The organism is Novosphingobium sp. B1 (assembly GCF_900176395.1).
GTDB lineage: Bacteria > Pseudomonadota > Alphaproteobacteria > Sphingomonadales > Sphingomonadaceae > Novosphingobium.
This window is the reverse complement of the sequence record NZ_FWXL01000004.1, coordinates 56,471-113,978: the sequence shown is the minus strand read 5'-3', so window position 1 is coordinate 113,978 and position 57,508 is coordinate 56,471. Positions and strand designations below refer to the sequence as shown.

The window sequence follows — 57,508 nt, the reverse complement described above, 5'->3', positions numbered from 1 at the left end:
CGCGCTCAAGCTCTGCCGGGTCGAGCGCGGGGCGGCGCACGATGTCTGCAAGCAGGCCAAGCGAGGCGCCAAGGTTGGGCGACAGGGCATCGACTTGGAAGGAGGTCAGGTCGCTGGTGGCCGAGAGCGAGATATTGGCACCAAGCCGCTCACGCTCGCGCGCCAGGGCCGAACCGTCCATCTTCTCGGTGCCTTCGTCCATCAGGCTGAGCAGCAGCGATTCGGTGCCGAGCGCCGACTTGGGATCGGCAGCGTAGCCCGCATCGAAGCTGACACGGACCGACACAGTGGGCACTTCGCTGCGCTTGGCGAAATAGACCGGGATGCCATTCTTGAGCGTTGCACGCTGGATGGCGGGGAAATCGAGCGGAGCGAGCTGGCCGACGGCTGGCAGCTTCGAACGGTCGGCACCGGCAACCGCAGGCGCCGGTACGCCCTTGGCGGGCATGTCGGGATCGCGGAAGTAGGCGGGGTGCGCGCCAGTTGCCGTCTGGGTGAAGTATCCGCCGCGCGCCTCGCCGCCCTCGGTGCGCTCGCCCGGTTCAACGGTCAGCGCGAAGGCAGGGCGCGTCAGCCACTTGGCGGCTGCGGTTTTTACGTCGGCAGGCTTCATCGCGGCAATGCGGTTCAGCTCGGTGCGGTAATGATCGGGCGATCCGTTGTAGAGCAGGCCTTCGGCAAGCGTCGGCGCCTTGCCGTTGAAGCCGCCGGTGCGCTCAAGCCCGCGGATTTCGCCGGCCGTGGCGCTGGTCGCGGCGCGCTGCAGTTCGTCGGCCGAGGGGCCGTCCTTCACGAACCTTGCAATCTCGGCATCGAGCGCGGCAGCAACCTTGGCCGGGTCCTGGCCTGGCGTCACGTCGGCCTTGACGACGAACTGCGAGGCCTGCGCAAAGACCTGCGCTTCGGCAGAGACCGAAACCGCAACCTTCTGCTGGCGCACCAGCGCATCGTCGAGGCGCGACGAGGCAAGGCCACCCAGCACCGAGGCGGCAAGCTCGAGCGGCAGGTAATCGGGATTGTCGAGGCCGGGCACGGCCCACATGCGGTAGATGCGCGTGGTGGCAACCTGGTCCTTGATCGTCTTGGTCACCGTGGCGGGCAGGGTCGGCACCGGCGCGCTGACCGGCTTGACCTTCGGTCCGGGCTTGATGTCGCCGAACCACTTGGCGACCTTCTGCTTTGCGGTGGCCACATCGACATCGCCCGACAGCACCAGCACGGCGTTGTTCGGGGCGTAGTGATCGGTGAACCAGCCCTTCACGTCCGCGAGGCTGGCCGAATCGAGGTCTGCCATCGAGCCGATTGTCGAGTGGTGGTAGGGGTGGCCGGTGGGGTAGAGGTTTTCTAGCTGCTCGTACTCGACGATGCCGTAGGGCTGGTTGTCGCCCTGGCGCTTCTCGTTCTGGACGACGGCGCGCTGGTTATCGAGCACCTTCTGCGTGACCGCGCCGAGCAGATGGCCCATGCGATCGGATTCCATCATCAGCGTCATGTCGAGCGCGGCGGTGGGCACGGTCTCGAAGTAGTTGGTGCGATCGAACCAGGTCGTGCCGTTGACGTCGGTCGCGCCGACCTGCTGCAGCGGCGTGAAGAAATCGCCGGGGACGTTTTCCGTGCCGTTGAACATTAGGTGCTCGAACAGGTGGGCAAAGCCGGTCTTGCCCTTGGGCTCGTTCTTCGAGCCGACGCCGTACCACACCGAAACCGCAACCACCGGCGCCTTGCGATCGGTGTTGACCAGCACGGTCATGCCGTTGTCGAGCTTGAAGCTTTCGTAGGGGATCTGGACCTTGGCGACGAGATCGGACAGCGGGGCAGGCTTTGCCTGCTGCGCCAGGGCAGGGGTGGCAAGCGCGGTCGATGCGGCAAGGGCGAGCAGGCTGGCGGAGAGTTTGTGCTGCATGTTTGTCCCAGGGAATGGGCGACCGCAGTCGCCGGTTGTCTTTCGATCAGGATGCAGAGTGCCCCTGTTCGGGTCTGGTCTGCAAGGTTCCAGATTTGGTTTGATCGGAAACTTTCTAGTGGCCATGTTCGCGCGCGCAAGTGGGGCGTGCCGAAGGGGCAGGCCGCGCTCAATGCCTTTCGACGAACGACAAAGAGAGACCGATGAACGTCAAGCTGTTCCTGACTGCCGCACTGCTCGCCTCGACCGCCGCTCCGGCCCTTGCCGAGGATCTCGTGTTCGATCCGCAGGCGGTTCGCGCGCACGTCACGTTCCTCGCCGATGACCTGCTCGAAGGGCGCGATACCGGCAGCCGCGGCTATGATATCGCCGCCAACTACGTCGCCGCGCAATTCATCGCGATGGGGCTGAAACCGGCCGCAGCGGATGGCTCGTTCTTCCAGCGCCTGACCGTGCGCGAAGCCCGGCTGGATGGCGCGCCCCGGCTGGCGCTGACCTATGGCGGCAAGGAAACTGTGCTGTCCGACACCGCGCAAGTGCTGGTGCGGCCTAGCCTGACCGATGCCAAGGTGGCTTTCGAGGCGCCGCTGGTGTTCGCAGGCTTCGGCTTCGACCGTCCCGACCTTGGCTTCAATGACTACAAGGGCCTCGACGTGAAGGGCAAGATCGTCGTCGTCCTGACCGGTTTCCCCAAGGGCACGCCGAGCGAGCTTGGCGCGCATCTCAATTCCGACAAGGCGATGATGGCCATGAAGCGCGGTGCGATCGGCGTGATCAGCGTGCCGACCACCGAGGACAGCGCGCGGCGGCCATGGGACAAGCGCGTAGCGATCTCCGACGGTCCGGCCAAGGGCTGGGTCGGCACCGATGGCAATGCCTTTACCCGCACGCCGGGGATCAAGGGCGGGGCCACGCTGAACCCGGATGCCGCCGCGCCGCTTTTTGCCGCATCGGGCAAGCCGCTCGACAAGATCCTTGCCGAAGCCAACAAGACCGGCGGCAAGCCCAAGGGCTTCGCGATGAAGGCCAAGGCGAGCCTGTCCTACGCGCAGATGTGGAAGGACGTGCGCAGCGAGAACGTGGTGGCAATGCTGCCCGGCAGCGACCCTGCGGTGGCAGGCGAATTCATCGGCATGACTGCGCATCTCGATCACATCGGCGTGCACGGGAAGGGTGACGACACGCTGCACAACGGCGCGATGGACAACGCTTCGGGCGTGGCGACGATGCTGGAAGTGGCCAAGGCGGTGGCGAAGGAACGCCCGCGCCGTTCGGTGATGTTCGCCGCGCTGACTGGCGAGGAAGGCGGGCTGATCGGTTCGGACTATCTCGCGCGCAATCCGGTGGTGAAGGGTGAGGTCGTGGGCCTCGTCAACTTCGACATGCCGGTGCTGACCTACATGTTCTCGGACGTCGTTGCTTTCGGCGCCGAGAACTCGACCATGGGCAAGGTCGTGGCCGAGGCTGCCACCAAGGCAGGAATCAAGCTTTCGCCCGATCCCATGCCGGAGGAAGGCCTGTTCACCCGTTCGGACCACTACCGCTTCGTCCAGCAGGGCGTGCCGGCGGTGTTCATGATGACCGGCTTCGAAGGGCCGGGCGAAAAGGCCTTCCGCGGCTTCCTCAAGGACCACTACCATCAGCCGAGCGACGACCTGAAGCTGCCGTTCGATTGGGCCGCTGGCGCGCTCTTCGCCAAGGTCAACTACTACACCGTGATGGGCCTCGCGAACGGGGCAGAGCGGCCAAAGTGGTATGCTGGCAGCTTCTTCGGCAAGGAGTTCGCGCCAAAGGCTGCGAAGGCGGCTGATCCAGCGAAGTGACGCAAGATCGCCGCGCTTCCTTCGAGGCGCGGCGGATTGCCTTCGATCAAGGAACCACACCCGTCGAGCGGTGTAGCTTTTTCGTCGGCGCAGCACTTGTGTTGCGAAAAAGCCACACCATGTCTTGCGCAACAGGAGGACACTCGACCTTATGAACCTCGAGAAATTCACTGACCGCGCCAAGGGCTTCCTGCAAGCCGCGCAGACCGTTGCGATCCGCATGAACCACCAGCGGATCACGCCGGACCATATCCTGAAGGCCCTGCTTGAAGACAGCGAGGGCATGGCCAGCGGGATGATCCAGCGCGCGGGCGGAAATGCCGCACTTGCCCAGACCGAAGTCGACAAGGCGCTGGCCAAGATCGCCGCCGTCTCCGGCTCGGGCGCGCAACAGACGCCGGGGCTCGACAACGATGCCGTGCGCGTGCTCGATTCTGCCGAGCAGATTGCCGCCAAGTCCAACGACAGCTTCGTGACCGTCGAGCGCATGCTGGTCGCACTGACGCTCGCCAGCACGACCTCGGCGGGGCAGGCACTGAAGGCCGCCAACGTCACCGCGCAGGCGCTCGAGGCGGCGATCACGCAGTTGCGTGGCGGGCGCACGGCGGACAGCGCCAGCGCCGAAAACGCCTATGACGCAATGAAGAAGTATGCCCGCGACCTCACCGAGGCTGCGCGCGAGGGCAAGCTCGATCCGGTGATCGGCCGCGACGAGGAAATCCGCCGCACCGTGCAGATCCTCGCCCGCCGCACCAAGAACAACCCGGCGCTGATCGGCGAACCGGGCGTGGGCAAGACCGCGATTGCCGAAGGCCTCGCGCTGCGCATCGCCAATGGCGATGTGCCGGATTCGCTTCGCGACCGCACGCTGATGGCGCTCGACATGGGCAGCCTGATCGCGGGCGCGAAGTATCGCGGCGAATTCGAGGAGCGCCTCAAGGCCGTGCTTGACGAGGTCAAGGGCGCCGAAGGGCAGATCATCCTGTTCATCGACGAGATGCACACCCTGATCGGGGCGGGCAAATCCGAAGGCGCGATGGATGCCGGCAACCTCCTGAAGCCCGCGCTGGCCCGTGGCGAACTGCACTGCATCGGCGCGACCACGCTGGATGAATATCAGAAGTACGTCGAGAAGGACCCCGCGCTGCAGCGGCGGTTCCAGCCGGTGTTCGTGGGCGAACCCACGGTCGAGGACACGATCTCGATCCTGCGTGGCATCAAGGACAAGTACGAACTGCACCACGGCGTGCGCATTGCCGACAATGCGATCGTCGCGGCGGCGACCCTGTCAAACCGCTACATCTCCGACCGCTTCCTGCCCGACAAGGCCATCGACCTGATGGACGAGGCAGCGAGCCGCATCCGCATGGAAGTGGAAAGCAAGCCCGAGGAGATCGAGAAGCTCGACCGCCGCATCATCCAGATGAAGATCGAGGAGATGGCGCTCGCCAAGGAAACCGACACCGCGTCGAAGGACCGGCTGGCGACCTTGCGCGAGGAGCTGGCGAACCTCGAGCAGCAATCGGCCGAACTGACCACGCGCTGGCAGAACGAGCGCGACAAGATCGCCGCTGAGGGCAAGGTCAAGGAAGCATTGGACGCCGCGCGCAGCGAGCTGGATGTGGCCCAACGCAACGGCGACCTGGCGAAGGCCGGGGAGCTTGCCTATGGCCGCATCCCCGAGCTGGAGAAGCAACTGGCCGAGGCGCAGGGCGTTTCGCAGAACGCGATGCTGCGCGAGGAAGTGACCGCCGACGACATCGCGGCTGTTGTCAGCAAGTGGACCGGCGTGCCCGTTGACCGCATGATGGAAGGCGAGCGCGAGAAGCTGCTCAAGATGGAAGAGGTGCTGGGCAAGCGGGTGATCGGGCAGAAGGACGCGGTGCTCGCCGTGTCCAAGGCCGTCCGCCGCGCGCGGGCCGGCTTGCAGGATCCGAACCGTCCGCTGGGCAGCTTCCTGTTCCTTGGCCCCACGGGCGTGGGCAAGACCGAGCTGACCAAGGCACTGGCCGGCTTCCTGTTCGACGACGACAACGCGATGGTCCGCATCGACATGTCGGAGTTCATGGAGAAGCATTCGGTCAGCCGCCTGATCGGCGCGCCTCCGGGCTATGTCGGCTATGACGAGGGCGGCGTTCTGACCGAGGCGGTGCGGCGCAGGCCCTATCAGGTCGTGCTGTTCGACGAGGTCGAGAAGGCGCACTCGGACGTGTTCAACGTGCTGCTGCAGGTCCTCGACGATGGGCGCCTGACCGATGGTCAGGGCCGCGTGGTGGACTTCACCAACACGCTGATCATCCTGACCAGCAACCTGGGCAGCCAATACCTCGCCAATCTGGAAGAAGGGCAGGACGTTCAGACGGTCGAGCCGCAGGTCATGGACGTGGTGCGCGGGCACTTCCGACCCGAGTTCCTCAACCGTCTGGACGAGATCATCCTGTTCCACCGGCTGGGCCAAGAACACATGGCGCCGATCGTCGAGATCCAGGTGGCGCGGGTGGCCAGGCTGCTCAAGGATCGCAAGATCGTGCTCGACCTGACCGACGCCGCCAAGCGGTGGCTTGGACGGGTGGGTTACGACCCGGTCTATGGCGCGCGGCCATTGAAGCGGGCGGTGCAGAGGTATCTGCAGGACCCGCTGGCCGAGAAGCTCCTGGGCGGCGAGGTGCCGGACGGTTCGACCGTGCGGATCGACGAGGGCGACGGCGCCCTGACGTTCATCGTGGATTGAGGGAGAGGGGCTGCTTCGGCGGCCCTTTCTTTTCGGAGCGAACGGAGGTTCATCCGCTGGCGAATGCGGACGGTAACGCCGGGGGACAAGACAGATCGCGCGACCGGTGCGGGTGCCGTTTGGCACGCGGCGGGAAGGGCGCGGGACCGTTTGCGAGTGGCCGGGGGCGGTCTCGGACCCGGATCGGCTCAGCCTTGGGGGGAAGGGAGGACGGCGCGGGCGGCGGCTCGCTTGCCGCCCTTTGCCGTGGAAGCCGGCTGCGAAAAAGAACGCGTCGTTCGTGCTGACCTTGCATGCGTCGCTCGATCATGGCGGTTCCGCATCCGCAGCGTCGCTTAAGGGACTGATCCCTTGGGTGTCCTTCCTGTCCTTGGGGCACGGCAGTCTTGCCCGGCGGGTCATGGGCTTAACGCCCCTCGTTCAACCCGCCGCGTACCTGCCGCACCGATCGCGCCGAAGCCTTTCGCAATGCGTCGGGCTCCGAAGGGGAGGAGCGGGTTGGCCTATTGCCCTCTACTGACCTGCAATCGGCGCGAATAACCTATATGGTTATTTTTGTCAATAGGCTGATGCCTCGAGTGTCTCGTCGTCGAGGTTAAAAAATGGCCATTGATCCTTTTGAGATACTGCAACACCTTCACCGCACGATTTGGGGAGATCTGGATGCGCAGGTTCAGTGGGCTTCTTGTTGGTCTTGCGATGCTGGCCACAGCCGGGCCTGCCCGTGCAAAGGAGGAAACGGTGGAAGCGGTTGCGAAGGTCGAGGCTTCGGGCATCGTGTTCGACCGGGCGCTGAACGGCGCGAAAGCGGCTGCGGGAGGCAAGTCCGGCGGTCTGGTGATCGAAAGCGGTCCCAAGACCGACTTCTTCCGCGAAACCGATGGCAAGACGAGCTACGGCAACGCACCGGTCCTGCTTACCGCAATCGACAATTCACGTCCGTTCAGCTTTTCCGTGCGCGTGACCCCAAGCCTGATCGAGACCTACGATGCCGGCGCGCTGTATCTGTGGGTGGACGGAGAAAACTGGCTGAAGTTCGCCTTCGAGCGGGACGAAAACGGCCGCTCCCGCATCGTTACCGTGCGGACCCATGGGACATCGGACGACAACAACCACGATGCCGTGGCCAGCGAATCCGTCTTCCTCAAGGTATCGTCCGACACCACATCGCTAGCCTTCTACTATTCGGTCGACGGCCTTTCCTGGCAACTCGTCCGCGTGTTCCGCAACGATTATCCTGCACGTGTGTGGCTCGGCCTCAGTGCGCAATCGCCATTGGGAGCCGGCAATCGGGCCGAGTTTTCCTTGCTGCGGCTGACCGATGCGAGCGTGAAGGATTTCCGCAAGGGCGAATGATGGCGTGTGCGCTGGCGCAGGCGGGGGGCAATGTCACGGCGAGTGATTGCGCTGGCGGCCGGGAAGGGTAGTCTCCCGGCCATGCTGCGCCATATCCTGCCCCTGCTCGCCCTTGTTCCTGCCGCCGCCCATGCCGAGACGATTTACGTTCGCGCAGGGCGACTGGTCGATCCCGAGGCGGGCAGGGTGTTGACCGCCCAGGTTCTCAAGGTCGAGGATGGCCGGGTGGTTGCGGTGCAGGCCGAGGGGCCCTTGCCCGCTGGCGCAAAGGTGATGGACTGGTCCGGGTTCACGGTGCTTCCCGGCCTGATCGACTGTCATGTGCATCTTGCCGACGTCGAGCAATCGAACAACGTGGCCGAGCCGCTGCTGCATTCGGCTATGGAGATCGGCTTCATCGGTGCACGCAATGCCAGGAAGACGCTGCTGGCAGGGTTCACCTCGGTCCATGATGTCGGGAGCTTTCGCGCCTATGCCGACGTGGAACTGCGCAACGCCATCAACCGTGGCGATGTGCCGGGGCCGCGGATCAGTGCGGTGGGAGCCTATGTGACGATCCCCGGCGGCGGGGGCGAGGTGACCGGGTTCTCGCCCGATGTGACCGTGCCGGCGGACATGCGCGCGGGCGTGGTTGCCGATGCGGCGGACACCACGCGCAAGGTCAACGCATTGTTCCAGAACGGCGCGGATTCGATCAAGCTGATCGCGACCGGGGCGGTGCTGGCGCAAGGGACCGAGCCGGGGCAGATCGAGCTTTCGGGCGAAATGATGAAGGCGGCGGTAGATGTGGCCCGCCAGCGCGGATCGTGGGTGACCGCCCATGCGCACGGCGCGGCGGGCATCAGGCTGGCCATCCAGTCGGGCGTCAAGGCGATCGAGCATGCCAGCCTGATCGACGACGAGGGTATCGCCATGGCGAAGGCCAGAGGAGTCTGGCTCGACATGGATATCTATAACGGGGATTTCATCGCCGAAGTGGGCAAGCGCGACGGCTGGCCTGCCGAGATGCTGCGCAAGAACGACGAGACCACCGAGGCGCAGCGCGCCGGCTTTCGCAAGGCGGTGAAGGCGGGGGTCAAGCTGAGCTACGGGACCGATGCCGGGGTCTATCCGCACGGGCTGAACGCGCGGCAATTCCGCTACATGGTGCGCCATGGCATGACGCCGATGCAGGCGATCCAGTCGGCCACGACGGTGGCTGCGGACCTGCTGGGCTGGAGCAAGGACGTCGGCGCACTATCGCCGGGGCACTGGGCCGACATGATCGCGGTGGCAGGCGACCCTTTGGCCGATGTGAGCATTCTGGAGAACGTTGCGCACGTGATGAAGGGCGGCGAAGTGGTGAAATAGGCCGACCTGATCGCGACACGAAAAAGGGGGCGGCCTCGGGGTGAGGCCGCCCCATCGTGCGTCGGCAGGGAGATGGCCGACAGCGGGCCTGACGCGGCGAGGGGGTGGCGGCGTCAGGGATTGCCTTGAGGTTGGCTCAGAGCAGCTTCCAGGTTACCGGAACCACGATCGACGTGGCGCCGCCCGGCGGGGGCGGGACCGAACCGGCACGGGTGGGCATGGCCAGCGCTTCCTTGTCGAGCGTGGCCGAGCCCGACGGAGCGACGAGTTCGGTGCGTTCGATGTTTCCGCCGGCGCCAACATAGACCTTCACGCGCGCAGTGCCTTCCTCGCCCCGCATCTGGGCGGTGCGGGGGTAGGTCTGCTTCGAGGCGATGATGCGCGAGACCTGCTTCTGCCAGTCGGCCGACTGGGCGATTGCAGGAGCAACCGAGAGTGCCAGGGCGGCGAGGCCGAGGCCGATATTCGCAAAAAGTTTCATGAAGTTCATCCTTGCTGGGTTGATGAAGGGCTTGGCTTGGAGAGGGACTTGCTTGCGGCGAGGGATCAGAATTCGGACCAGTCATCCTCTGCCGGCTTGAGTGCGGTGTTGCCGACGATGGTCGCGGGGGTGCTCCTTGGCCCGGGACGGACTGCAGCGACCGGCGCAGGCTCGACATTCGCGCGGCGCACCGCGGCGGCAGCCGTGCCGCCGTGCTCGACGCCGGCCCGACCGGGGCTTGCCTGCCCGATCTGGAACCGGCCCAACTGGGTGACGAGCGAGACGGTTTCGGCGGCAAGATTGCGCGTTCCGGCCGAGCTCTCCTCGACCATCGCGGCGTTCTTCTGGGTGAAGCTGTCCATCGAGCCGACCATGCCCGAGATTTCGGCGATGCCGCCGGCCTGCTGGCTCGCCGCATCGGCAATGGCGTCGACCAGCTGCGAGACCGCGCTCACTTCGTTCACGATCTGGCGCAAGGCTTCGCCGCTGGATTCAACGAGGGCCACGCCGCCACTGACTTCCTCGGTGCTCTTGGAGATGAGATCGCGGATCGACTTGGCGGCCTCGGCCGAGCGTTGGGCGAGCGCACGGACCTCGGTTGCAACGACCGCGAAACCCTTGCCGGCATCCCCCGCGCGGGCGGCTTCCACCCCGGCGTTGAGTGCGAGAAGATTGGTCTGGAAGGCGATGCCATCGATCACGCCGACGATCTCGGCCATCTCGCGCGAGCTCGTCTCGATGCTGCGCATGGCGGCGATTGCGCGGTTGGCGGTATCGCCGACATTGTCCGCCGTGGTGCGCGCGACAGAGAGGCGGGCGCTTGTCTGGCGCACGTTTTCTGCGGTCGAGCGGACAGAGTTGCTGAATTCGCCCAGGGTGCGCGAGGTTTCCGCAAGCGAGGTTGCCTGCTGTTCGGTGCGCTTGGCCAGATCGTCCGAGGCGCTGGCGATCTCGTCAGTGCCAAGCCTGATGGTGTGGCAACCGTCGACGATCTTGGCGAGCACGCGCTCGAGCGAGGCGACGGCGGCATTGTAATCGCTGTGCAGCTTGGCCAGCGCGCCAGAGCCGTTTTCCGCGACACGGAAGGTAAGATTGCCTTCGGCGAGCGCGGTCAGGCCGTTGCCGATCGCATCAATGGTGACCTGCGTTTCGCGGGCCTGGGCATGTTCGGCCTCGGCGCGGGCCTGGTCGGAGGCGACGACATCGCGGAAGGTGTCGAGTGCGCGGGCGAGCGCCCCGATCTCGTCGGTGCGGGCAAGGCCGGGAACACGGATGGCGTGGTCGCCTTCGATCAGGCGGGTGACGGCCTCGGACATGCGCACCACCGGCTTGGCGATGCTCTGCATCAGCCAGGCAAGCAGCAGTATGGCTGCGAGGGCCGCAGCGCCCATGGCGGCATAAGTGAACTTCCGCGCCGCATTATAGATGGTTTCGGCATTGGCTGCGACGGCGGCGCTGGCCTTCTTGTTGGCATCGATGGCGGCAAGCACCGCATCTTCCAGCGCGTAGAAGGTGTCGAGGCCCTCGCTGTCGTGGATTGCCTGCGCGCCGGCGCCGTCGCCGGCGAGCGCGAGGCGTTGCATCGTCTCGTCCTGCTGCAGGAAGGTCGACCATGTCTCCTTGACCGTCGCGAGACTGGCCTTCTGCTCGGGCGTGATCGCGATCTTTTCGGCATCGGCCAGTTCGGCATCGATCGCGTTGCGGGCATTGCGCAGAAGCTTCTGCCCGCGTTCGCGCGCCGCGGGAGTAGCGGCGCTGAACATTTCATCCTGTTTCAGCCGGTATTGCGAGGTGAAGGCGTGAATATCGCCAAGCGTTTCTGCACCCGGCAGCCAGACATCGCGCTGTTCGGCGGTGATCGCGTTTACTTCGCCGATCTTGGCGCTGGCAAAAAGGCCCATTGCGGCCATCGCGGCAAGCAGCAGGGCGAAGGCGACGACAAATTTCGAAGTTATGTTGAATTTCAGCATCTCATATCCCGGGCGCCTAGCGACAGGCTCTCAGGGATAAGGGGGCGAAGGGGAACTTTCGGTAAGGGGCCACACGCGTAGTGCTGCGCAGACGCGCGGTAAGGGTTTGGTGCATGGACCTTTATGGACTTTGGCCTTCTCCCTCGCGCGCCAAGGCTCGGACGCGGGGGAGCATGGTTAATCTGTGCGGTGGCTCAATCGCCGATGAGGTGCAGGGCAAGGCGCCGGCGATGCGGCGCCCGGCGATGTTCGCAAAGATAGATGCCCTGCCAGGTGCCAAGGGCGAGGTGTCCGTCGATCAGCGGAATCGACAGCGATACGCCGGTCAGGATCGACTTGAGATGCGCCGGCATATCGTCGGGGCCTTCGTCGTCATGGGCATAGCTGGCATTTTCAGGGGCGATGCGGGCGAGCCAGCGGGTGATGTCGCCGCGGACCTCAGGGGCGGCATTCTCCTGAATGGTCAGCGAAGCCGAGGTGTGGCGGCAGAACACGGTAAGCAGGCCGGTGACCATGCCCTGCTCCGTCGCCCAGCGGCTGATGTCGCGGGTGATCTCCAGAAGGCCCTGACCCTGCGTAGCGATGACGAGTTCGGTGGCGGATTGGCGCATGATGCCCATATGGCAGGGATGACCCTGTTCGAGCCAGACCTGTTCGGCAATGTGCCGCAATTGCCAGAGGGACTGGCCGTGGCGCAAGGGATGGTTTCGGCCCAGGAAGAAGCCGCGCTGTGTAGCCATATCGACGCGGCGGGGCTGGAGCCGTTCAAGTTCCAGGGCTGGCTGGGCAAGCGCAGGACGGCATCGTTCGGCAGCGCCTATGACTACACCCGCGGCGCGGTCCTGCCTGCGCCACCGGTTCCGGAGTGGCTGCTGCCGCTGCGGGCAAGGATGGCGCAATGGGCGGGGCTGGCGCCCGAGGCCTTGGTACAGGCGCTGGTGATCCGCTACGACCCCGGTGCCGGGATCGGCTGGCACCGCGACCGGTCGCAATATGGCACGGTCCTGGGGCTGTCTCTCGGCGCTGCGGACACGATGCGATTGCGGCGGCGGCGCGGCGATGGCGGGTTCGAGCGTCTTTCCCTGCCGCTGTTGCCGCGTGAGGCCTATCGGCTTGACGGCCCGGCGCGATGGGAATGGGAGCATTCCATCGCGCCGGTCGAGAGCAAGCGCTGGTCGGTGACGTTCCGGACGCTGCGGCCCTAGTCTGCCCAGTAGAGCTTCATCGGGTTGTCGATCAGCATCTTGCGCTGCAACGCCTCGGTAGGCGCGATGCGCGGGATCATGTCGACGAGGTGACCGTCGTCGGGGATTTCGGTGTCCATGTTGGGGTGCGGCCAGTCGGTACCCCACAGGACGCGGTCCTGGTAATCGGCGACCAGCGGCGCGACGGCATCGGCAAAGGCGTTCCAGGGATCGCCCGCACCGCCTTCCTTGATCGCATCGAGCCGGTCGGGGCAGGTGGCCTTGAACCAAATGTCCTCGCGGCTGTTCAGGAAATTGCGGAAGGCCTTCAGGTCGGCACCGTCAGGTCCCTGGCGCACATCGGGACGGCCCATGTGGTCGATCACGAGGGGCACGGGAATCGCGTCCATGAACGGGCGCAGTTCCTCAAGGATGTCGGCCTCGAAATAGATCACCACGTGCCAGCCCTTGGGCAGGCGCTGGGCGACTTCGAGGAACTTGTCCTTGGGCGCATCGTCGACAAGGCGCTTGAGGAAATTGAAGCGGATGCCGCGAATGCCCCCTTCGTGCAGGGCGTTGAGATCGGCCTCGGAGATCGCCGGATCGACCACGGCGACGCCGCGCGACTTGCCATTGCTCTTGGCGATGGCATCGAGCGTTGCGGCGTTGTCGGTACCATGACAGCTGGCCTGAACGATGACGTTGCGTTCAAAGCCGAGGTGGTCGCGCAGGGCGAAAAGCATGTCCGGTCCGGCATCCTGCGGCAAGTACTTCGCCTTTGCCGAGAACGGGAACTGGGCCATCGGGCCGAAGACGTGGCAGTGCGCATCCACCGCGCCTGCTGGCGGGGTGTAGCGCGGCTTCGAGGGATTGGCGTGCCAGCTGACGATGCGGTTCTGGTCGGTCATGCGAATACTACTCCATCCATCAGCTTGCGCGCCGTGCGCAGCAGGGCGGCGGTGCGGACTTCGCCGCTATCGTCGACTTCCAGAACGCAGCTCATTTCGCCGGTGGGATGCTCGACCGAGAGCAGCTTGCGGCTCCCTTCGGGAATGTCTGCCACTTCGGCAGCGGGCGAGCCGGGAATGAGGCAGGCGGTGGCGACGCTGACCGCGCCGAGCACGCCGATGGTGGCGTGGGCGCGATGCGGAATGAAGCTGCGCACCGTCACCGCGCCGCCGTTCTTGGGCGGGGCAACGAGCATCATCTTCGGCACGGACTTTTCCTTGACGTCGCCCAGGTTCATGCGTTCGCCGACGGCAAGGCGGATGGCTTCGATCTTCGCCTTGAGATCGGTGGCGTTGTCCAGCCAGTCGCGGTCCTCGTAGCCGGTGATGCCGAGGTCTTCGGCCTTCATGACCACGCAGGGCATGCCGTTGTCGATCAGGGTGACGGCGACGCCGTTCACGACGTCGACCGCATTACCGGTGGGCAGGAGCGCGCCGCACGACGATCCGGCGGTATCGCGGAATTCGAGCGGAACCGGGGCGTGGCTGCCGGGGACGCCGTCGATCTTCGCGTCGCCCTTGTAGGTGACCTGACCGCTCGGGGTGCTGACCGTGGCGACGGCGACCTGGCCCGTATTCTCCATGAAGATGGCAACGCGGGTTTCATCACCGGTTGCGGCAACGAGGCCCCGCTCGATGGCGAAGGGGCCAACGCCGGCCAAGATGTTGCCGCAGTTCTGCGCATCGGTGACGATGGCCTGATCGACGAAGACCTGCAGGAACAGGTAATCGACGTCGATCCCTTCGCGGCTGGACTTCGAGACGACTGCGACCTTGCTGGTCAGGGGATCGGCGCCGCCCATGCCGTCGATCTGGACGGGATCGGGGCTGCCCATCATGGCCAGCAGGAAGGCATCGCGCTGCGCGGTATTGGCGGGCAGATCGTCCTTGAGGAAGTAGCCACCCTTGGACGTGCCGCCGCGCATCCACATGCAGCGAATGCCCTGGGGCATGCCCGCCTCAGACATACTTGAGGCCTTCCTTCTCGAGGCGTTCGCGCATCTTGTACATGTCGAGGCCGAGGACGCCGGCAGCGAGCTTCTCGCGCTTTTCGCCCTCGTTGGCTTCGCGGGCCTGCGCGGCCTTGAGGACCTCAGCGGCCTTTTCGCGCGGAACGACGCAGACACCATCATCGTCGGCCACGATCACGTCGCCCGGATTGACCAGCGCATTGGCGCAGACGACCGGCACGTTGACGCTGCCGAGCGTGTTCTTGACCGTGCCCTGCGCGTAGATCGCCTTGGACCAGACGGGGAAGTTCATTTCCGTCAGGTCACGCACATCGCGCACGCCGGCGTCGATCACGAGACCACGGCAGCCGCGCGCCTGCGCGCTGGTGGCGAGGAGATCGCCGAAGTAGCCGTCTTCGCATGGGGATGTGGGAGCGAGCAGGAGGATGTCTCCGGCCTGAAGCTGTTCGATGGCGACATGGACCATCCAGTTGTCGCCCGGAGGCGCGCTGATTGTCACGGCGCTGCCGGCGATGCGCGCGCCGCGATAGATCGGCCGCATGTAGGACGCGAGCAGGCCGGTGCGCCCCTGCGCTTCGTGGACGGTGGCGACGCCGCAGGCGGCAAGACCGTCGATCACGGCTGGATCGGCACGTTCGATGTTCTGGACGACGATGCCCGACATGTTGAGGCTCCCATGAAAACTATGCGCCGGTTCCATGCGACTGCGGGGCGCGGGCCACCAATGCAATGTTTGGCACTGCCTATAAGGAAATGCTAAGCGAAGCCCCATGCAACTCAATGCGATCAATGTCCGTCACATCGCGGCATTTGCTGCCACGGTGCGCCACGGCAGCGTGACGCGGGCGGCGCGGGCGGTGAATCTGACCCAGCCCGCGCTGACGCAGGCGATCGCGCGGCTGGAGGCGGACATCGGCTGCGCGCTGTTCGAGCGGGGGCCTGCGGGGATGACGCCGACGGAACCGGCGTTGCTGCTGGCGCCGCGCGCCGAGGCGGCGATTGCGCACGTCGGCTCCCCGCGCGTGACGGGTACGCAGTTGCGGGCGTTTCTGGCATTGGCGCGGGCCGGGTCCTATGCGGTGGCGGCGGAGGCGACGGGGCTTTCGTCTGCGTCGTTGCACCGGGCGGTGGCGGACCTTTCGGTGGCTTTGGGGCAGCGGCTGGTGGACCGGCGCGGGCGTTCGGTCATGCTCACGCCTGCCGGAGAGCGGCGCGCGCGCGGGTTTGGCCTCGCCATGGCGGAACTGCGATCTGGCCTTGCCGAGGTGGGGGCGTGGCAGGGCAAGGCGGCGGGGCGCGTGGTCGTCGGCGCGATGCCGCTGAGCCGGGCGCGCTGGTTGCCCGAGACGATTCTGCGCTTTGCCGGTGCGCATCCGGGGGTCGACGTCGCGGTGGTCGAAGGGAGCCATGCCGAGCTTTCCGGGCCGTTGCGCGATGGCGAAGTGGATTTCATGCTCGGTGCGCTGCGCGATGCGGCGTCATTGGACGATCTTTCGCAGGAGGCGGTGTTCGAGGATCGCCCCGCACTGGTCATGCGCAGCGGCCATCCCTTGCTGGCAGGCGCTGTCGACGGGGCGGCGTTGGCGGCTTTCCCGTGGATCCTGCCCGCCAGCGACACGCCCTTGCGCCATTACTGGGAGGGCATGATGCGCGCGGCCGGGGCCGAGCCGCCGCGCGTGGGGATCGAGTGCGGATCGGTGCTGACGGTGCGGCAATTGCTGCTGGGGTCTGACGCGCTGACACTGCTTTCCCCTGCGCAACTGGCTGTGGAACTCGACGCAGGCGTCCTGGCCACGCTGCCGCCGCCGGTGCCGGTGACGCGGACAATCGGCATCACCACGCGCGAGGGCTGGCGGCCGACCGCTCCGCAGGCCGCGTTCGTGGCACTGCTGCGCGCAGTTGCTGCTGAAGGCTTTGCATAAACTTATACCCGTGGCGATGTTTGCATTTGTTCCTTTGCGGAAGGCAACGCAGGACCGCTGCCCATGGAGAGCGTTATTGCCCTGATCGGCTTCGGTGAGGCCGGGTCCACTTTTGCCAAGGCGGCAGGCTGGGAGTCTGCGGCGCTGGCCTTCGACATCAACCCGGCGCGCCGGGCGGTGATGGAAGACGCGGGCGTGGTGATCTGCGGCACGGCCGAGGATGCGTTGGGCGATGCGGACCTCGTACTCTCGCTGGTGACGGCGGATTCGGCGCTGCCGGCGGCCGAGGACTATGCCGCTCTACTGAAGGCAGGCGCGATATGGTGCGACATGAATTCCGTCGCGCCTGACACCAAGCGGGCTGCGGCAAAGGCTGTCGAGGCTGCGGGCGGGCGCTATGTCGACGTGGCAGTGCTTGCGCCGGTCAACCCTGCACGGATGAATGTGCCGCTGCTGATCTCGGGCATCGATGCGGCCGAGGCCGAGGCGCGGCTGCGTGCTGCGGGTTTCGCCAGGACGCGCGTTGTCGGTGACGAGATCGGGCGGGCCAGCGCGATCAAGATGATCCGTTCGGTCATGGTCAAGGGCATCGAGGCCCTGACCGCCGAGATGATGCTCGCGGCAACGAAGGCCGGTGTCGTGGGGGAGGTGCTGTCCTCGCTGGACGCCAGCGAGAAGACGCAGAGCTGGTTCGAGCGCGCCGAATACAATGTCGAGCGCATGACGACCCACGGGGCTCGTCGTGCGGCGGAGATGGAAGAGAGTGCCAAGACGCTGGAATCGCTGGGCGTCGAACCGGTGATGACCAGCGGCACCGTGCGCCGCCAGCGCGAGCAGGCGGGCAAGACAATCGCATTCAACCCTGAGAGGACCGAAGTCGCATGACAATGATCATCGACTGCCACGGCCACTATACCGTGCTGCCAAAGGCGCACGACGAGTGGCGCGAGAAGCAGAAGGCCGCATTCAAGGCTGGCACCGAGTGCCCGCCCTACCCGGACATCTCGGACGACGAGATCCGCGAGACGATCGAGAGCAACCAGTTGCGCCTGCTCAAGGAGCGCGGCGCGGACATGACGATCTTCTCACCCCGCGCTTCGGCCATGGCGCCGCACGTGGGTGACCAGACGGTTGCAGTGAAGTGGGCGCAGGTGTGCAACGATCTGATCGCGCGCGTGGTCGGGCTATACCCCGAGACGTTTGCGGGCGTGTGCATGCTGCCGCAGTCTCCGGAAGCGGACATGTCGTCCTCGATCCGCGAGCTGGAGCGCTGCGTGAACGAGCTGGGCTTCATCGGCTGCAACCTCAATCCCGATCCCGGTGGCGGGCACTTCAAGCATCCGCCGCTGACGGATGAATACTGGTTCCCGTTCTACGAGAAGATGTGCGAGCTGGACGTTCCGGCAATGATCCACGTCTCGGGATCGTGCAACCCGGCGATGCATGCCACCGGCGGGTACTACATCGCGGCTGACACCATCGCCTTCATGCAGTTGCTGGAAGGCGACCTGTTCAGCCGTTTCCCGACCCTGCGCTTCATCATTCCGCATGGCGGCGGTGCGGTGCCCTATCACTGGGGACGCTATCGCGGCCTTGCCGACATGCTCAAGAAGCCGGGGCTCGACACGCACCTGATGAACAACGTGTTCTTCGACACCTGCGTCTATCACCAGCCGGGGATCGACCTTCTGGCCGACGTGATCGAGAACAAGAACATCCTGTTCGGCTCGGAAATGGTTGGCGCGGTGCGCGGCATCGATCCCACCACCGGCTTCTATTTCGACGACACCAAGCGCTATGTCGATGCGCTCGACATCAGCGATGCCGAACGCCACGCGATCTTCGAGGGCAACGCGCGCCGCGTCTTCCCGCGCCTCGACGCCAAGCTGAAGGAGAGGGGCCTGTGACAGATAGCAACGCGACCAAGCCGCAGCACCAGAACATCCACGAATACCTCGCCGAGTTCGAGGATATCCCAGGCACCCGGGTGTTCACGGCCAAGCGTGCCCGCATGGGCTACTGGATCAACCAGTTCGCGATGAGCCTGATGAAGCCGGACAACCGCGAGCGGTTCAAGGCCGACGAGCGCGCCTATCTCGACGAGTGGAAGATCAGCGAAGAGGCCAAGCAGGCCCTGCTCAAGCGCGATTACAACGCGCTGCTTGACCTTGGCGGCAACGTCTATTTCCTGTCGAAGCTCTTTTCATCGGACGGGCTGCCATTTGCCGAGGCGGTCAGCACGATGACCGACATGACCTGGCCGGAATACCGCCAGATGATGCTGGAAGGCGGCCGCAAGCCCGAAGGCAATCGCTCCATAAAGGGAGGCTACTGACATGGCCAAGATTACTGCTGGCGTCGGCTCCAGCCACGTTCCGCTGCTTGGCGTCGCTGTCGACCAGGGCAAGTGGCAGGACGACTATTTCGGCCCGATCTTCAAGGGTTACGAATGGACCCGCGAATGGGAGGCCCGCGAAAAGCCCGATGTGGTGATCCTGGTCTATAACGACCACGCATCGGCGTTCGATGCCAACATCATCCCGACCTTCGCGATCGGTTGCGGCGAGCACTACAAGTCGGCTGACGAAGGCTGGGGCCCACGCCCGGTGCCGGACGTCGAAGGCCATGCCGACCTTGCCTGGCACATCGCGCAGAGCCTGATCCTCGACGACTTCGACATGACCATCATCAACGAGATGGACGTCGACCACGGGTTGACCGTGCCGCTGTCGATGATGTTCGGCCAGCCGGAGAAGTGGCCGGTCAAGGTCGTGCCGCTGGCGGTGAACGTCGTCACCTACCCCGTCCCCTCGGGCAATCGTTGCTGGGCGCTGGGCGAGGCGATTGCCCGCGCGGTGGAAAGCTTCCCCGAAGACCTCAACGTGCAGATCTGGGGCACCGGCGGCATGAGCCACCAGCTTCAGGGCCCGCGCGCCGGCCTGCTGAACCGTGAGTGGGACAACAAGTTCCTCGACATGCTGGCATCGAACAATGACGATGTCCGCCACATCCCGCACATCGAATATCTGCGCGAGACCGGCTCGGAAGGGATCGAGATGGTCATGTGGCTGATCATGCGCGGGGCACTGGGCAAGAGCGTGAAGACGCTCAACCGCCACTATCACATTCCGTGCAGCAACACCGCGATCGGGCACATCGTGCTCGAACCGACGGACTGACGACACCCTATCCACCCTTGCCGGGCGGCCCTCACCGGGCTGCCCGGTCTTTTCTGACGAAAGGGACAAGACATGCGCATAGCCTTGGCAGGCGCCGGCGCGTTCGGCGAAAAGCACCTCGATGGCCTCAAGAACATCGATGGCGTGGAGATCACCTCGATCATCAGTCGCACCGGCGAACAGGCTGCCGCCGTTGCCGCCAAGTACGGTGCCAAGCACTCCTCGACCGAGCTTGAAGACGCGCTGGCCCGCGATGACGTGGACGCGGTGATCCTGTGCACGCCGACGCAGATGCACGCCTCGCAAGCCATCGCCTGCATGAAGGCGGGTAAGCACGTTCAGGTGGAAATCCCGCTGGCCGACAGCTGGGCCGATGCGCAGGAAGTGCTGCGCGTGCAGGAAGAGACGGGCAAGGTCTGCATGGTCGGCCACACCCGCCGCTTCAACCCAAGCCACCAGTTCGTGCACAACCGGATCAAGGCGGGCGAATTCAACGTCCAGCAGATGGATGTGCAGACCTACTTCTTCCGCCGCCGCAACATCAACGCCAAGGGCGAGCCGCGTTCCTGGACCGACCACCTGCTGTGGCACCACGCCGCGCACACGGTTGACCTGTTCGCCTATCAGGCTGGCAAGATCGTCAAGGCCAACGCCGTCAAAGGCCCGATCCATCCGGACCTGGGCATCGCCATGGACATGTCGATCCAGCTGAAGAGCGAGAGCGGCGCGATCTGCACCCTTTCGCTGTCGTTCAACAATGACGGTCCGCTGGGTACCTTCTTCCGCTACATCGGTGATACTGCGACCTACATCGCGCGCTACGACGATCTGGTGAACGGCAAGGAAGAGCCGATCGACGTATCCAAGGTCGATGTCAGCATGAACGGCATCGAATTGCAGGACCGCGAATTCATTGCCGCGATCCGCGAAGGGCGCGAGCCGAACAGCTCGGTGCAGAAGGTGTTCGACTGCTACCGCGTGCTGGGCGAGCTGGAACAGCAACTGGCCGCTGGCTGACTTAGGAAAGGCCCGCCCGAAACGGCGGGCCTTTTTCGTTCGGGCAGACGGGCGATTGAAGTCGGACCCGCGCCACAAGCGGGCCGGTGAGGAGACGAGGATGGATGCGCTGATCGCCTATTCGGGACGCAAGTTCGCACGGCCGCGCTACTATGCCAACGCGCATGAGCGCGACGAGGTGGAAATTGCGCTTGTGCCGATGGCGATGACCGATGCGCGCGGGTTAAGCACTTCCATCGACCGTGAGGGTTTCGAGATCGTTCCTCACAAGAGCGCCGTCAGCGACTTTGCCGATCGGGAACAGGTGGCGCGGGTGCATATGCGCGAGATCGAGGAATTGGTGCAGGCGCGGACCGGGGCGGACTTCGTACACGTCGGCGCGCCGGGGCTGCTGCGCTTTTCCGAGAAGAGCGGCAAGGCCGGCAGCCTCAACAATTCGATGCCGGCGCGCTTTGCCCATATCGACATTTCCGACCGCACCGCGCAGGCCTTCGGCGAGCGCGGGGCGAACGGACGGGCGTTCGTGCGCTGCGCGCATTACAACGTATGGCGGGCAATCTCGCCGCCACCGCAGGATGTGCCGCTGGCGTTCTGCGATGCACGCAGCCCGGCACCGCAAGATCTGATCGCTGCCGATGCCGTGTTCGATGCACCTGGCGAGCCGGAGTGGTCGTTCGAAGGGCTGGTGGTTGCGCACAACCCGGCCCATCGCTGGCACTGGTTCTCGCAGATGCGCATCGACGAGGCCGTGCTGTTCAAGACCAACGACAGCGATCCCGCCCGCGCGCACCACGTGCCGCACGTTGCCTTCGACCTGCCTGGCTGCCCGGCCGACGCGCCCGCGCGCGTCAGCATCGAAATGCGCGCGACGGCCTATTGGTGGGCTTGAACCCGGCGCGCATTGCGCTAAACATACCGTAACAAATGATAGGGTGAGGTGTGGTCATGGGCGCGTATCCGCAGACGATCTATTTTACCGGCGCGAATGAACCGGTGGGGCAGGAAGTGGAACTGCGCGGACTGAAGGTGGAAGGCGATCTGCCTGCCGAAGTGCGCGGCAGCTTCTATCGCGCTGTTCCTGATCCCGCCTTTGCGCCGATGTTCGACAATGACCACACCCTGTCGGGCGATGGCATGATCAGCCGCCTGTCGTTCAACGGCGACGGGACGGCGGACTTCATCATGAAGTTCGTGGAAACGGCGCGCTACAAGGCCGAGAAGGCGGCGGGCAAGGCGCTGTTCGGCAAGTATCGCAATCCGTTCACCGATGATCCTTCCGTTCAGGGGGTGGACCGCACCGTGGCCAACACCACGCCGGTGTGGCACGCCGGACGCCTGCTGATGGCCAAGGAGGACGGGCGGCCCTATCGCGTCGATCCGAAGACATTGGCAACGCTCGGCTCCTACGACTTTGGCGGCGCGCTGAAATCCGAGACGATGACCGCGCACGTGCGGATCGACGGCGAGACCGGTGAGCTGTTCTTCTATGGCTACGAGGCCGATGGGCAGGCTTCCACAAAGGTTGCCTATTGCGTGGTCGCTCCCGATGGCACGCTGAAGTCCGAGCAGTGGTTCGATGCGCCCTATTGCGCGATGATGCACGACTTCACGATCAGCCAGAACTACGCGCTGTTCCCCATCTACCCGACGACAGCGGACCTTGACCGGCTCAAGGCAGGCGGGGAGCACTGGCATCACGAGCCGGAGCTGGAAAGCTGGCTCGGCGTGATGCCGCGCTATGGCGATGTATCGGAAATCAAGTGGTTCAAGGGGCCCAAGGGCTGCCATTCGTACCACATGATGAACGCGTGGGAGGATGCTGACGGCATGCTCCACTTCGATGCCTGCCTCAACAATACCAATGCCTTTGCCTTCATCCGCGAGCCTTCGGGCATCCACATGGGGCCGCAGGACGTGGTTGGTGCGCTGACGCGCTGGACGGTCGATCCCAAGGCTGACGGCGGCGAGGTGGTGGAAACCATCATCGGGCCTCCGGGCGACTTCCCGGTGATCCCTGCGAAGCAGCAGGGGCGGCCCTACAAGACCGGCTTCATGTTTTCGATGAACCCCGAGCTGCAGGGGCCGCCCTTGTTCGCCGGGCCGGTCGGCGTCAGCTTCAACGTGCTGCTGCGGCTGGACGGGATGGATACGCCGACCCCGCAAGTGACCAATGCGCTCGCCCTGCCGCCGATGGCCGGGTTCAACGAACCGGTGCACGTGCCCGCCAGCGATCCTGCACAGGACGGCTGGATGGTGTTCATCATGGACCAGCAAGTGGGCGACAACCAGTTCATCCACGAGGCCTGGGTGATCGATGCCGGAAACATCGGTGCGGGGCCGGTCGCCAAGGTGCAGATCCCCGCGCGTTTGCGTCCGCAGGTGCACGGCTGGTGGGTGCCGCAGGCGCAGCTGGACGCGCTGTCGTGAGCCGGATCGTCATCACGGGCGCATCGGGCAACTATGGCCGGGGTGTGACCGATCGTCTGATCGCGCAGGGTCTCGCCTCGGACCTGATCCTGATCACGCGCAAGCCCGAGAAACTGGCCGACCGTGCCGGGCAAGGCTGCACGGTGCGCTATGGCGATTTCGACAAGCCCGAGACGCTCGAGCAGGCGGTGCAGGGGGCGGAGCGGATGCTGCTGATCTCGGGCACGCGGGTTGGGGCGCGGGTGGTGCAGCACAAGGCGGCGGTGGACGCGGCCGCAGCGGCTGGGGTGGCGCACATCATCTACACCAGCTTCATCGGCATCGATGATCCCGCCAACCCCGCCGAAGTGCGCCACGATCATATCGAGACGGAAGCCCTGATCCGCGCTTCCGGCTGCGGCTGGACCATGCTGCGCGACGCGCACTATGCCGACGCGATGATCCTGATGGCCGGGCCGGGCGTGATCCAGAGCGGCAAGTGGTTCTCGAACGCTGGAGAGGGGCGGGAGGCCATGGTCTGGCGTGACGACTGCATCGAAAGCGCGGTCGCGGTGCTGACCGGCGAGGGCCATGTAGGCCAGATATACAACATCACCGGACCGGAATTGCAGACCTTTGGGGAGGTGGCGGCGATCATGGCCGAAGTGACGGGGCGGCCAGTGGAGCATGTCTCGCTCGACGACGAGGGCCAGTACGCGATGTTCGACGCGATGGGCATTCCCCGCCGCCCGGTCGACGATCTGGAAGTGGCTGGCATCCCGTGGAACAGCGATGACATGGTGTCGTTCGGCCGCGCGATCCGCGAGGGGTTTCTGGAGCTGTGCACCGATGACGTCGAGCGACTGACCGGCCGCAAGGCGCGCTCGGTGCGGCAGATGATCGAGGATAATGCGGAGATGCTGCGGGGGGCCTGACGATCCATGACGGGAACTATTGTGCTTCAAGCCTTTAGCGGCACCTGCCACTGCGGGGCAGTGCGTTTCAAGGCGAGATGCGATCCGTCCTATTCGGTCCTGTGTGATTGCTCGATGTGCAGACGGCGCAATTCGATCATGTTGCGCTGTGACGCATCCGATCTGGTCATCGCATGCGGCGACGATAAGTTGACCGAATATCGTTTCAACACAGGTGTCGCGATCCACTATTTCTGTTCGACATGCGGCTGTTACACCTTCCACCGGATGCGAAAACTGCCGGACAAGTTTGCGATAAACGCAGGGTGCCTTGACGGTCTGGATAAGGCCGCATTGCGACCAATCTTTATCGAGGGCTCGAAAGCCTGACGCTCTTCCCTCCCCGCCGGGAGGAGCTGGGAAGGCGCAGACCTGCGTCAACGCCGCGTGGTACACCCCCACCCAGCCTCCCCCTCAAGGGGGAGGGGCTAAGTGCGAGCGGCCAGCCCTCACAAGTTCGCCTTGAACAGCGCCAGCATCCGCCCCCATGCCTTCTCCGCTTGCGCGCGGTCGTAGATCGGGGCGTCGAGGGTGCACCAGCCGTGCTGGGCGGGGTAGACTTCGATCTCGGCGGGGCGCTTGGCGGCTGAGGCCGCTGCGCGCAGCTGGGTCTTTTCCTTGGGCGCGCGTTCATCGTCGTTCTGGGCGATGGCGAAGAGATAGGCCGCGCGGGTCTTGCCGATCAGGTTGACCGGGCTGTCCGCTTCGGGCCCGACGAGGCCGCCGCCGTGGAACGAGGCCGCCGCGCCGACGCGGGCCGGGTTGGCAAAGGCGGTGCGCACGGTGAAGGGGCCGCCCATGCAGTAACCGGCCGAGCCGATGCGCTTCTTGGCGTTCACTTCCTTCTGCATGTCGAGCCATGAGACGAAGGCGGCAGCATCTGACGTGGTGCCAGAGGGCGTGATCGCCGCGATCATCGGCTTGAGCTTGGCCTGTCCTGCAGGCGCCCGCCATTCCATCAGCGAGTTCAGGATCGGGGCGGGGCTGGATCGATAGTACTGGTTGACGACCAGCACGGCGTAGCCGGCAGCGGCAAGGCGGGTGCCCATGGTCTTGTAGGCATCTCGCAGGCCGGCGATGTCGGGCCACATGATGACGGCGGGGTGCTTGCCCTTGGTCGGGTAGACGAAGAAGGCGTCGGCCTTGCCATCGGGCGTGTCGATCACGACGCTGCGGCTGGCGGTGAGTGCTTCGGCGGCGGTGGCGCAGCCGGGCAACGCGGCGAGGGCGGCAGCGCCCGCGCCGAGCGAGGCGAACTCACGGCGGTTAAGGAAAAATTCGGCGTTCTCGGCCTCGGTAAGCTCATCGCACATCGCAAAATTCTCCACGCTCCGTCCGGAGCAGAGACTAGCGCGGGCACATCGCTGCGCAAGGTGCCTTGGCGGGTGATTTTTCCTCTCGCATTCGCCAAGCAATTTGTTAGTGTTACATACAAATAGACCGGCTTGGGAGAGTCGAAGCATGACTGACGTGAATGCCCGCATTGCCGCGCTTGAAGCGCGCGTGACCGAGCTTGAGGATCTCAACGCGATCCGCCGCCTGCAGTGGGCCTATGGCTACTACATCGACTACAACCGGCCAGAGGAAGTCGCGGGGCTGTTCGCACGGGATGGCGCTGTCGTGTTCCTGTCGGGCGAATACGTTGGCTACGAAGGGGTGATGCGTCTTTACGGAACGTGGTTCCAGAACCTGTTCACCGGCGGGCGGCGCGGCCCGGTGCACGGGCTGCTGCTTGACCATTTCCAGTTGCAGGACGTGATCACGATTTCCGCAGACGGGCAAAGCGCCAAGGGCCGCTTTCGTGGCATTCTTGCGGGCGGCTGGCATGACGATATCCTGAAGGACAAGCCCGAGGGCATGCCGCAGCAGTTCTGGGAAAGCGGCATATACGAGAACGACTACGTCAAGGAAGACGGCGTCTGGAAGATCAAGCGGCTTGACTACATGATGCAGTGGCAGGCCGATTACGAGACCGGCTGGTCAAAGACCGTGGCGCACCTGCAGCCAGCCGCCGTATGCTTCCCCGAAAATCCCATCGGGCCAGACCGCCTGCTGCCCGACACGCAAGTGCGGCAGACCTGGCCCAACCGCCAGGAAGTGGCGATGAGCTTTGCCCACCCGGTGCTGGCCAGGGCCTTTGCCGTGGAGGACTTTACGCGGCTGCAGAAGGCGTGGCCTTGAGCGCGGCGGGATCGTTCAGTTGCCCCAGCGGCCGATGCGCAGGAGCACCGATGCGGCGACGCGGCGGAAGGCATCGCGATCGCGCTGGGAAACGCCCTTGAACAGGTCGGCGCCAACCGAGTCCATGGCCGGTATGGTCTGCGCGAAAACGCGTTTGCCAGCCTCGCTGAGGCGGACCGGCTTGCGGCGGCGGTTGGTCTTGTCCTTGCCCGGTTCGACCAGCCCCCGCTGCATGAGCGAGGTGATGGCGCGACTCACGTTCATCGGTGGCACACCCATGATTTCCGAAAGATCGTGCCCGGCGAGTTCACCTTCGCCGCCCAGGGCCAGCACGATGCGCAGGTCCGTCGATGTAAGGCCCAAGGGTTCGGCGACGCCTTCACGCATCGGCGTGCCGATGAAAGTCGCGAGTTTGAGAAGGTCGACCAGAAGGGCGACATCGCCAGCGATCGCGGGAGCCTCGTTCTGGGCATCGGATGGTTCTGCTGCTGCCATGGCCGCTGTGTATTGCCGCGTTCCCGGCATCGGGCAAGAGGCCAAGTGTGCTCGATTGGCCGCAATCCGCCGCTGATTGGATTGCCACGAATGTTAGGCTTGCAAAGCAGAAATTAGTATGCCTTACTAACAAACAGGAAGCGGTTCCGAAGAGGACCATACAGGAGAGGGGTTATGGCACAAGCCAGTCGTTTCACGTCAGAGTTGCGCCTTCTTGCCGCCGCCAGTTGCGGTGCGCTGTCGCTGGGCCTTGCCATGCCGGCAATGGCGCAGGATGCCCAGGCACAAGCCGAGGAAACCACACCGGAATCCGCGCGCGAAATCGTGGTGACCGCGCAGTTCCGCGAACAGCGGTTGCAGGATACGCCGCTGTCGATCACCGCGGTCGACGCAACGCTGCTTGCCTCGCGCAACCAGACCGACATCGCCCAGATCGCGCAGCAGGCGCCGAACGTCACGCTCAACGCGATGGGCGGGGCCTATGGCTCGTCGCTCGGCGCATCGATCCGCGGCGTGGGCCAGTTCGATTTCAACCCAGCATACGAGCCGGGCGTGGGCATGTACGTCGATGACGTCTATTATGCCACGCTGACCGGCGGCATCTTCGACCTGCTCGATCTAGAGCGCGTGGAAGTGCTGCGCGGGCCGCAGGGCACGCTGACCGGGCGCAACGCCATCGGCGGTGCGATCAAGCTGTTCTCGAAGAAGCCGACCGACGAGAATTCGGGCATGGTCGAGGCCGTCTATGGCAGCCGCAACCGTGTCGACATTCGCGGCAGCGCCAACTTCATCCTTGCGCAGGATCTCTATGCGCGCGTTTCGGGCGTCTACAAGCGCCAGAACGGCTACGTGGACCAGCTCGACTATGGCTGCGCCAAGCCGGGCAACCCGCAGGGGATCACGGCGCGTCCCGGTTCAGGCCAGGACTGCGTGATCGATAAGCTGGGCGAGAAGGGTTACGCCGGCCTGCGCGGATCGGTGCGCTACAATCCGGGCGACAACTTCGACCTGGTGATCATCGGCGACTATACGCATGAAGAGCGCACCAATGCCGCTGAGGTGATCTCGCTGATCAATCCCGCGCGCATCACGCCGGCCTATGCCTGCGGCCGCTTCTGCACTTACGCCAATTTCTATGCCCCTGCCGGTGGCTTCGTCGGCCAGGGCTACAACATGCCCAATCGCCTGAAGTTCGACGGCTACGGCTTCTCGGCCAACATGACCATCGGGCTGAACGATTCGGTCAACGTGCAGTCGATCACCGCCTATCGCAATTACCGCCAGAAGTGGGGCACCGACGACGACTTCACCCCGGATCTCGCCATTGCCGGACAGGGCTACAACGACCTCAAGTTCTGGTTCTTCAGCCAGGAACTGCGCGTCAACGCCAAGCTGGGTGACAATGTCGACCTGACCGTGGGCGGCTACTATTCCGACCAGCGTTCGGTCTACTTCACCCGCCAGGACATCCGCTATATCGCGCCGGGCCTGAACTTCCAGTTCCTGGGCAACGACCCGGTCAATGCCGACAGCAAGGCGGTGTTCGGCACGGTGATCGCCCGCCCGATCGAGGGCCTGACCCTGACTGGCGGCCTGCGCTATACCAAGGAAAGCAAGGACTACACCTTCGTTCGCAAGAACTTCGATGGTGCGACCCGTTCGATCTTCCTTGGCCCGCTGGACGGACTGAAGGCGGTCTATTCCGGCGACAAGGTCGACTGGCGCCTCTCGGCGGACTATCGCTTCAGCCCCGAAGTTCTGGCCTACGTGACCGTGGGCACCGGCTTCAAGGGTGGCGGCGTGACCGCGCGTCCGTTCGACGCCGCGCAGGCCCTCAACGGCAGCTTCGATCCGGAAACGGTGACCGCCTATGAAGCGGGTCTCAAGACCGACCTGTTCGATCGCCGCCTGCGCCTGAACATTGCCGGCTTCATCAACGACTACAACGACATCCAGCTTCCGCTGATTTCGTGTGCGTCGCTGGGATCACTGGCTCCGTGCGGTGCGCGCCAGAATGCGGGCAATGGCCGGATCAAGGGCTTCGAAGTCGAATTTCAGGCCTCGCCGCTCCCCGGTCTGGATATCGATGGATCGGTCAGCCACCTGACCGGCAACTACAAGAACATCGACCCGCGCGTCGGCAATGCGATCCTGCTGACCGACCCGATCGTCACGCCCAACTGGAAGTGGAGCGCAGGCATCCAGTATCGCGCCGAACTGGGCGATGCCGGATCGATCACGCCGCGCTTCGACTATGCGCATACCGGCAGGCAGAGCGCCGGTCGCATCGCCGCGGGGCAGCCGATCGAATTCTTCAACCCCTATGACATCGCCAACGCGCGCCTTACCTGGCGCAATGCCGGCGAGGACTTGTCGATCTCGTTCGAAGTGCAGAACGTGTTCGACGAATACTACACGCCGTTCCGCTTCGCGTCGGTCTATGCCTTCACCGGCACGGCCTACAGCCAGGTTGGCCGCCCGCGCGAATGGGCAGTCACGGTGCAGAAGCGCTTCTGACCGATTACAGGTTCATGAGGGAATTGGGCGGTCAGCGATGGCCGCCCTTTTCTTTTGGGCTTGGCGCAAACAATATCAAATGTTAGCGTCTTCGCTGCGAGCCGAATCCGGCCGCAGATGGGAGAAATGCCTTGCTGACGCGCGAGGGCTATGACCGATACGTCGCCGCGTTCAACGCGAAGGACTACGACGCGGTCGCCGACTTTTACGTGGATCCTCCGCTGATGACGTTTTTCGGTGTCGAGATCCGTTCGCGGCAGGCGCTCAAGGACTTCTACGCTTTTCTGCACGATCACGTGAAGGAGAGCGTGACCGTGCTGAACTTTGCCTGCTCGGATACGCTGACCGCCATCGATGCGGTGATCCGCGTGGAAGGGGTCAAGGACTTGACCCGCGAGGCGCTGGACGCGCGGGGCTTGCACGAATTCTTCCCGATTGCTGCAGGCCAGATGCAGGAAATGCGTCAATTCATCTTCTATACGATCAAGGACGGCCTGATCGAGCGCGTGGAATGCGCGCTGGCGCAGGCGTGAGAGGACAACCCGCATGACCCCCGAAGGCGTGAACGTCAGCCATCCTGACAAGCTTTATATCGGCGGCCGATGGATGCCGGCGCATTCCGGAAGGATGATCGACCTCATCTCCCCCAACACCGAACAGGTGGTGGGCCGCGTGGCCGAGGCCGACGAAGCCGACATGGATGCTGCCGTTGCTGCCGCGCGCGAGGCCTTCGATCACGGACCGTGGCCTTCGACGCCACCAGCAGAACGCATCGCGGCCTTCCGTCGCATGGTGGCACGTCTCGAAACGCGGGTGCCGGAACTGGCAAAGGCGTGGACCGCGCAGATGGGCGGGCTCGCTTCGTTTGCAGGGCCGATGCATGGTGGCAGCGTGATGGCATTGGGCCAGATCGCGGGGTTTGCCGAACAGTTCGAATTCGTCGAGCGCCGCCCGAGCATGGCTGCCGATACTGCGCTGATCGCCTATGAGCCGGTGGGCGTGGTTGCCGCGATTGCGCCCTGGAACGGGCCGTTCGGGATCATGGCCAACAAGGTCGCCTATGCGTTGCTGACCGGCTGCACTGTGATCATGAAGCCATCGCCCGAGACGCCGCTCGAGGCCTATATCATTGCCGAGGCGGCAGAGGCTGCAGGAATTCCGGCAGGTGTGGTGAACCTTGTGACCGGCCATCGCGAGGCGAGCGACCATCTGGTTTGCAACGAGGGCGTGGACAAGGTCAGCTTCACTGGCTCGACCGTGGCGGGCAGGCGCATTGCCTCGGTCTGCGGTGGTCGCATGGCGCGCTGCACGCTGGAACTGGGGGGCAAGTCGGCCGCGATCGTGCGCGACGATTTCCCGATCGATGCGGCGGCAAAGATGCTGGCCGGCACGATCACGATGATGAGCGGGCAGGTCTGCGCGATGCTCAGCCGCGTGATCGTGCCCCGCCACCGCCACGATGAACTGGCCGAAGCCATCGCGGCGCAGATGAAGCAGGTCCGCATCGGGCATTCCGACGATCCCGAAGCCCAGCTTGGCCCCGTCGCCATGAAGCGCCAGCTCGAACGCATCGAAATGTACATCGAGGAAGGCAGGCAGACGGCCGATCTCGTCACTGGCGGGGGACGCCCGGCGCACCTCAACCGCGGCTATTTCATCGAGCCGACGCTGTTTGCCAACGTGAAGAACGACAGCCGGATCGCGCAGGAAGAGATATTCGGCCCGGTGCTCAGCCTGATCCCGGTAGAGGACGAGGAGGACGCCATCCGCACGGCCAACGACAGCGCTTATGGCCTTAACGGTTCGGTGCTGACCACCGACGCCGATGCCGCCTATCGCATCGCCCGCCGCGTGCGCACCGGCGGTTTCGGGCAGAACGGGCTGCGGATGGACTTCGGCCTGCCGTTTGGCGGCTTCAAGCAATCGGGCATCGGGCGCGAGGGCGGGCCGGAGGGGCTGTTCCCTTATCTCGAAATGAAGACCATCCTGATCGACGGGATGCCGTCCGCGCTTTGAATTGGGAGATCATATGTCTGGCCATGTCGCGAGCAAATCGATCGTCATCACCGGCGCGGGCGGCGGCTTTGGAAGTCTGGTGGCACGGAAGGCGGCGGCGCTCGGTGCCAGTGTGACACTGGGAGATATCGACGTTTCCGCCGCGCAGGCGGTGGTCGATGAGATTGTTGAGGCTGGAGGCAGGGCACAGGCGGTTGCGGTCGACGTGCGCGATCTTGCGCAGGTAAAGGCTTTGGTCAAAGCTGCCCTCGATGCGTTCGGTGCGGTCGACGTGATGGTCAACAACGCGGGGATCATGCCGCTGGCATTCTTTTCCGATCACGAGGCGGCCTATCCTGCGTGGGAGCGCTGCATCGATATCAACATCAAGGGCGTGCTGAACGGCATGGTCGCCGCCTATGACCCGATGATCGCGGCAGGGCGCGGGCAGATCGTCAACATCTCCTCGATCTACGGCAATTTCCCGGTGATCGGAGCGGCGGTCTATGGCGCCTCGAAGTCGGCGGTGAACTTTCTGTCGGAATCGCTGCGGGTGGAAAGCCGGGGCCGGATCAAGGTCACGACGATCAAGCCGACCGGTGTTCCCAGCACCGGCCTGTCCGGCACTGTCGTCAACCAGGCGGCGGGCATCGGTATCGTTGCGCACAACATGCCCGATTTCATGGAGATGGTCGGCCAGATGGCGGAAGGGACGTTCCCGCCCGAGCGTCTCGATCCCGAGGCGATGGATTATGCCAGCCTAGCGCCCGAGCACATCGCCGATGCGGTGATTCACGCGATCGACCAGCCTTGGGGCGTTTCGATTGCGGAAGTGACCGTGCGCGCGGCGGGAGATCACTTCGTCCTGTAGGAACGCAAAACCCCCGCCGGTGAGGGCGGGGGCTTCGCTTTCAGGCCGAGGCTCGATCAGCGGATCGGGCAATCAGGCGACAGGCGCATGTCGAGGTAGTTGTCGACCGCGCGCATCATGTCGTCCATCTCGTTCTCGAAGAAGTGGTTGGCGCGCGGCACTTCATCGTGATGGATTGTGATGTGCTTCTGGGTGCGCAGCTTGTCTACCAGCTTCTGCACCGCGTTGGGCGTGACGACGGTGTCCGCCGTGCCCTGCACGATGATGCCCGAGGCGGGGCACGGGGCAAGGAAGCTGAAATCATACATGTTGGCGGGCGGCGCGACCGAAATGAAGCCACGGATCTCCGGGCGGCGCATCAGCAACTGCATGCCGATGAGGGCGCCGAAAGAATAGCCCGCGATCCACGTCGTGCTCGCTTCGGGATGGATCGACTGCACCCAATCGAGCGCGGCGGCAGCATCGGACAGTTCGCCGATGCCATTGTCGAACGAACCCTGGCTGCGGCCGACGCCACGGAAATTGAAGCGCAGCGTGGCAAAGCCGCGCGCGACGAAGGTCTTGTAGAGGGCCTGCGTGATGCGGTCGTTCATCGTGCCGCCCGCTTGCGGGTGCGGGTGGAGGATCATCGCAACCGGTGCACGGGGGCGGGTGGCGGGCTGGAAACGGCCTTCGAGGCGGCCTTCGGGGCCGGGGAAGATGACTGCGGGCATTGCCTGTCCGGTAATCCTGTGGTCTGGCCCGGGTGGCATGGGAATGCCGGGGCTGGGAATTAGGTTGAACGCTATATAGAAACCAGCCTTGCGAAAGCAATCTTTCCACGCATTTGCCGGGATCCGCGTTGCCACAAGATTCGATCTATCTCGATCACGCTGCCACCACGCCGCTGCTGCCCGAAGCGATGGCAGCGATGCAGGAGGGCTTCCGGATATGGGCAAATCCCTCGAGCCCGCATGCGGCAGGCCGGGTTGCGAGGGCGGCGCTGGAGGACGCCCGGGCGAGGGTGAAGGCCGTGCTGGGCTGGCAGGGTGAGGTGATCTTCACCAGCGGAGCGAGCGAGGCGCTGGCGATCGGCATCGGCCGGGCCAGGGCTGAGCGCGTGCTGGTTTCGGCGGTGGAGCACGACGCGGCGCTGCGCGCGGCCGGTGGGGCTGCGCATGTGCCGGTCGATCCGGGCGGACTGCTCGACCGGGAGGCCTTGGCCACGGCGCTCGGCGGGCGGACGCTGGTGGCCGTGCAGCAGGTCAACAGCGAGACGGGCGTCGTGCAGGACATCTCCGGCATTACGGCCCAGGTGGGCGACAGCGGTGGTCTTGTGCTGTGCGATGCGGCGCAAGGCGCGGGCAAGCTCGACCTGCCGGAGGCGGACATGGTGGTGATTTCGGCGCACAAGTTCGGCGGGCCGGTGGGGGTGGGCGCCTTGCTGGTGCGCAATTGGGGAATGCTCGAGCCAAGCGGCGGGCAGGAACGCGGCTATCGCGGCGGGACTGAGGCCTTGCCGCTGGTTATGGGCATGGTGGCAGCGCTTGAGGCTGGAAACGCATGGCTCAAGCGCGCTTCAGGTTTGCGGGAATCACTTGCGAATCAACTTCTTGAAAACGGGGCGGAAATCCTTGCTGCGGAATCGCCGCGCAGCCCCACGGTCGGAGCATACCGCATGCCGGGCAAATCGAGCGCGGCGCAACTGATCCGGTTTGACGGCGCGGGCATTGCCGTTTCGGGAGGAAGCGCCTGCTCGTCAGGCTCCCTGAAGGCAAGCCACGTGCTGACGGCGATGGGTTATGCGCACCCTGCCGAGGTGATCCGCGTCTCCATCGGGCGCGAGACGACCGAGGCCGAGATCGCGCGCTTCGTGGACGTGTGGAAGGAGATCCGCGGGTGATCTACCTCGATTATCAGGCGACCACGCCGCTGGCCCCCGAAGCGCGCGAGGCGATGATGCCCTGGCTGGCGGGCCCGGAAGCGATGGGCTTTTCCAATCCCCATTCTCCGCATCGGGCCGGGCGCATGGCGGCGGCGGCAATCGAAGTGGCGCGCGAACAGGTGGCGGCGTTGCTGCCGCCCGGCGGGCGTGTTGTGTTCACGTCGGGTGCAACCGAGGCGATCAACCTGGCGATCATGGGATCGGGCCGGAAGCGCCTGGCGGTCAGCGCCATCGAACATGCAGCCGTGCTGGATACGGCGCGGGCGCTCGACCCTGAGGCATCGGTTCTGCCGGTCGACGGCGCAGGACTGGTCGATCCGGAGGTGGCGATACCCGAGGGGACCGGCCTTGTCGCGGTGATGCAGGTCAACAACGAGATCGGCACGGTGCAGCCTGTCGAAGCGCTAGCGCGGCGGGCGCACGACATGGGCGCGCTGTTCCTGTGCGACGCGGTGCAGGGGGCGGGCAAGATCGCCGCGCCGGAAGGGCCGGACCTGATCGCAGTATCCGCGCACAAGCTTTACGGACCCAAGGGCATCGGCGCTCTATGGGTGCGCGATGGGGTGGACCTTGCGCCGCTGATCCACGGCGGCGGGCAGGAGGGCGGCTTGCGCTCCGGCACGCTTTCGCCGGCGCTCTGTGCAGGGTTCGGCGCAGCGGCGGCCTTGTGCACAAGGCTGTCGGAAAGTGACCGGGTTCATGTGGAAAAGCTGCGGGACAAGGCGCTGGCGCTGTTCGAAGGCTGGACGCTCAACGGCAGCGCGACCCAGCGATGGCATGGCAACCTCAACTTGCGGCTGCCGGGGCTCGATGTGGCGCGATTGTTGTCCGAATGCCGCACGATCGCGTTTTCTGCAGGATCTGCGTGTGCCAGCGGGTCCGGCAGGCCAAGCCATGTCTTGCGCGCGCTCGGACTTTCGGACAGGGATAGCAGAACCGCGATCCGCATCGGTTTCGGACGCTATACGGGGGATAAGGAGCTTGAAGAGGCGGCCGGGGCGATCAACGCCGCGGCGCGCGCGCAGGGAGTCTTGTAACCATGGTCAGCGTCACCTTCGTCACCGCAAAGGGTGAAAAGATCGCCGGAGAAGGCGAAGCGGGGACGCGCCTGCTGGAACTGGGGCAAGCCAAGGGCATGCCGCTGGAAGGGACCTGCGAGGGCCAGATGGCCTGCTCGACCTGCCATGTGGTGATCGATCCCGCCTGGTTCGAAAAGCTGCCGCCAGCAGTTGAGGACGAGGAAGACATGCTCGACCTTGCAGCGGGCGTGACGCGGACGAGCCGTCTGTCCTGCCAGATCGAACTGACCGACGAGCTTGACGGGCTGGTCGTGCACATCCCCTCAGAAGCGCGGGACATGCAGGGGCGCTGAACCGTCAGGCAGGCTTTTCGCCGCGCTGCTTCCACCGCGTCCACAGCGCGAATACCGCCCGCTGGGCAGGCCGCTCGAAGCGACTGTGACTGATGAACCCGGCAGCAATCGCCATCGCGACGTAGCTGGCCATGAACCACGGTTCGCGCGCTACGCTGCGCGTGCCGATGGTGGCATCGATGATCAGCACGAGCGCCAACTGGATCGGGATATGCCACAGGTAGATGCCATAGGAGGCATCGCCCAGCTTCTGGCCAAAGCTGAGGCGGCCCTTGTCGTCATTGAGATCGATCGCGAGGGCGAGGAACAGGACGGCGAAAGTGCCGGCGATGGTCGCGGCATCGCCAGCAGGGTGATTGGCCTTGAGCAGGAAGGCGCTGGCCAGCAGCGCGAGGCCAAGCGGCAGCAGGGTGGCAGGCCGCAGCCAGCCCTTGAGCGTGGCGCCGTAGGTGGCGCAGCCGAGGAAGAAGTAGCCGACGCAGGCCAGCACGTCCTTGTTGGGCAGTTCCTTGAGCATTCCCCACAGCAGTGCGGCCCCGAGCGGCAGGGCCAGTGCGAGCGGGGCGCGGCGCAGGAGAGGGAGCGCGAGAAAGAAGACGAGATAGGCGAGGATCTCGGTCGAGAGCGACCATGACGGGCCGTTGAAGCTCTGGTCCTCGTGCCAGCCCCAGTATTGCATCAGCGGGATCGAAAGCAGGAAGTGCTTGAGATCATTGACGTGATAGATGAATTCGGTGCCGGTGCGGGCAACGTAGATGCCCTGCAGGATGGCCATCAGGCACAGCGTCAGCAGGTGCAGCGGCCACAGCCGCGCCACGCGGGCCGGCCAGAACCGCGCCTTGTAGTTGGCATCGGCGAGATAGACGTGGGCAAAGACGAAGCCCGAGACGGCCCAGAAATACTGCACGGCAGTGTGGCCGTGGTTGTAGAGCCAGCCCAGCGTTTCGTACCATGGCTGGATGGCGCGGTTGACGTTGAAATGGCGTTCCACCGGCGGCACGAAGAAGTGCTGGTAATGCCAGAACAGCACCATGATCGCCGCGAGCAGGCGCGACAGGTCAAGCGCGTGGAAGTGGCGCTTGGGCAAGCGCAGCTGCGAAAGGTCGTGGCGCAAGGGAGCGGTCTTTTCAGCCCCACCAGCCAAGGGCGTGGGTGCCGATGACGAGGGCGCCGCCGGCGAGGAAAGTGAGGATCTGCCCGGCAAGACCCGGCCCGCGCCTGCGGCGCTTGCGCTGCCACATCAGTTCGACCCTGGGCAGCGGCGGGGCTTCAGGCGCGCCGCCCTTGGGCGGGAAGCGGTCCTCGATGCGGCGGATGAGGTCGGGAATGCGCAGCAGAGTCTGCGTATCCTCGCGCACGCGGTCGGCAATCGCGGCTTCGGGGCCAAGCTCGTCGCGCACCCAGGCGCGGACGAACGGCGCCGAGGTCTCCCACATGTTGATCTCGGGGTCGAGCTGGGTGGCGATGCCCTCGACCATGACCATGGTCTTCTGCAGCAGCAGCAGGTGCGGCTGGGTCTGCATGTCGAAATCGCGGGTGATGGCGAAGAGGCCATCGAGCATCTGGCCGACGGAGAGTTCGGAAACCGGCTTGCCGCGCATCGGCTCGCCCACCGCGCGCAGGGCCGTGGCGAACTCGTCGACCGAGTGATAGCTCGGCACGTATTGCGCCTCGAAGTGGATCTCGGCGACGCGGCGGTAGTTGCCTGTGGTGAGGCCATAGAGGATTTCGGCGAGCCACTGGCGGGCGCGGCGATCGATCCGGCCCATGATGCCGAAATCGATGGCGACGATGGTGCCATCAGGTTCGACGAACAGGTTGCCCTGGTGCATGTCGGCGTGGAAGTATCCGCCGTTGATCGCCTGGGTGAGGAAGGCGAGAACCAGGCGCTGGGCAAGGTCCTTGCGATCGTGGCCGGCTGCGTCCAGCCCGGCGGTGTCGCTGATCTTGACGCCGTCGATCCAGTCGAGCGTCATCACGCGGCCGTTGGTGCGGTCCCAGTCGATCGCCGGTACGCGGTAGCCGGCGTGGGCGCGCATCGTTTCGGCCAGTTCCGAAGCCGAGGCGGCTTCGCGGCGCAGATCGAGTTCGCGCACGGTCCAGCGCTTGAAGTTGGCGATGACCATGCGCGGGCGCAGGCGCGAAGCCTCGGCGCCAAGGCCTTCGAGGTGGGCGGCGGCCCATTCATAGGTGTCGATGTCGCGCGCGAACTTTTCACGCACGCCGGGGCGCAGGATCTTGACCGCGACCTTGCGGCCCTCGGTGGTCACAGCGGTGTGAACCTGGGCAACGGAAGCCGCACCCACCGGCACCGGATCGAACGAGGCAAACAGGCTCTCGAGCGGACGTTCGAACGAGCGCTCTATCTCGGCGCGGATCAACGCGAAGTCGACCGGAGGCAGCTGGTCCTGCAGCGCGAGCAGGTTGTGTGCGGCTTCCTCGCCCACGAGATCGGGGCGGGTGGCGAGCGTCTGCCCGAGCTTGATCGCAGCCGGACCGATCGCGCGGAAGGCGCCGGCATAATCCGGCGTTTTCGGCTGGACGGTGCCAAAGCGCGCCACCTTGCACAGGGTGCGGACCGGAGAGGGCGTGTTGGGATCGGCTTCGATCCCGCGCAATGCACCGTGCCGGGCAAGCGTGCGGCCCCAGCCGAGCAGACGGCGGATATGCGTGGCAGGAAGGGTCAAAGGATCAGACCTTCCACCCCGAATGGATCGCGACGAGGCCGCCAAGGATCGGTTCGACCCGGGTGCGCTTGAAGCCGGCAGCCTGAATCATCTTCTCGAATTCGGGCATGGGCGGAAAGCGGCGGATCGATTCGATCAGATAGCGATAGGATTCCTCGTCGCCCGCGATCATCTGGCCAAGCTTTGGCACCAGCCTGTGTGAATAGGCGTCGTAGATCTCGGAGAAACCCGGCCATTCGGTGGTCGAGAATTCGAGGCAGAAGAACCGGCCGCCGAACTTCAGCACGCGGTGGGCTTCGGCAAGGGCACGGTCGATGTGCGTCACGTTGCGGATGCCGAAAGCGATGGTGTAGGCGTCGAACACGCGATCGGGGAAGGTCAGTTCCTCGGCGTTCTGGCGTGACCATTCGAGGCCCTCGATGCCGCGCTTGGCGGCGCGTTCGACGCCGACGTCGAGCATGTCCTGATTGATGTCGGACACGGTGATCTGCGCGCCATGCTTGGCCATGCGGAAGGCGATGTCGCCGGTGCCGCCGGCCATGTCGAGAATCGCCTCGCCCGGCTGGGGGCGCACCCGCTTGACGAACTTGTCCTTCCACAACCGGTGCATGCCGACCGACATGGCGTCGTTCATCACGTCGTACTTGCGCGCGACGTTGGAGAAGATCGCGCCGACGCGGCCTTCCTTCTCTTCTGCCGGGATGTCTTCGTAGCCGAACGAAGCTGTCTCTTGGGCTGTTTCAGATGCGGTCATGCCTTGGCCCTTTAGTGGGGAATTGCCCGGACGGCAAAGACTGTTAGGGGTGGAGAGGATATGCCAGAACTACCCGAAGTAGAGACGACCGTTCGCGGCCTTGCAACCGTGCTGGAGGGGCAGGTCATCCGCAGCGTTCGGGTGAACCGGGCCGATCTGCGGCGGCCGTTTCCGGTCGATCTCTCGCAGGCGCTGACGGGCGCGCGCGTAACGGGGCTTTCGCGGCGGGCAAAGTACGGCCTGATCCACACCGACCGCGAGCGGACCATGGTGTTCCACCTTGGCATGTCGGGGCGCTGGCGAATCGATCCGGATGACATCGGCAAGCACGATCACCTTGTCCTGGAGACCGGGGAAGGTCGGGTCCTTTCGCTAAACGATGCGCGGCGGTTCGGTTCCGTCGATCTTGTCGATAGCGACAAGCTGGAGAGCTGGCCGCCGTTCGCCGCGCTCGGGCCGGAGCCGCTGGGACCGGACCTGACGCCCGGGCTGCTGGCCAAGGCGTTCAAGGACCGGATCGCGGCGGTCAAGCTCCTGCTGCTCGATCAGCGCATCGTGGCCGGCCTTGGCAATATCTACGTGTGCGAGGCGCTTTACCGCGCGCGGGTGCATCCGGCGCGCGAGGGCGGAAAGGTCAAGCCCTCGGAGATCAAGCTGCTTGTTCCGGCGATCAAGGCGGTGCTGGAGGAATCGATCATGGCCGGCGGATCGACCTTGCGCGACTATGCCCGGCCCGACGGCGAACTCGGCTATTTCGCGAAGGATTTTGCGGTCTACGGGCGTGAAGGCGAGCCTTGCGCCTGCGGGGGTACGGTCGCGCGTATCGTGCAGGGCGGGCGGTCAAGCTTCTTCTGCCCGAAGTGCCAGAAATAGGCGCAGCGCGCCCTGGGAACAGGTAACGTCATGCCGGTAACAGGCATTGTCATCGGACATCACACCTCACGCGCGATAGCTGGAATGCCATCATCCAGTCGCGAGGGGTACGATGGCGACCAAGCATCATTTTCTGCAAGCGGCGGCCTGCGCCGTTTCCGTGGCCGCCGCATTGCCCGCGCCGGCTTTCGGTCAGAACGCCGAGGCCGAGGGGCGCTATGCCGCGCTTGCTGCGCAGGAGCGGCAAAAGGCGGGCGATCCCGCCTTCGACTATGCGCTGGGCTTGGCGGCATCCGATGCGGGACACTATGGCGAGGCTATCGTGGCGTTGCAGCGCGTGCTGGCGCGCCAGCCCGACAATGCCCCGGCCCGCGCCGAGCTTGCCCGTGCCTATGCCTTGGCCGGTGACATCGACACGGCCCGCGCGCAGTTCGCCACGGTGGTGGACGATCCGACCATCCCGGATCCGGTTCGGCAGCGCTTCACCGGCTTCGTCCGCCAGTTCGACAGGCAGATCAAGGGGGGCGGGTCGGACGTCTCGGGCTTTGCCGAAGCCTCGTTCGGGCATGACAGCAACATCAATTCGGCCACGCAGCTGACCTCGATCACCATACCGCTTTTTGCGGCGCTGGGGCCGGGCACGCTGGGCAACAATGCGCGGGCGCAGAAGGACGAATACTACGACCTCTCGGGCGGCGTGAGCGCGGTCAGCGCGGTGGGGCGGCAGGACCGGGTGTTCGGCTCGCTGCTGGGCAACGTCCGCGACAACCTCGACAGCGCCGCTTTCGATCAGGCGAGCCTTACCGGCACGGCCGGCTTTGCCCACACTTTCGCCAACCGCGACGTCGCCTCGCTTTCGGCGCAGGTGCAGAAGTACTGGCTGGGCCACGCCGGCTTCCGCACAGCCTTTGGTGCGATCGGCCAGTACACGCACATGCTGGACGGGGGCAAAGCCCTCTCGGCCTCCGTCCAGTACACCCGCTTCGACTATGATCGCGATCCCTTGCGCGACGCAGACCGTTTCGCCGTGGGCCTTGGCCTTGCTGCGCGGCAATTCTCGATCAACCTGATCGGCGGGCACGAGGAAACGCGCGCCCAGGCAGGCGACGCGGAATCCAACACCTTTGCCGGGGCGAGTGCAGGGGCCGAAGTGCAGATCGCGCCGAAAGTTGCGGTGGTGGGCGGCGTGGCTTTCGACTTGCGCCGATATGACCGCGCCGACCTGCTGTTCATGCGCAAGCGCCACGACGAACGCATCGACCTGACCGCTGCGGTGAAGATTGCCGTCCTGCCGCGCCTGTTCCTCCAGCCCAAGGCGACGTGGTCGCGCAACTGGTCGAACATTGCCCTTTACGATCACGAACGCTGGACCGTGCAGGCCGGCGCACGCTTCGAATTCTGATCCGGGAGACAGACAGATGAAGACTTCCGCTCTCACCGCCCTCCTGATCGGAGCTTCTTCGCTGGCGCTCGCCACCCGCGCACAGGCGCAGGAGGTGGTCTTTGCCGACAACGCCGATCTTGCCGCCTCGGCGCTGCGTGGCGAGCGCGTGACCCAGGGTTCGGGGGTGACGCAAATCCGCCTGTCGAGCGGCGCGATGCTGTCGTTCGTCGAAGGTGCGGAGTTCCAGCTTCGGCCTGATGGCACGGTCGATCTGTTCAAGGGCAATGTCACCGTCACCGGTGCGGGCACGAGCGATACGGTGGTCCGGCTTGGCGGCGAAGGCAGCGGCAAGATCAGCGGCGCGGGATCCTCGGGCAGCTTCTCGGTCGGCACCGATGCCAATGGCAGGACCAGGGCGACCGGGCGTGTGCTGACCGGCCTTGCCACCATCGCCAACGGGCGCGAGACCAAGCGCTTCAATGCGGGCCAGGCGTGGGAAGTCGCCAATGGCCATCCGCGCCTCGCCACATCGGCACCGCCCGCAACGGTGCCGCAGATGACGCCGCAGCGCCAGGCGCAGCTGGCCGAGCAGAAGCCTGCTTCCATCCCGGCGCCGGCGTCCGCCACCGAACCGCAAGTTGCCGCCATCAGCGAGGGCGGCCCCGTCGCCGCTGCCGAGAATGGCGTGCCGGTGGTCCTTGGCGAAGCGCTCGCCGCCGCCGGAGCATCGGGCGACATCGTCTCGTCCGGACAGCGCATCGAGGCTGCAGTTGCCAACCCCAGCATCGAGACGTTTCCGTCAAACGATCTGGCAGCGCTCGTCGCCTATGCTGCGCGGCTCGAAAGCCTCTATGGCGGCCAACCGTTCAGCCAGGCGCAGGCCGACGTGATCCGCGCCTATCTGAACTTCCTCGCCAGCGGGCAGTCGCAGGCCCAGTTCCTCACCGTCTATGCCGGGCTGATGGTGCAGTTTCTTGACCTCGTCCGGTCGGGCGCGGCGCCGTCCTCGTTCAGCGGGACCTCGCTGGCAGATATCAACGCCTTCATCTCCTACCGCTCGCGCACCGATGGCTTTGCTGCGCTATCGAGCCAGAACCGCGTGCTGGTCGATGCCTATCTCGCCTTCGTGCTTGGCGGCGGAAATGCCGACCAGTTCGTGACGCGCTACACCTCGCTGACCAGCGCCTACTTCGCCTATCTGCGCAGCGGCGGCGATCCGCTGGCGTTTCAGGGCGCCACCCAGGCCACGTTGAGCGCGTACATCATTTTCCTCAACCAGTCCGGGCTGCTGGTACGACTGGCCGAGAGCGACCGTGCACTGCTGCAAGCCTATCTTGCCAATGGCGGCACGGCCTTCATCCAGCAGTACCGCGTCGCGCTGAGCGCCTATTTCGCCTATCTCCAGAGCGGGCAATTGCCGAGCGCCTACCCGGCTGTCGATGCGGCGACCCTGCGGCAATATCTCGAAACCCTGCAGGCGACCGGCCTGTTCGAGCAGGTGCTGGGCGCTCAGGCAACGTTCTACGCCCAGTATCTCGCCTACCTCGAACAGGGCGGGACGATCGATGGCTGGCAAGGCCTGCCCGTCAATGTATTTGCCGGATATGCCACGGCGCTGCAGGCCTATTACGCGTTCCTGCAGGATGGGGGCCTGCCTTCTGCCTATACCGCGCTGACGCAGGACGAGATCCGGCAATACCTGGCGGCGCTTTCGGCGGCCGGCGCGAACGAGACGTTTCTCGGCCAGCTTGCCAGCTTCTACTCGGCGTTCTTCACCTATCTGGCGAACGGCGGTAACCCGGATCTGTACACCGGCCTGCCGACGCCGCCAAACTATCAGGCCTTTGCCGAAGCGCTGTCGGCCTATGTCGCCTACCTGCAGGCCGGCGGCTTGCCGAGCGCCTATACCGGGGCTGATCTTGCCCTGCTGCAGCAGTACATCAAGGCGCTGATCGACAGTGGCAAGCTGGTGACCTTGCTGGGGGCGCAGGCCGAGTTCGTGACGGCCTACTACGCGTTCCTGGCCGGCGGCGGCACGCCTGACAGCTACGCTGCACTTCCGGTCTATGCAGATTACGTGGCTGCGCTCGAAGCCTACTATGCCTTCATCGCGGCAGGAGGAAAGCCTTCGGCCTACACGCTGCTGACGCAGGAGCAGATCGTCGCCTACCTCAAGGCGCTGACCGATGCCGGCGTGCTGGCGGCGCTGTTCGACGGGACGACGCTGGCCTTCATCCAGAACTTCTATGTCTACCTTGCAGGCGGCGGCAATCCGGATCAGTTTTCCGGACTGCCGACTGCCGCACCGACGCGGGTTGGCTACAATACCAGCGCCGAGGGAACGCTGGTCGCCTCGCCGGTGGAGGCTGACGTCACCAGCGACGGGAAGATAAGCCGCTTGCGCTTTACCCGGGACGGCAGCGCGCTGGACTTCAACTATGCCGCCAATCCGGCGAACGTGGTGAAGGAGTACGGCAGTTTCGGCGATGACGCGGCGTGGACACGCTATCTCTCGGACACGGCAAACAATGCGGTGAACTTCAACAATCACCTGTTGGTCGGCACTCCTGCGACCACCATTCCGGCGAGCGGCAAGGTCGACTATCGGCTGGTGGGGGGAACCGCACCGACCGACTACAATGCACCGGAAGGGCAGACCGGGACGTTCACCGGCAGCCTTGCCGTCAGCTTCGGCACGACACCCAGGGTCGGCCTTGCGATGGACGTCGCCACGGCCAACCGCGCCTGGCACGTGCAAACCGCAGGCGGCGCGCTCGATCCGACGAACGGCGGCCTTGTCGTCGCCGCAGACCGCAGCTTTGTCGGCAACGCCACGAACCTTGCCACAAGCGCGATCTCGGGCGGAGGCTGCGTCTCGACCTGCACGACCACGCTCAACGGCAATCTGTTTGGCCAGAACGCCGCCTATGCCGGGTTTGCCTACAGCCTGACCGACCGGACGGTGCAGGCCAGCCAGGTCAATGGCGTGGCCATCTTCGGCCAGGGCGGAACGGCGCTGCCCTATCTTGGTGCTACTTCGGGCACCGGCAGCGCAAGCATCGGTTCGGGCAACTATGCCGGTGGATTTGTCAGCGGCTCTGCCAATACGATGTACGTATCGTCGCAAGGCGCATCCGGCTATTTCAACAACGTGAGCAGTTCGGTCGAAAGCGATGGGCGCTTCAGCAGCAACTCGCTTATCACGCCGGGTACAGCCCGTTTCACCGATCTTGCCGGTGACACCTCCGGGGTGATCGGGCGCCTGTTCGATGGTGACCTTACGCTGGGCGGACTGAAGTCCACCTACGGTGCCAACGGAGGCCTCGCCTATGTGTTGATGGCTCCGATCACCGGCGCCTTGCCGCTGTCGGGATCGATCACCTACGATCTGATCGCGGCGACGAAGCCGGTCTACAACGATGCCCACACGGCGGCCGGGACGTTCGAGGCAAGCCTGCGGATCGGTTTCGGCACTGCGCTGACTTACGCCATGAGCGGCACGATCACCATGCCGGACGCGACCTACACCTTTGGAACGCCAGGCGGCGTCAACGGCACGTTGCAGGCAGCACAGGCCGGCAACGATCCCGTGTTCGTGGTGATCCGGCCCACGCTGTCGCAGACGGGACCCGCCTGCGTCACTTCCGGCTGCCTGGTCAATTTCTATGGCGGCTTTGGCGGAGCGACGCCTGAAAACCGGATCGGCTTCGGCTACACCACCATTGGCGGGAATGCGATCGTCGGAGCGGCGCTGTTCGGCAAGCAGGGCACGCTGTCCAGCGCTCCTTCAGTCACGACGCTTGCCAACGCGACCACCCTGTCATTGGCCGATGGCGGCACAAGCGCCTTTTCCGCGCAGGAAGTCGATATCGCCGGCGACGGTGCCATCACCCGCGTCAAGCTCAATGCCAATTCGACAACGAGCTACGCAAGCCCCTCGGTGCTCAAGGAGCATGGCCGGGCAGGCGATGCGATCGCGTGGAGCCGTTGGGACAACGTCAGCACCAATGCCAACCTCAACCCCAATACCCACATCGTGACCGGAACGCCTGCGGTGAACCTGCCGGCCACGGGCAAGATAGATTATGCCCTGGCGGGATCGACCGCGCCGACGAATTACAACGGTGCCGATGGCAATTCCGGCACGGTGTCCGGGACGCTCGCGGTCCAGTTCGGTACGCAGGCCAAGGTGGGCTTCAGCCTGGCCGTGAACGCTGGCGCGCGCGGCTGGACCGTCGCCACGGCCGGAGGTTCGGCAGACCCATCGAACGGCGGGCTGCAGGTCGGCACGAACATGCGCTTTGCTTCGGCCTCGGTCGGCCTCACGCCGCTCAATAAAAGCAGTTGCCTGTCGTCCTGCACCGCGAGCGTGGTTGGCGGCCTCTATGGAGAAGGTGCTAGCCACGTCGGGCTTGGCTATCAGATCAGCGATCTGTCCTCGAACAGCTTTTTCACCGTCAACGGCACGGCCATTTTCGCAAGGCCGACACCGTGAGCCTGAAGTCGAGCAGTCCTGGTAGAAGGTGGAGCGGGTAGCGGGAATCGAACCCGCATAGCCAGCTTGGAAGGCTGGAGCTTTACCACTAAGCTATACCCGCCCGGGCCAGCAGGCCGGATCCGGCCTCGTGGTCGACCGGCGCTTGCCACGGACTTGGCGATCCCGTCAACCTTGGATGCGACGTGAATCGACAAAGGGCTTGACGAAGTGTTTTCAAGATATATCTTAGAGGTATCAAAGTAAGTCTTGAAAGCGAGTCCATAATGCCCTCCAGCCGCGCCATCGTCCCGACAGCAAATGCCAGCCGTTACCTGCAGCAGCTCTGCAAGCACTGGGGCCATAAGTTCGAGGTTTCGTTCGATCCGCAGGCGGGGCGTGTGGCGCTGCCGTTCGGGCCGGTTGATCTCAAGGCCAGCGATGCCGCGCTGGAAGTGACCTGCACGATCACGGGGGACGGTGACCTTTCGCGCATGCAACAGGTCGTTGCAGATCATCTCAACCGCTTCGCCCACAAGGAAGGCGAACTCGCCTTCGACTGGCAACCACTGGCTTGACGCCCACATCATCAATCTTGTGAATAGGTTGCAATAAATAGCATTCCTTTGCGGTGCTGCCTTGGGCCGACTAGGCGTTTGCCCAGGACAGCACCGGGAGAATGACATGCGCCTTGCCACCATCGACAATGGCACTCGTGACGGGCGGCTGATCGTCGTCTCGCCGCAGGGCGATGCCTTCGGCTATGCGCCTGTGGCGACGTTGCAGGAATTGCTCGAGGGGTGGGGTGCACTTGCTCCGGCTTTGCAGGCCATCACCGCGTTTCCCGAAACGCTTGCTGATGCAACGCTGCTCGCGCCGCTGCCGCGCGCGTGGCAGTGGCTCGATGGCTCGGCCTTCCAGAGCCATGGCGACCTGATGGACGCAGTGCTTGGCATCACCAAGCCCAAGACCAACGTGCCGCTGATGTACCAGGGCATGTCGGACACCTTCATGGCCACTGGGACCGAAGCGCGCTTTCCGTCGACCGATCTCGGCATCGATTTCGAGGGCGAGTTCGGCGTGATCGTCGATGCCGTGCCGATGGGCACGTCTGCGGCAGAAGCGATGAAACATATCCGCCTGGTCGTGCAGATCAACGACTGGTCGCTGCGCACGCTGGCTGGCCCCGAAATGAAGACCGGGTTCGGGTGGGTCGGGGCAAAGCCCGCCTGTGCGATGGCTCCGTTCGCGGTGACGCCCGACGAACTGGGTGATGCCTGGAAGAATGGTCGCGTCTGCCTCGATCTGCTGGTCGACTGGAATGGCAAGCGCTTTGGCGCAGCCAATGGGCACGCGATGGGCTTCGGCTTTCACGAACTCGTCGCCCACGCCGCGCGCACGCGCGATCTTGTCGCAGGCACGGTGATCGGATCGGGCACGGTCTCCAACGAAAACTTCCGCGAGATCGGCTCGTCGTGCATCGCCGAGCGGCGCGGGATCGAAGTGCTGGACGAGGGCGAACCCAAGACCGCATTCATGGCCTTCGGGGACACCGTGAGGATGGAAGCGGTCGACGCCGAGGGGCGCGCGCCGTTCGGGGCCCTGCACCAAAGGGTCGTGCAGGCCTGATCTCTTCACGCCCACTTGCCGTTCTTCCGATAATTGTTATAGCGCATAGCGAAATCGGAGGATGCCATGGCCGTTGAATCGAGTCTGTCTCACGCTGCGCTTGACCGTTTCCTGCGCCCGAAGTCCGTCGCCGTGGTTGGCGCATCTGACAAGCCGGGCGCACTTGGTGCCACGCTGCTGACCAATCTCGATCGCAACGGATATCTGGGTGCGGTCTATCCGGTGAACCCCAAGCGCGACGAGATCATGGGCAAGCGCTGCTACCCGTCCGTCGACGCACTGCCCGAAGGCGTGGACGTGGCCGTGCTGGCGATTCCGCGCGCAGGCGTGCTTGATGCGGTCAAGGGGCTGGCGGCGCGCCAGTGCGGCGGCGTGGTCATCTTCTCGGCAGGCTTTGCCGAAGGCGGCGAAGAGGGCCTTGCCGAACAGCGCGAGATTGCCCGGATCGCGCACGAGGCAGGCATGGTGGTCGAAGGGCCGAACTGCCTCGGCCTCGTCAACTACGTCGATCGCATTCCGCTGACCTTTGTCGAGACCAACGCCGTGCCCCCGGCGGGCAAGCGCGCCATTGGCATCGTTTCGCAATCGGGTGCGATGGCGGCCGTGCTGGGCACGATGTTGCTCGCACGTGATGCAGGTGTGTCCTACTCGGTCTCGACCGGGAACGAGGCAGCCAGCGGGGTCGAGGACTATGTCGACTGGCTGGTCGATCAGGACGACACGCACGTGATCGCCATGATCGTCGAGCAGTTCCGCAAGCCGCAGGCGTTTCTCGCGGCCGCGCGGCGCGCGAAGGCTGCCGGCAAGCCCGTGGTCCTGCTGCACCCCGGCAAATCGAGCGCGGCGCGTGAATCGGCCGCAACCCATACCGGCGCCATGGCAGGCGACTACAAGCTGATGCGCGCGATGGTGGCCCGCGCCGGGGTGATCTTTGCCGAGACGCTGGAAGAACTGGGCGACATTGCCGAGATCGCAGTTCGCTGTGCGGCGCTGCCTTCGGGCAAGACGGCGGTGCTGGGTGAATCCGGCGCGTTCAAGGCGCTGACGCTCGATCTCGCGGAAGAGCTCGACCTGCCGCTGGCCGATCTGCACGATGAGGATTCACCGCTTCTGCGCGAGGCGCTGCCGCCGTTCGTGCCGGTATCGAATCCGCTCGACATCACTGCGCAGGGGCTTTCGGAGCCGGCGATCTATACCCGCTGCGTCGAGGCGCTGCTGGAAGACGAGCGCGTCGGCACGGTCTTCGCCGGGATCATCCAGGCCGAACCGGTCACCTGCAAGATCAAGTTCCCGCCGATCCTTGCCGCCGTGGAAGGCAAGACGCTGACCAAGCCGGTCATCTTCGCCGGGCTGGACGAAGGGGCTGACGTTCCGGCCGAGCGCATCGCCGCGCTGCGGGCGGCTGGCATTCCGTGGTTTCCGACAACCGAACGCGCCCTGCGCGCCGTAGCGCGGCTGACGCACTGGTCGGCCCAATACCTTTCCGCCAACGATCTTGCCCCAACGCCACTGCCCGGCCTTTCCGACGTTCACGGCGTGATCCCGGAATACAAGTCGAAGGAACTGCTCGGGCCGCTCGGCGTGAGCTTCCCCAAGGGTGGCTTTGCCGACAGCGCCGAAGCCGCAGTCGCGGCCGCCGATGCGGTCGGCTTTCCGGTGGCGATGAAGGCACAAGCCGCGGCGCTCGGGCACAAGAGCGATGCCGGTGGCGTGATCCTGAACCTTGCCGACGGCCAGGCCGTACGCGAGGCATGGGACCGCATCCACGCCAATGTCGCCGCCTATTCCGCGTCGATCCGCCTGGACGGCGTGCTGATCGAAGCGATGGGCAAGCGCGGCATGGAAATGATCGTCGGCGCGAAGAACGATCCCGAATGGGGGCCGGTCGTGCTGGCGGGCTTTGGCGGCGTGACCGCGGAAATCCTGCAGGACGTTCGCCTGTTGACCGCCGATCTGACGCAGGCAGCGGTCGAGGCCGAGCTTATGAAGCTCAAGAGCGCGGCGCTGCTCAGCGGCTACCGCGGCTCACCCGAACTCGACGTCCCAGCCTTGGCCGCGCTGATCGTCAAGGTGGGCCAGGTGCTGCGCGCCGAACCCTCGATCCGCGAGATCGATCTCAATCCGGTGATCCTGCACCCCAAGGGCGAAGGCGTGGTAGCGCTCGATGCACTGATGCTGGTGGAGTGAGCGGCGTGAGGTGGTCGCCGGAGTCTCAGACTCCGGCCCACTCAAGTCCGTTGGGCAACGCCAAGGCCGCGTAATCGACCTGAAGCACCCGGCGGCGCGTTGGTTGGCTGGCAGCGTCCGAAGCGTGAAGAACAAGCGTGGAGTAGAGCCAGACGTCTCCCCTCTCAGCCAGGCATGTCAAGATTTTGCTCTGCTTGACGATGGCAGGCACTTGCGGTTCGGGGATTCGACCAAGGCGGTGTGAACCGGACGCCACGAGCAATGGCGCGTTTGTTCCTGGCACGGCATCCAGATGAATGCGCAGCGTAACCATGCCCTGCAATATGCTTTCAGGCGGGGCGACGTGGAGCATTCCCTGTTTGTTGGTCCAAGGACCGAAGCCAGGGGTTTCAATTCTCTCCTCCACGCAAATGGTTCGGTCTTGATGCCAGCCCAAGGCCCAATTGTTCCGTTCGCTCTTGTCGAAGAACAGCGCCCGCACAGGTTGGGCATCCGGACCGAGCGCGCGGCATGCCGCTCGTCCGATCGCGTTCGCTCGGTCAAGCAGCGGTCGCAGGCCGGGTTGTCCGTTAAGTCGCAGTCCGGCGCGCTCGGCCGGGAGATCGCGGACAACTGCTTCTGCCGCTGATAGCAGCGGCGAAGCCAGTTGCGGAAGTCTGACTGCGCCTGTCAGGCTCAGTTCTTCGAGATTGAACACGGTTCTTCAGTGCCCCGGGAAATCCATCAGAGCTTCTACCGTCAGCCCGGCGTCGCGCAGGCGGGCGGCACCGTGGAGGTCGGGTAGGTCGATCACGAAGAGGGCGTGGGTGACGCTGGCGCCAGCCATGCGCAGAAGTTCAGCCGCGGCGAGGGCGGTGCCGCCGGTGGCGATGAGGTCGTCGATGATGACGACGCGCTGGCCTTGGGCGATGGCGGTAGGATCGATCTCCAGTCGGTCGCGCCCGTATTCGAGCGCATAGTCGATGCCGATGGTCTTCACCGGTAGCTTGCCCGGCTTTCGCACGGGCACGAAGCCCAACCCCATGTGGGCAGCAACGGCGGCGCCGAAGATGAAGCCGCGCGCTTCCATCCCGGCGATGGCCTGGGCACCGGCGGCGCGTGCCATGTCTGCGAGATGAGCGATGCAGGCTGAGAAGCCGGCACCGTGCGAGATCAGCGTTGTGATATCGCGGAACAGGATGCCGGGGGCAGGGAAGTCCGGCACGGTCCGCACGAGGGCTTTGAGATCATCGGGTGTCATTGCCTGGGCAATGCTATCGCCGGATACGAAAAAGGCCACCGTTTCCGGTGGCCTTTGTTCGTTTCGCCGGTCTGGCCGGGAAGGACTTATTCGCCCTTCTTGTCAGCCCAGACGTTCTTCTTGGCGAGGTAGGCAAGGACCGTGGCGACCAGCAGGAAGCCGAGCACTGCCCAACCGGTCTGCTTGCGCTTGTCCAGCTTGGGTTCTGCGGTCCAGATCAGGAACGCCGAGACGTCGGTCGCCATCTGGTCAACCGTAGCCTTGGTGCCGTCCGAATAGGTCACCTGACCCTCACCCGTCAGCGGAGCGGGCATCGCGAGGTTGAGGTTCGCGAAGTACGGGTTGTAGTAGAGGCCGTCCGGGGTCTTGGCGTCCGGGAACTTCTTGAGAAGCTCGGCGGGCTGTTCCTGATAGCCGGTCAGCAGCGAGTGAACATAGGCGCCACCGTCGTGACGGGCCTTGGTGATCAGCGAGAGATCCGGCGGAACGCCTTGGCCTGCATAGTACACGGTCGGGAAGTAGTCCGACGGGATGTTGTCACGCTCTGCGCGCTCGCCGGTCTTCGGATCGAAGGTCGGCTGCTTTGCGCCCCATTCCTTGGCGATCGCCTTCACTTCGGCTTCCGAGTAGCCGAGGGCAGCGAGGTCACGGAATGCGACGTGCTTCATCGAGTGGCAGGTCGAGCAGACTTCCTTGTAGACCTGGAAGCCGCGCTGCAGCTGGGCCTTGTCGAACTTGCCGAACGCGCCATCGGAAGCGAAGTGCACTTCCTTGGGGTGGAGGTGGAACTCGTGCTCTGCGGTGGGAGCAGCGGGTTCCGTGATCGCGGTGTAGGCGCCGTTGCCGAACGACCAAAGCAGCGCGACCGCGAAGAAGAGGCCAACGAGGGGGCCAAAAAGACGGACCATAGGGTTCTCTTTCTCTAACGCTTCGTGGCTGTCACGCGGCAGCGGGGTTGGCGTTGAGCACGGCGCTCTCATCCTTGCCGAGCACCGCTTCGGTGATCGAGAACGGAAGCGGTTCCGGCTTCTCGATCGAAGAGACGATCGGGAGAATGACGAGGAAGTGCAGGAAGTAGTACATCGAGGCGATCTGCGAGATCATCACGAAGGGTTCCGCAGCCGGAGCGCCACCGCAGTAGCCGAGCACGGCAACGTCGATCAGCAGCAGCCAGAAGAACTTGCGGAACAGCGGACGGTAGTGGCCCGAACGCACCGGCGAGGTATCCAGCCAGGGCAGGAAGAACCACACCAGGATCGCCGAGAACATCGCAAGGACGCCCATCAGCTTGGCCGGGATGAAGAAGAAGTCCGAGGTGAAGGCGCGCAGGATCGCGTAGAATGGCCAGAAGTACCATTCCGGAACGATGTGTGCAGGCGTCGAAAGCGGGTTCGCCGGGATGTAGTTGTCCGGGTGACCGAGCATGTTCGGCGCAAAGAACAGCACCGCGCAGTAGATCAGCAGGAAGATGCCGAGGCCGAAGCCATCCTTCGCCGTGTAGTACGGGTGGAAGGGAACGGTGTCCGATTCCTGCTTCACTTCAACGCCGGTCGGGTTCGACGAGCCGGGGATGTGCAGCGCCCAGATGTGCAGGATGATGACACCCGCGATCACGAAGGGCAGCAGGAAGTGCAAGCTGAAGAAGCGGTTAAGCGCAGCGTTGTCGGGCGCATAGCCGCCGAGCAGCCACACCTGCAGCGGTTCGCCGACGACCGGGATCGCGCCGAACAGGCCGGTGATGACCTTGGCACCCCAGAACGACATCTGGCCCCAGGGCAGCACGTAGCCCATGAACGCCGTTGCCATCATCAGCAGGAAGATGACCACGCCCAGCAGCCAGATCATCTCGCGCGGGGCCTTGTACGAGGAGTAGAAGAAGCCGCGGAAGATATGGAGATAGACGACGACGAAGAACGCCGATGCGCCGTTTGCGTGCGCATAGCGCAGCATCCAGCCCCAGTTCACGTCGCGCATGATGTGCTCGACGCTGTCGAAGGCCACGCCAGCGTTGGCGGCGTAGTGCATCGCGAGGATGACGCCGGTTACGATCTGAAGAACGAGGCAGAAGCCGGCGAGAACGCCGAAGTTCCACATGTAGTTCAGGTTGCGCGGAACCGGGTATCCGGCGCCGACTGCGTTGTAGACGAAGCGGGGCAGCGGCAGCTTTTCGTCAAGCCACTGCGTCAGGCCATTGGCCGGCTTGTATTCGTTTGCCCAGGGAAAGCTCATGTTGCCTGTCCTCAGCCGATCTTCACGACAGTGTCGGAAGTGAATGCATATTCGGGCACCTCGAGGTTCTTCGGTGCGGGGCCCTTGCGGATGCGTGCGGCGGTGTCATACGACGAACCGTGGCACGGGCAGAAATAGCCGCCGAACTCGCCCTTCACTTCACCTTCGCCAGCGCCCAGCGGCACGCAGCCGAGGTGGGTGCAGACGCCCATGGTGATAAGCCAGTTGGTCTTGCCTTCCTTCGTGCGCTCTTCCAGCGTCTGCGGGTCGCGCAGCGAGGAAGTGTCGACCTTTTCGGCCGCTGCGATTTCTTCCGGCGTCAGGTTGCGGATGAAAACCGGCTGCTTGCGGAACACCGCCTTGATCGCCTGCCCCGGCTGGATCGCCGAAATGTCGATCTCTGTGGAGCTTTGCGCCAGAACGTCCGCCGAAGGCGCCATCTGACTTACCAGCGGGAGAAGAACGGCAGCACCGCCCACACCCGCAAAACTCACCGCCGCGATATTGATGAAATCGCGCCGGCGCACGCCCTCTCCGGTCACGCCCGAAGTGTCGATGCTCGCCTCATCAGCCATTGAAATTCCCTGCCTGCTGCCGCCGCGCACGCGGATCGCACGCGGTCCAACTTGCCCCTTTGCTGCGGCTCTGGAAAATCCATGTGGCGGTCTCCACATGGGTGCCGAAGCCGCAAGGGAACCGGGCACGCGCCATACGCGGCCCCGGCCCCCACTTGGCGCGCCTGATAGACGCAAAGCAACGGCTTTGCCAACAGGCATTTTGGTGTGGGATTCCACCCCGTCGGGAAAGGTATTTCACGGACTTTCGGTGCGGGCCGGATGTCTTTCCGGCAACGCGCAGAGTTCAGGCTGCAGGCCCGAATCCTGCTCCGGCGGGCCAGTTGCCGGCACTCAACCCCATTACCTTGAACAGGACGCCCATCTGACCCTCGCCGGTCAAGCGCTCGCGCGCGACGTGGATGGCATCGGCGTGGGCAGGCGAAAATGCCGCCAGCGCGTCGGCGCGGGCCTCTATGCCAAGCGCGCGTAGCCAGCGTCCCTGCTCGACCGTTCCCTGCCAGCGAACGCCCTTCGACTGCGCGATCAGCGCCAGCGCCGAAAAGTCGACATGTGCCGTGAGATCTGCCTCGCCCGGCGCGGCGAACACATCGACCTTGCGATGCTCCCGCACGGCCTGGAGCGAGGAGCCGGTGCGGGGGTGATCGTGGCCATAATCGATGAACAGGGCCGCACCGCCCTGCGCGGCCAATCGGCCGCAGACTTCGTAGAGGATCGCCGCAGAGGCGGGCGAAGTCTCGATGATCGTGCCGAGAGGGGCATCGCGATGATGCGGCGGGACGGCGGAGTCCATCGGAGCACTGCCCGAAACAGGCAGCAACCGCCCCTGATCGAGCCCGACCATCCGCTCTCGCCATCCCTGCTCGGTCCTGACGAGCTGGCGCACCGGAAGTGCATCTAGAAATTCGTTGGCGACGATCAGCAATGGCCCATCTGAGGGAATCGTCGAGAGATCGGCGTGCCAGATAGCTTGCGGATGCAGTTCGAGCTGCATCGCCTTGAGCGCCGTGCTGGTCTCGACGAAATGCGTGCGCGGCATGAACCCGTAGCGACGGGCGGCGCCGAGTGCATCGCGGGCGAGCGTGCCCCGTCCCGGCCCGAGTTCGACGTAATGAACCGGCTCGGGCCGGCCTGCCCTGATCCAGCTGTCGGCCATCCACAGGCCGATCAGCTCACCAAACATCTGGCTGATTTCGGGCGCGGTGATGAAATCGCCTGCCGAACCGAAAGGGTCGCGGCTCGAATAATAGCGCGCGTTCGATTCGGCCATGTAATGCGCAATGCTGATCGGCCCGGTATTGGCGATCAGCCTGCGGAAGGTTTCGAGCAGTGGCGCGGTCACGCCGGGACTGCCGTGCCTGTCGAGAGCGGCTTGCGCATGACGCCGCGCAGCAGGAAGAACAGTCCGACCGCCATCATCGGCACGGTCAGCCACTGGCCCATCGAGAGGCCGGTGCGCATCGCGAAATCGAGCAGTTGGGCATCGGGTTCGCGGAAGAATTCAACCGTGAAGCGCGACAGCGCATATCCGAGCGTGAAGGTGCCGACCAGCAGGCCGGGACGCCAGCGCGCGCTGGTCTTCCAGAACAGCACGAGCAGCACGATCGCGAGGAGCAGGCCTTCAAGCCCGGCCTCGTAGAGCTGGCTGGGATGGCGGGCCACCGGGCCACCACCGGGGAAGACCATTGCCCACGGCACGTTTGGTCCGGCTTCGCGGCCCCACAGCTCTCCGTTCATGAAGTTGGCAAGGCGGCCAAAGAGCAGGCCGAAGGGCACGCAGACCGAGATGTAGTCGCAAATGCGGACGAAGTTCAGGCCCCCGCGCCACGATACCCAAGCGATTGCCAGCACCGTGCCCATCAAGCCTCCGTGGAAGCTCATCCCGCCTTCCCACAGCTTGATCAGGTTTTGCGGATGAGTGAGCAGTTCGGGCGCGTAGAAGATAGCATAGCCGAGGCGCCCGCCCAGGATGATGCCGAGCGTTGCGTAGAAGAACAGGTCGTCGGCATGGCGCTGCGCCATGGGTGCGCCGGGCTGCCTGATCATCTTCGACAGATGCACATAGCCCAGGACGATGCCGGCGAGATAGGCGAGCGAATACCACTTGAGCGCAAAGAAGCCGAGGTCGAGCGCGATCGGGCCGATGCCCAGATCCTCCCAGCGAATCGGTGCATGAGCACCCGCTGCGGAGGCCGACGCTACGGCAAGCGAGGTTGCTGTTGACAGTAGTGACAGCAAGAAACGAACTCCCTAGAACTTCGTGAACGGACCCGATTTCGTGCTGGAGAAAGTGCCCTTCGAGGGTACGTATTGGCACAGGGAAAAGGCTGCAGGCAAATCCGAAAAGGCGCACGCCAAGATGCGTTCCGGATGTTGGAGAGTTTGAAAGGGTATCATGAAGACCGAGCTGGACCTTGCCATGGACGGCGCCTTCGGCGCACTCACTGCCGAAGGGGCGATGTTCCATACGGTTCCGATCGAGCGGTTTGGCCGGGAATTGCCGATGATCGCCGCCGCTCCGCCGCATCTGCCGGCCTATTTCGCCTACTTCTGTGCCACGCATGGCGACAAGACGTTCATCGTCGATGGCGATATCCACCTGACCTTCACCGAAATCTACAAGGCAGCGCGCCATGTCGCGGGCGGGCTCGTCGAAGGACTGAAGCTCCAGAAGGGGGAGCGGGTGGGCATTGCCGCGCGCAATTCGGCAAACTGGGTGATCGCCTACATGGGCGTGCTCATGGCCGGCGGCTGCGCCACCCTGCTTAATGGCTGGTGGCAGGGTGAGGAACTGGCTCACGGTATCGATCTGGTGAAGTGCCGCTACCTGATTGCCGACGGCGCGCGGGCGGCCCGACTGCAGGGCCACGATCATGGCGCGCAGGTCCTGCTTCTCGGGCACGATTGCCCTTACGAGGAAGGCCTTGCTTCCCTGCTCGCCAATGGTGGCGGGATGGAGACGATCCTGCCCGAGCTGACCCCCGACGATCTGGCGACCGTCCTGTTCACCTCGGGGTCCACCGGCATGGCCAAGGGTGCCTACTCCGACCATCGCGGCGTGGTGCAGGGCACGATGAACTATGTCTGCCAGTCGGCGGCGATGCTCGGCATCCTGACGGCGCGGGGCGAGGGACCGGCCGAGGGATCGCAGCCGGTCACGCTGGTCAACGTGCCGCTGTTCCACGTCACGGGCGAGGTGCCCGTCTTCCTCCAGTCCTTCGCGCTGGCCCGCAAGCTTGTGCTCATGCCCAAGTGGGACGCGCTCGAGGCGATGAAGCTGATCGAGCGCGAGAAGGTGACCTACTTCGTCGGCGTGCCGCTGATGAGCTTCGAGATCGCCACCCATCCTGATCGCGAGCAGTACGACCTGTCGACCTGCGTCTCTTTCGCCGCCGGTGGCGCGCCGCGCCCGATCGAGCATGTCGACCGCCTGCGCAAGGCCCTGCCGCACGCATTCCCGCTGATCGGCTATGGCCTGACCGAAACCAACGGCGTCGGCTGCGGCAATCTCAACGAGAACTATCTCGCCAAGCCTGGAAGCACCGGCACGGCGTCGCGCCCGCTGGTCGATCTTGCCATCCTCGACGATGCCGGCCAGCCGGTGCCGCAAGGGCAGGTGGGCGAAGTCTCGATCCGCTCGATTGCCAACTTCCTCGGCTATTGGGACAACGAGAAGGCCACGCGCGAGGCGATCATGCCCGATGGCTACTTCCGCACCGGCGACCTCGGCTACCTTGATCCCGAGGGCTACCTGTTCATCGTCGACCGCAAGAAGGACATCATAATCCGCGGCGGCGAGAACATCTCGTGCATTGAGGTGGAAAGCGCGATCTACGCCCACCCCTGC

General features: G+C 64.8%; 50 protein-coding genes and 1 tRNA gene (2 of these 51 cut by a window edge). 30 read left to right on the top strand and 21 right to left on the bottom strand.

The annotated features are described in order from the left end of the window. Positions 1-1,903 carry the 5' portion of a M16 family metallopeptidase gene (locus B9A23_RS08515; RefSeq protein ID WP_084278448.1) on the bottom strand. The gene continues 956 nt to the left of window position 1, outside the view, so only the first 1,903 of its 2,859 coding nucleotides appear in the window; the start codon lies at positions 1,901-1,903; the stop codon falls past the left edge of the window. A gap of 203 nt (positions 1,904-2,106) precedes the next feature. Between B9A23_RS08515 and B9A23_RS08510 the strand changes: the two genes are divergently transcribed. From B9A23_RS08510 to B9A23_RS08495, 4 genes are all read left to right on the top strand, one after another. Further along, positions 2,107-3,726, top strand: a complete 1,620-nt coding sequence (locus B9A23_RS08510) for a M28 family metallopeptidase (RefSeq protein WP_084278447.1) — start codon at positions 2,107-2,109, stop codon at positions 3,724-3,726. Positions 3,727-3,877: 151 nt separating this feature from the next. Further along, complete coding sequence (gene clpB / locus B9A23_RS08505) at positions 3,878-6,457, top strand: ATP-dependent chaperone ClpB (protein ID WP_084278446.1); 2,580 nt, start codon at positions 3,878-3,880, stop codon at positions 6,455-6,457. Positions 6,458-7,120: 663 nt separating this feature from the next. Beyond that, complete coding sequence (locus tag B9A23_RS08500; RefSeq protein ID WP_084278445.1) at positions 7,121-7,813, top strand: DUF1349 domain-containing protein; 693 nt, start codon at positions 7,121-7,123, stop codon at positions 7,811-7,813. Between the two features lie 81 nt (positions 7,814-7,894). Then, the gene (locus B9A23_RS08495; protein ID WP_084278444.1) at positions 7,895-9,163 is read left to right on the top strand and encodes a Xaa-Pro dipeptidase; all 1,269 of its coding nucleotides are present in this window, start codon (positions 7,895-7,897) and stop codon (positions 9,161-9,163) included. A gap of 136 nt (positions 9,164-9,299) precedes the next feature. Here the strand turns inward: B9A23_RS08495 and B9A23_RS08490 are convergent, their stop codons facing one another. From B9A23_RS08490 to B9A23_RS08480, 3 genes are all read right to left on the bottom strand, one after another. Then, positions 9,300-9,644 (bottom strand): energy transducer TonB, encoded by a 345-nt coding sequence (locus tag B9A23_RS08490; RefSeq protein WP_084278703.1) that lies wholly within the window; start codon positions 9,642-9,644, stop codon positions 9,300-9,302. 65 nt (positions 9,645-9,709) lie between these two features. Next, positions 9,710-11,614 (bottom strand): methyl-accepting chemotaxis protein, encoded by a 1,905-nt coding sequence (locus B9A23_RS08485; RefSeq protein WP_084278443.1) that lies wholly within the window; start codon positions 11,612-11,614, stop codon positions 9,710-9,712. Positions 11,615-11,808: 194 nt separating this feature from the next. Then, a complete protein-coding gene (locus B9A23_RS08480; RefSeq protein ID WP_084278701.1) occupies positions 11,809-12,225 on the bottom strand; it encodes a secondary thiamine-phosphate synthase enzyme YjbQ in 417 nt (138 codons plus the stop codon). A gap of 9 nt (positions 12,226-12,234) precedes the next feature. Between B9A23_RS08480 and B9A23_RS08475 the strand changes: the two genes are divergently transcribed. Further along, positions 12,235-12,819, top strand: a complete 585-nt coding sequence (locus B9A23_RS08475; protein WP_254895051.1) for an alpha-ketoglutarate-dependent dioxygenase AlkB — start codon at positions 12,235-12,237, stop codon at positions 12,817-12,819. On the opposite strand, the gene B9A23_RS08470 is transcribed toward B9A23_RS08475, so the two are convergent. From B9A23_RS08470 to ligK, 3 genes are read right to left on the bottom strand one after another with little or no spacing between them, the layout of a single operon-like run. Next, a complete protein-coding gene (locus tag B9A23_RS08470) occupies positions 12,816-13,706 on the bottom strand; it encodes an amidohydrolase family protein (RefSeq protein ID WP_084278442.1) in 891 nt (296 codons plus the stop codon). The genes B9A23_RS08475 and B9A23_RS08470 overlap by 4 nt on opposite strands. Beyond that, on the bottom strand, positions 13,703-14,773 hold the full coding sequence (locus B9A23_RS08465; protein WP_084278441.1) for a 4-oxalomesaconate tautomerase: 1,071 nt from the start codon (positions 14,771-14,773) through the stop codon (positions 13,703-13,705). The genes B9A23_RS08470 and B9A23_RS08465 overlap by 4 nt, the downstream gene beginning before the upstream one ends. After that, the gene (gene ligK, locus B9A23_RS08460; protein WP_039336089.1) at positions 14,766-15,440 is read right to left on the bottom strand and encodes a 4-carboxy-4-hydroxy-2-oxoadipate aldolase/oxaloacetate decarboxylase; all 675 of its coding nucleotides are present in this window, start codon (positions 15,438-15,440) and stop codon (positions 14,766-14,768) included. Before ligK ends, B9A23_RS08465 begins: the two co-directional genes overlap by 8 nt. Before the next feature lie 106 nt (positions 15,441-15,546). Here ligK and B9A23_RS08455 point away from each other — a divergent pair, with 106 nt between their 5' ends. From B9A23_RS08455 to B9A23_RS08410, 10 genes are all read left to right on the top strand, one after another. Continuing rightward, a complete protein-coding gene (locus B9A23_RS08455; protein ID WP_084278440.1) occupies positions 15,547-16,698 on the top strand; it encodes an aromatic metabolism transcription factor LigR in 1,152 nt (383 codons plus the stop codon). 63 nt (positions 16,699-16,761) lie between these two features. After that, positions 16,762-17,583 (top strand): NAD(P)-dependent oxidoreductase, encoded by an 822-nt coding sequence (locus tag B9A23_RS08450; protein WP_084278439.1) that lies wholly within the window; start codon positions 16,762-16,764, stop codon positions 17,581-17,583. After that, on the top strand, positions 17,580-18,605 hold the full coding sequence (locus B9A23_RS08445) for an amidohydrolase family protein (RefSeq protein ID WP_084278438.1): 1,026 nt from the start codon (positions 17,580-17,582) through the stop codon (positions 18,603-18,605). Before B9A23_RS08450 ends, B9A23_RS08445 begins: the two co-directional genes overlap by 4 nt. Continuing rightward, positions 18,602-19,033: a protocatechuate 4,5-dioxygenase subunit alpha gene (gene ligA / locus B9A23_RS08440; RefSeq protein ID WP_084278437.1), complete on the top strand. Its 432-nt coding sequence runs from the start codon at positions 18,602-18,604 to the stop codon at positions 19,031-19,033. Before B9A23_RS08445 ends, ligA begins: the two co-directional genes overlap by 4 nt. 1 nt (position 19,034) lies before the next feature. Next, entirely contained in the window at positions 19,035-19,877 is an 843-nt protein-coding gene (locus B9A23_RS08435) for a class III extradiol dioxygenase subunit beta (protein WP_084278436.1), read from the top strand. A 72-nt stretch (positions 19,878-19,949) separates the two neighbouring features. Further along, positions 19,950-20,894 (top strand): Gfo/Idh/MocA family oxidoreductase, encoded by a 945-nt coding sequence (locus B9A23_RS08430; protein ID WP_084278435.1) that lies wholly within the window; start codon positions 19,950-19,952, stop codon positions 20,892-20,894. Between the two features lie 100 nt (positions 20,895-20,994). Beyond that, entirely contained in the window at positions 20,995-21,783 is a 789-nt protein-coding gene (locus B9A23_RS08425) for a CmcJ/NvfI family oxidoreductase (RefSeq protein ID WP_084278700.1), read from the top strand. A gap of 56 nt (positions 21,784-21,839) precedes the next feature. Next, the gene (locus tag B9A23_RS08420) at positions 21,840-23,321 is read left to right on the top strand and encodes a carotenoid oxygenase family protein (RefSeq protein ID WP_084278699.1); all 1,482 of its coding nucleotides are present in this window, start codon (positions 21,840-21,842) and stop codon (positions 23,319-23,321) included. Further along, on the top strand, positions 23,318-24,235 hold the full coding sequence (locus B9A23_RS08415) for an SDR family oxidoreductase (protein WP_084278698.1): 918 nt from the start codon (positions 23,318-23,320) through the stop codon (positions 24,233-24,235). The genes B9A23_RS08420 and B9A23_RS08415 overlap by 4 nt, the downstream gene beginning before the upstream one ends. Positions 24,236-24,241: 6 nt before the next feature. After that, complete coding sequence (locus B9A23_RS08410; protein WP_084278434.1) at positions 24,242-24,604, top strand: GFA family protein; 363 nt, start codon at positions 24,242-24,244, stop codon at positions 24,602-24,604. Positions 24,605-24,723: 119 nt separating this feature from the next. On the opposite strand, the gene B9A23_RS08405 is transcribed toward B9A23_RS08410, so the two are convergent. Beyond that, positions 24,724-25,587, bottom strand: coding sequence for a dienelactone hydrolase family protein (locus tag B9A23_RS08405; RefSeq protein WP_084278433.1), 864 nt, complete (start codon positions 25,585-25,587; stop codon positions 24,724-24,726). Between the two features lie 148 nt (positions 25,588-25,735). On the opposite strand from B9A23_RS08405, the gene B9A23_RS08400 reads away from it, so the two are divergent. Then, positions 25,736-26,455, top strand: a complete 720-nt coding sequence (locus tag B9A23_RS08400) for a nuclear transport factor 2 family protein (RefSeq protein WP_084278432.1) — start codon at positions 25,736-25,738, stop codon at positions 26,453-26,455. 15 nt (positions 26,456-26,470) lie between these two features. Here the strand turns inward: B9A23_RS08400 and B9A23_RS08395 are convergent, their stop codons facing one another. After that, positions 26,471-26,950 (bottom strand): MarR family winged helix-turn-helix transcriptional regulator, encoded by a 480-nt coding sequence (locus B9A23_RS08395; protein ID WP_176217923.1) that lies wholly within the window; start codon positions 26,948-26,950, stop codon positions 26,471-26,473. Between the two features lie 174 nt (positions 26,951-27,124). On the opposite strand from B9A23_RS08395, the gene B9A23_RS08390 reads away from it, so the two are divergent. From B9A23_RS08390 to B9A23_RS08375, 4 genes are all read left to right on the top strand, one after another. Next, the gene (locus B9A23_RS08390) at positions 27,125-29,467 is read left to right on the top strand and encodes a TonB-dependent receptor (RefSeq protein ID WP_084278430.1); all 2,343 of its coding nucleotides are present in this window, start codon (positions 27,125-27,127) and stop codon (positions 29,465-29,467) included. Between the two features lie 131 nt (positions 29,468-29,598). Further along, entirely contained in the window at positions 29,599-30,000 is a 402-nt protein-coding gene (locus B9A23_RS08385; RefSeq protein WP_084278429.1) for a nuclear transport factor 2 family protein, read from the top strand. Between the two features lie 13 nt (positions 30,001-30,013). Further along, entirely contained in the window at positions 30,014-31,483 is a 1,470-nt protein-coding gene (locus B9A23_RS08380) for an aldehyde dehydrogenase (RefSeq protein WP_084278428.1), read from the top strand. Positions 31,484-31,496: 13 nt separating this feature from the next. Continuing rightward, entirely contained in the window at positions 31,497-32,333 is an 837-nt protein-coding gene (locus B9A23_RS08375; RefSeq protein ID WP_084278427.1) for an SDR family oxidoreductase, read from the top strand. 56 nt (positions 32,334-32,389) lie between these two features. On the opposite strand, the gene B9A23_RS08370 is transcribed toward B9A23_RS08375, so the two are convergent. Further along, the gene (locus B9A23_RS08370; protein ID WP_084278426.1) at positions 32,390-33,046 is read right to left on the bottom strand and encodes an alpha/beta hydrolase; all 657 of its coding nucleotides are present in this window, start codon (positions 33,044-33,046) and stop codon (positions 32,390-32,392) included. A 128-nt stretch (positions 33,047-33,174) separates the two neighbouring features. Between B9A23_RS08370 and B9A23_RS08365 the strand changes: the two genes are divergently transcribed. Genes B9A23_RS08365 through B9A23_RS08355 form a run of 3 tightly spaced genes read left to right on the top strand, consistent with a single transcriptional unit; the run spans position 33,175 to position 35,629 of the window. Beyond that, entirely contained in the window at positions 33,175-34,215 is a 1,041-nt protein-coding gene (locus B9A23_RS08365; protein WP_084278425.1) for a cysteine desulfurase family protein, read from the top strand. Beyond that, the gene (locus B9A23_RS08360; RefSeq protein WP_084278424.1) at positions 34,212-35,294 is read left to right on the top strand and encodes a cysteine desulfurase family protein; all 1,083 of its coding nucleotides are present in this window, start codon (positions 34,212-34,214) and stop codon (positions 35,292-35,294) included. Before B9A23_RS08365 ends, B9A23_RS08360 begins: the two co-directional genes overlap by 4 nt. 2 nt (positions 35,295-35,296) lie before the next feature. After that, positions 35,297-35,629, top strand: coding sequence for a 2Fe-2S iron-sulfur cluster-binding protein (locus tag B9A23_RS08355; protein WP_084278423.1), 333 nt, complete (start codon positions 35,297-35,299; stop codon positions 35,627-35,629). Positions 35,630-35,633: 4 nt separating this feature from the next. On the opposite strand, the gene B9A23_RS08350 is transcribed toward B9A23_RS08355, so the two are convergent. Genes B9A23_RS08350 through B9A23_RS08340 form a run of 3 tightly spaced genes read right to left on the bottom strand, consistent with a single transcriptional unit; the run spans position 35,634 to position 39,070 of the window. Further along, positions 35,634-36,773 carry an acyltransferase family protein gene (locus tag B9A23_RS08350; protein ID WP_254895050.1) on the bottom strand — a complete coding sequence of 380 codons (1,140 nt, stop codon included), beginning with the start codon at positions 36,771-36,773 and terminating at the stop codon, positions 35,634-35,636. Beyond that, the gene (gene ubiB / locus B9A23_RS08345) at positions 36,757-38,316 is read right to left on the bottom strand and encodes a 2-polyprenylphenol 6-hydroxylase (protein WP_084278422.1); all 1,560 of its coding nucleotides are present in this window, start codon (positions 38,314-38,316) and stop codon (positions 36,757-36,759) included. The genes B9A23_RS08350 and ubiB overlap by 17 nt, the downstream gene beginning before the upstream one ends. 4 nt (positions 38,317-38,320) lie before the next feature. Then, positions 38,321-39,070 carry a class I SAM-dependent methyltransferase gene (locus tag B9A23_RS08340; protein WP_084278421.1) on the bottom strand — a complete coding sequence of 250 codons (750 nt, stop codon included), beginning with the start codon at positions 39,068-39,070 and terminating at the stop codon, positions 38,321-38,323. Positions 39,071-39,130: 60 nt separating this feature from the next. On the opposite strand from B9A23_RS08340, the gene mutM reads away from it, so the two are divergent. From mutM to B9A23_RS08325, 3 genes are all read left to right on the top strand, one after another. Next, the gene (gene mutM, locus B9A23_RS08335) at positions 39,131-39,943 is read left to right on the top strand and encodes a bifunctional DNA-formamidopyrimidine glycosylase/DNA-(apurinic or apyrimidinic site) lyase (protein WP_084278420.1); all 813 of its coding nucleotides are present in this window, start codon (positions 39,131-39,133) and stop codon (positions 39,941-39,943) included. A 112-nt stretch (positions 39,944-40,055) separates the two neighbouring features. Continuing rightward, on the top strand, positions 40,056-41,345 hold the full coding sequence (locus B9A23_RS08330) for a tetratricopeptide repeat protein (protein WP_084278419.1): 1,290 nt from the start codon (positions 40,056-40,058) through the stop codon (positions 41,343-41,345). A gap of 16 nt (positions 41,346-41,361) precedes the next feature. Next, positions 41,362-45,822, top strand: a complete 4,461-nt coding sequence (locus B9A23_RS08325) for a hypothetical protein (protein WP_084278418.1) — start codon at positions 41,362-41,364, stop codon at positions 45,820-45,822. A 29-nt stretch (positions 45,823-45,851) separates the two neighbouring features. Here the strand turns inward: B9A23_RS08325 and B9A23_RS08320 are convergent. Beyond that, positions 45,852-45,925, bottom strand: a tRNA-Gly gene (locus B9A23_RS08320). 163 nt (positions 45,926-46,088) lie between these two features. On the opposite strand from B9A23_RS08320, the gene B9A23_RS08315 reads away from it, so the two are divergent. The 3 genes from B9A23_RS08315 (at position 46,089) to B9A23_RS08305 (ending at position 49,617) form a co-directional block, all read left to right on the top strand. Then, positions 46,089-46,379, top strand: a complete 291-nt coding sequence (locus B9A23_RS08315) for a DUF2218 domain-containing protein (protein WP_084278417.1) — start codon at positions 46,089-46,091, stop codon at positions 46,377-46,379. Between the two features lie 106 nt (positions 46,380-46,485). Continuing rightward, positions 46,486-47,430 carry a fumarylacetoacetate hydrolase family protein gene (locus B9A23_RS08310; protein ID WP_084278416.1) on the top strand — a complete coding sequence of 315 codons (945 nt, stop codon included), beginning with the start codon at positions 46,486-46,488 and terminating at the stop codon, positions 47,428-47,430. Positions 47,431-47,496: 66 nt separating this feature from the next. Then, positions 47,497-49,617: an acetate--CoA ligase family protein gene (locus B9A23_RS08305; protein ID WP_084278415.1), complete on the top strand. Its 2,121-nt coding sequence runs from the start codon at positions 47,497-47,499 to the stop codon at positions 49,615-49,617. A 25-nt stretch (positions 49,618-49,642) separates the two neighbouring features. Here B9A23_RS08305 and B9A23_RS08300 read toward each other — a convergent pair whose 3' ends face one another. The 7 genes from B9A23_RS08300 to lgt form a co-directional block, all read right to left on the bottom strand. Then, a complete protein-coding gene (locus tag B9A23_RS08300; protein ID WP_084278414.1) occupies positions 49,643-50,314 on the bottom strand; it encodes a phytanoyl-CoA dioxygenase family protein in 672 nt (223 codons plus the stop codon). Positions 50,315-50,320: 6 nt separating this feature from the next. Beyond that, the gene (locus B9A23_RS08295; protein WP_084278413.1) at positions 50,321-50,857 is read right to left on the bottom strand and encodes an adenine phosphoribosyltransferase; all 537 of its coding nucleotides are present in this window, start codon (positions 50,855-50,857) and stop codon (positions 50,321-50,323) included. Between the two features lie 86 nt (positions 50,858-50,943). After that, positions 50,944-51,765, bottom strand: a complete 822-nt coding sequence (locus B9A23_RS08290) for a cytochrome c1 (RefSeq protein WP_084278412.1) — start codon at positions 51,763-51,765, stop codon at positions 50,944-50,946. Positions 51,766-51,796: 31 nt separating this feature from the next. After that, complete coding sequence (locus B9A23_RS08285) at positions 51,797-53,086, bottom strand: cytochrome b (protein WP_084278411.1); 1,290 nt, start codon at positions 53,084-53,086, stop codon at positions 51,797-51,799. An 11-nt stretch (positions 53,087-53,097) separates the two neighbouring features. Then, positions 53,098-53,661, bottom strand: coding sequence for a ubiquinol-cytochrome c reductase iron-sulfur subunit (gene petA / locus B9A23_RS08280; protein ID WP_084278410.1), 564 nt, complete (start codon positions 53,659-53,661; stop codon positions 53,098-53,100). Between the two features lie 286 nt (positions 53,662-53,947). Beyond that, complete coding sequence (locus tag B9A23_RS08275) at positions 53,948-55,003, bottom strand: class I SAM-dependent methyltransferase (protein WP_084278409.1); 1,056 nt, start codon at positions 55,001-55,003, stop codon at positions 53,948-53,950. After that, positions 55,000-55,899, bottom strand: coding sequence for a prolipoprotein diacylglyceryl transferase (lgt, locus tag B9A23_RS08270; RefSeq protein WP_084278408.1), 900 nt, complete (start codon positions 55,897-55,899; stop codon positions 55,000-55,002). Before lgt ends, B9A23_RS08275 begins: the two co-directional genes overlap by 4 nt. Before the next feature lie 157 nt (positions 55,900-56,056). On the opposite strand from lgt, the gene B9A23_RS08265 reads away from it, so the two are divergent. Then, a protein-coding gene (locus tag B9A23_RS08265) for a class I adenylate-forming enzyme family protein (RefSeq protein WP_084278407.1) crosses the window boundary here: on the top strand, positions 56,057-57,508 show its 5' portion. Its footprint extends 255 nt past the window's final position; 1,452 of the gene's 1,707 nt are visible here — the first part of the coding sequence; the start codon lies at positions 56,057-56,059; the stop codon falls past the right edge of the window.

Coding starts and splice junctions, on each gene's coding strand:
- B9A23_RS08305 (WP_084278415.1), top strand. CDS start 47,497: ATGGCCGTTGAATCGAGTCTGTCTCACGCTGCGCTTGACCGTTTCCTG.
- B9A23_RS08405 (WP_084278433.1), bottom strand. CDS start 25,587: ATGTGCGATGAGCTTACCGAGGCCGAGAACGCCGAATTTTTCCTTAAC.
- clpB (WP_084278446.1), top strand. CDS start 3,878: ATGAACCTCGAGAAATTCACTGACCGCGCCAAGGGCTTCCTGCAAGCC.
- B9A23_RS08330 (WP_084278419.1), top strand. CDS start 40,056: ATGGCGACCAAGCATCATTTTCTGCAAGCGGCGGCCTGCGCCGTTTCC.
- B9A23_RS08420 (WP_084278699.1), top strand. CDS start 21,840: ATGGGCGCGTATCCGCAGACGATCTATTTTACCGGCGCGAATGAACCG.
- B9A23_RS08430 (WP_084278435.1), top strand. CDS start 19,950: ATGCGCATAGCCTTGGCAGGCGCCGGCGCGTTCGGCGAAAAGCACCTC.
- B9A23_RS08370 (WP_084278426.1), bottom strand. CDS start 33,046: ATGCCCGCAGTCATCTTCCCCGGCCCCGAAGGCCGCCTCGAAGGCCGT.
- B9A23_RS08455 (WP_084278440.1), top strand. CDS start 15,547: ATGCAACTCAATGCGATCAATGTCCGTCACATCGCGGCATTTGCTGCC.
- B9A23_RS08325 (WP_084278418.1), top strand. CDS start 41,362: ATGAAGACTTCCGCTCTCACCGCCCTCCTGATCGGAGCTTCTTCGCTG.
- B9A23_RS08310 (WP_084278416.1), top strand. CDS start 46,486: ATGCGCCTTGCCACCATCGACAATGGCACTCGTGACGGGCGGCTGATC.
- B9A23_RS08285 (WP_084278411.1), bottom strand. CDS start 53,086: ATGAGCTTTCCCTGGGCAAACGAATACAAGCCGGCCAATGGCCTGACG.
- B9A23_RS08495 (WP_084278444.1), top strand. CDS start 7,895: ATGCTGCGCCATATCCTGCCCCTGCTCGCCCTTGTTCCTGCCGCCGCC.
- B9A23_RS08435 (WP_084278436.1), top strand. CDS start 19,035: ATGGCCAAGATTACTGCTGGCGTCGGCTCCAGCCACGTTCCGCTGCTT.
- B9A23_RS08315 (WP_084278417.1), top strand. CDS start 46,089: ATGCCCTCCAGCCGCGCCATCGTCCCGACAGCAAATGCCAGCCGTTAC.
- B9A23_RS08500 (WP_084278445.1), top strand. CDS start 7,121: ATGCGCAGGTTCAGTGGGCTTCTTGTTGGTCTTGCGATGCTGGCCACA.
- B9A23_RS08510 (WP_084278447.1), top strand. CDS start 2,107: ATGAACGTCAAGCTGTTCCTGACTGCCGCACTGCTCGCCTCGACCGCC.
- B9A23_RS08375 (WP_084278427.1), top strand. CDS start 31,497: ATGTCTGGCCATGTCGCGAGCAAATCGATCGTCATCACCGGCGCGGGC.
- B9A23_RS08410 (WP_084278434.1), top strand. CDS start 24,242: ATGACGGGAACTATTGTGCTTCAAGCCTTTAGCGGCACCTGCCACTGC.
- B9A23_RS08400 (WP_084278432.1), top strand. CDS start 25,736: ATGACTGACGTGAATGCCCGCATTGCCGCGCTTGAAGCGCGCGTGACC.
- ligK (WP_039336089.1), bottom strand. CDS start 15,440: ATGTCGGGCATCGTCGTCCAGAACATCGAACGTGCCGATCCAGCCGTG.
- B9A23_RS08295 (WP_084278413.1), bottom strand. CDS start 50,857: ATGACACCCGATGATCTCAAAGCCCTCGTGCGGACCGTGCCGGACTTC.
- B9A23_RS08470 (WP_084278442.1), bottom strand. CDS start 13,706: ATGACCGACCAGAACCGCATCGTCAGCTGGCACGCCAATCCCTCGAAG.
- B9A23_RS08480 (WP_084278701.1), bottom strand. CDS start 12,225: ATGCGCCAATCCGCCACCGAACTCGTCATCGCTACGCAGGGTCAGGGC.
- B9A23_RS08290 (WP_084278412.1), bottom strand. CDS start 51,765: ATGGTCCGTCTTTTTGGCCCCCTCGTTGGCCTCTTCTTCGCGGTCGCG.
- B9A23_RS08450 (WP_084278439.1), top strand. CDS start 16,762: ATGGAGAGCGTTATTGCCCTGATCGGCTTCGGTGAGGCCGGGTCCACT.
- B9A23_RS08485 (WP_084278443.1), bottom strand. CDS start 11,614: ATGCTGAAATTCAACATAACTTCGAAATTTGTCGTCGCCTTCGCCCTG.
- B9A23_RS08465 (WP_084278441.1), bottom strand. CDS start 14,773: ATGTCTGAGGCGGGCATGCCCCAGGGCATTCGCTGCATGTGGATGCGC.
- B9A23_RS08390 (WP_084278430.1), top strand. CDS start 27,125: ATGGCACAAGCCAGTCGTTTCACGTCAGAGTTGCGCCTTCTTGCCGCC.
- petA (WP_084278410.1), bottom strand. CDS start 53,661: ATGGCTGATGAGGCGAGCATCGACACTTCGGGCGTGACCGGAGAGGGC.
- B9A23_RS08490 (WP_084278703.1), bottom strand. CDS start 9,644: ATGAAACTTTTTGCGAATATCGGCCTCGGCCTCGCCGCCCTGGCACTC.
- mutM (WP_084278420.1), top strand. CDS start 39,131: ATGCCAGAACTACCCGAAGTAGAGACGACCGTTCGCGGCCTTGCAACC.
- B9A23_RS08340 (WP_084278421.1), bottom strand. CDS start 39,070: ATGACCGCATCTGAAACAGCCCAAGAGACAGCTTCGTTCGGCTACGAA.
- B9A23_RS08445 (WP_084278438.1), top strand. CDS start 17,580: ATGACAATGATCATCGACTGCCACGGCCACTATACCGTGCTGCCAAAG.
- B9A23_RS08395 (WP_176217923.1), bottom strand. CDS start 26,950: ATGGCAGCAGCAGAACCATCCGATGCCCAGAACGAGGCTCCCGCGATC.
- B9A23_RS08355 (WP_084278423.1), top strand. CDS start 35,297: ATGGTCAGCGTCACCTTCGTCACCGCAAAGGGTGAAAAGATCGCCGGA.
- B9A23_RS08475 (WP_254895051.1), top strand. CDS start 12,235: ATGGCAGGGATGACCCTGTTCGAGCCAGACCTGTTCGGCAATGTGCCG.
- B9A23_RS08380 (WP_084278428.1), top strand. CDS start 30,014: ATGACCCCCGAAGGCGTGAACGTCAGCCATCCTGACAAGCTTTATATC.
- B9A23_RS08425 (WP_084278700.1), top strand. CDS start 20,995: ATGGATGCGCTGATCGCCTATTCGGGACGCAAGTTCGCACGGCCGCGC.